The 45,472-nt window shown below is 72.1% G+C and carries 44 protein-coding genes and 1 tRNA gene; 18 read left to right on the top strand and 27 right to left on the bottom strand.

Going from position 1 to position 45,472, the window contains the following annotated elements:
* From QM611_RS05205 to QM611_RS05195, 3 genes are all read left to right on the top strand, one after another.
* Window positions 1–685: M20/M25/M40 family metallo-hydrolase (locus QM611_RS05205; protein WP_415078839.1), on the top strand; the 685-nt coding region annotated here is incomplete at its 5' end.
* Window positions 682–2,112, top strand: a complete 1,431-nt coding sequence (locus tag QM611_RS05200) for an MFS transporter (RefSeq protein WP_415078838.1) — start codon at window positions 682–684, stop codon at window positions 2,110–2,112. The genes QM611_RS05205 and QM611_RS05200, both read left to right, overlap by 4 nt.
* A gap of 60 nt (window positions 2,113–2,172) precedes the next feature.
* Window positions 2,173–3,660: a DUF222 domain-containing protein gene (locus QM611_RS05195; RefSeq protein WP_415078837.1), complete on the top strand. Its 1,488-nt coding sequence runs from the start codon at window positions 2,173–2,175 to the stop codon at window positions 3,658–3,660.
* A 19-nt stretch (window positions 3,661–3,679) separates the two neighbouring features.
* On the opposite strand, the gene smpB is transcribed toward QM611_RS05195, so the two are convergent.
* From smpB to ftsE, 3 genes are all read right to left on the bottom strand, one after another.
* Window positions 3,680–4,156 carry an SsrA-binding protein SmpB gene (gene smpB / locus QM611_RS05190; protein WP_415078836.1) on the bottom strand — a complete coding sequence of 159 codons (477 nt, stop codon included), beginning with the start codon at window positions 4,154–4,156 and terminating at the stop codon, window positions 3,680–3,682.
* Window positions 4,157–4,376: 220 nt separating this feature from the next.
* Window positions 4,377–5,291, bottom strand: coding sequence for a permease-like cell division protein FtsX (ftsX, locus tag QM611_RS05185; RefSeq protein ID WP_415078835.1), 915 nt, complete (start codon window positions 5,289–5,291; stop codon window positions 4,377–4,379).
* The gene (gene ftsE, locus QM611_RS05180; RefSeq protein ID WP_415078834.1) at window positions 5,288–6,346 is read right to left on the bottom strand and encodes a cell division ATP-binding protein FtsE; all 1,059 of its coding nucleotides are present in this window, start codon (window positions 6,344–6,346) and stop codon (window positions 5,288–5,290) included. The genes ftsX and ftsE overlap by 4 nt, the downstream gene beginning before the upstream one ends.
* 322 nt (window positions 6,347–6,668) lie before the next feature.
* Between ftsE and QM611_RS05175 the strand changes: the two genes are divergently transcribed.
* Window positions 6,669–7,418 carry a DUF5067 domain-containing protein gene (locus QM611_RS05175; RefSeq protein ID WP_415078833.1) on the top strand — a complete coding sequence of 250 codons (750 nt, stop codon included), beginning with the start codon at window positions 6,669–6,671 and terminating at the stop codon, window positions 7,416–7,418.
* Window positions 7,419–7,529: 111 nt separating this feature from the next.
* Here the strand turns inward: QM611_RS05175 and prfB are convergent, their stop codons facing one another.
* Window positions 7,530–8,639, bottom strand: coding sequence for a peptide chain release factor 2 (gene prfB / locus QM611_RS05170; RefSeq protein ID WP_415078832.1), 1,110 nt, complete (start codon window positions 8,637–8,639; stop codon window positions 7,530–7,532).
* Window positions 8,640–8,837: 198 nt separating this feature from the next.
* Between prfB and QM611_RS05165 the strand changes: the two genes are divergently transcribed.
* Window positions 8,838–10,112: an MFS transporter gene (locus tag QM611_RS05165; protein ID WP_415078841.1), complete on the top strand. Its 1,275-nt coding sequence runs from the start codon at window positions 8,838–8,840 to the stop codon at window positions 10,110–10,112.
* Between the two features lie 7 nt (window positions 10,113–10,119).
* On the opposite strand, the gene QM611_RS05160 is transcribed toward QM611_RS05165, so the two are convergent.
* Genes QM611_RS05160 through QM611_RS05120 form a run of 9 tightly spaced genes read right to left on the bottom strand, consistent with a single transcriptional unit; the run spans window position 10,120 to window position 15,069 of the window.
* Entirely contained in the window at window positions 10,120–10,251 is a 132-nt protein-coding gene (locus QM611_RS05160; protein WP_415078831.1) for a hypothetical protein, read from the bottom strand.
* A gap of 16 nt (window positions 10,252–10,267) precedes the next feature.
* The gene (locus QM611_RS05155) at window positions 10,268–10,498 is read right to left on the bottom strand and encodes a hypothetical protein (RefSeq protein ID WP_415078830.1); all 231 of its coding nucleotides are present in this window, start codon (window positions 10,496–10,498) and stop codon (window positions 10,268–10,270) included.
* A gap of 59 nt (window positions 10,499–10,557) precedes the next feature.
* Window positions 10,558–10,998 (bottom strand): pilus assembly protein TadG-related protein, encoded by a 441-nt coding sequence (locus tag QM611_RS05150; protein ID WP_415078829.1) that lies wholly within the window; start codon window positions 10,996–10,998, stop codon window positions 10,558–10,560.
* A complete protein-coding gene (locus QM611_RS05145) occupies window positions 10,995–11,480 on the bottom strand; it encodes a TadE family protein (RefSeq protein ID WP_415078828.1) in 486 nt (161 codons plus the stop codon). The genes QM611_RS05150 and QM611_RS05145 overlap by 4 nt, the downstream gene beginning before the upstream one ends.
* Entirely contained in the window at window positions 11,455–11,886 is a 432-nt protein-coding gene (locus QM611_RS05140; protein WP_415078827.1) for a TadE/TadG family type IV pilus assembly protein, read from the bottom strand. The genes QM611_RS05145 and QM611_RS05140 overlap by 26 nt, the downstream gene beginning before the upstream one ends.
* A 4-nt stretch (window positions 11,887–11,890) precedes the next feature.
* Window positions 11,891–12,079, bottom strand: coding sequence for a hypothetical protein (locus tag QM611_RS05135; RefSeq protein ID WP_415078826.1), 189 nt, complete (start codon window positions 12,077–12,079; stop codon window positions 11,891–11,893).
* 28 nt (window positions 12,080–12,107) lie between these two features.
* Entirely contained in the window at window positions 12,108–13,046 is a 939-nt protein-coding gene (locus QM611_RS05130) for a type II secretion system F family protein (protein ID WP_415078825.1), read from the bottom strand.
* Window positions 13,043–13,900: a type II secretion system F family protein gene (locus QM611_RS05125; RefSeq protein WP_415078824.1), complete on the bottom strand. Its 858-nt coding sequence runs from the start codon at window positions 13,898–13,900 to the stop codon at window positions 13,043–13,045. The genes QM611_RS05130 and QM611_RS05125 overlap by 4 nt, the downstream gene beginning before the upstream one ends.
* A complete protein-coding gene (locus tag QM611_RS05120; protein WP_415078823.1) occupies window positions 13,897–15,069 on the bottom strand; it encodes a CpaF family protein in 1,173 nt (390 codons plus the stop codon). Before QM611_RS05120 ends, QM611_RS05125 begins: the two co-directional genes overlap by 4 nt.
* 85 nt (window positions 15,070–15,154) lie before the next feature.
* Here QM611_RS05120 and QM611_RS05115 point away from each other — a divergent pair.
* Together QM611_RS05115 and QM611_RS05110 are read left to right on the top strand one after the other, a co-directional pair.
* A tRNA-Leu gene (locus QM611_RS05115) sits at window positions 15,155–15,236 on the top strand.
* A 93-nt stretch (window positions 15,237–15,329) separates the two neighbouring features.
* Complete coding sequence (locus tag QM611_RS05110) at window positions 15,330–16,043, top strand: DedA family protein (RefSeq protein WP_415078822.1); 714 nt, start codon at window positions 15,330–15,332, stop codon at window positions 16,041–16,043.
* Between the two features lie 81 nt (window positions 16,044–16,124).
* Here the strand turns inward: QM611_RS05110 and QM611_RS05105 are convergent, their stop codons facing one another.
* Window positions 16,125–16,982 (bottom strand): Ku protein, encoded by an 858-nt coding sequence (locus tag QM611_RS05105; protein WP_415078821.1) that lies wholly within the window; start codon window positions 16,980–16,982, stop codon window positions 16,125–16,127.
* A 60-nt stretch (window positions 16,983–17,042) separates the two neighbouring features.
* Between QM611_RS05105 and QM611_RS05100 the strand changes: the two genes are divergently transcribed.
* Window positions 17,043–19,607, top strand: coding sequence for an ATP-dependent DNA ligase (locus QM611_RS05100; RefSeq protein WP_415078820.1), 2,565 nt, complete (start codon window positions 17,043–17,045; stop codon window positions 19,605–19,607).
* A gap of 209 nt (window positions 19,608–19,816) precedes the next feature.
* Here the strand turns inward: QM611_RS05100 and QM611_RS05095 are convergent, their stop codons facing one another.
* The 4 genes from QM611_RS05095 to murI all read right to left on the bottom strand — a co-directional run bounded on the left by QM611_RS05095 (window position 19,817) and on the right by murI (window position 23,002).
* Window positions 19,817–20,734 (bottom strand): cation diffusion facilitator family transporter, encoded by a 918-nt coding sequence (locus QM611_RS05095; RefSeq protein ID WP_415078819.1) that lies wholly within the window; start codon window positions 20,732–20,734, stop codon window positions 19,817–19,819.
* A 72-nt stretch (window positions 20,735–20,806) separates the two neighbouring features.
* Window positions 20,807–21,433 carry an RdgB/HAM1 family non-canonical purine NTP pyrophosphatase gene (rdgB, locus tag QM611_RS05090; RefSeq protein ID WP_415078818.1) on the bottom strand — a complete coding sequence of 209 codons (627 nt, stop codon included), beginning with the start codon at window positions 21,431–21,433 and terminating at the stop codon, window positions 20,807–20,809.
* The gene (rph, locus tag QM611_RS05085; RefSeq protein ID WP_415078817.1) at window positions 21,426–22,178 is read right to left on the bottom strand and encodes a ribonuclease PH; all 753 of its coding nucleotides are present in this window, start codon (window positions 22,176–22,178) and stop codon (window positions 21,426–21,428) included. The genes rdgB and rph overlap by 8 nt, the downstream gene beginning before the upstream one ends.
* Window positions 22,175–23,002 (bottom strand): glutamate racemase, encoded by an 828-nt coding sequence (gene murI, locus QM611_RS05080; protein ID WP_415078816.1) that lies wholly within the window; start codon window positions 23,000–23,002, stop codon window positions 22,175–22,177. The genes rph and murI overlap by 4 nt, the downstream gene beginning before the upstream one ends.
* Before the next feature lie 43 nt (window positions 23,003–23,045).
* Between murI and QM611_RS05075 the strand changes: the two genes are divergently transcribed.
* Window positions 23,046–24,383: a nicotinate phosphoribosyltransferase gene (locus tag QM611_RS05075; protein ID WP_415078840.1), complete on the top strand. Its 1,338-nt coding sequence runs from the start codon at window positions 23,046–23,048 to the stop codon at window positions 24,381–24,383.
* A 36-nt stretch (window positions 24,384–24,419) separates the two neighbouring features.
* Here the strand turns inward: QM611_RS05075 and QM611_RS05070 are convergent, their stop codons facing one another.
* The 3 genes from QM611_RS05070 to QM611_RS05060 are packed head-to-tail and all read right to left on the bottom strand — an operon-like array spanning window position 24,420 to window position 28,052.
* Window positions 24,420–24,686: a DUF3039 domain-containing protein gene (locus tag QM611_RS05070; RefSeq protein WP_415078815.1), complete on the bottom strand. Its 267-nt coding sequence runs from the start codon at window positions 24,684–24,686 to the stop codon at window positions 24,420–24,422.
* Between the two features lie 31 nt (window positions 24,687–24,717).
* On the bottom strand, window positions 24,718–26,283 hold the full coding sequence (locus tag QM611_RS05065) for a hypothetical protein (RefSeq protein ID WP_415078814.1): 1,566 nt from the start codon (window positions 26,281–26,283) through the stop codon (window positions 24,718–24,720).
* Window positions 26,259–28,052, bottom strand: a complete 1,794-nt coding sequence (locus QM611_RS05060) for an ATP-binding cassette domain-containing protein (RefSeq protein WP_415078813.1) — start codon at window positions 28,050–28,052, stop codon at window positions 26,259–26,261. The genes QM611_RS05065 and QM611_RS05060 overlap by 25 nt, the downstream gene beginning before the upstream one ends.
* A 211-nt stretch (window positions 28,053–28,263) precedes the next feature.
* On the opposite strand from QM611_RS05060, the gene QM611_RS05055 reads away from it, so the two are divergent.
* A complete protein-coding gene (locus QM611_RS05055) occupies window positions 28,264–28,953 on the top strand; it encodes an NTP transferase domain-containing protein (RefSeq protein ID WP_415078812.1) in 690 nt (229 codons plus the stop codon).
* Window positions 28,954–28,962: 9 nt separating this feature from the next.
* Here QM611_RS05055 and QM611_RS05050 read toward each other — a convergent pair whose 3' ends face one another.
* Window positions 28,963–30,447 (bottom strand): gluconokinase, encoded by a 1,485-nt coding sequence (locus QM611_RS05050; RefSeq protein WP_415078811.1) that lies wholly within the window; start codon window positions 30,445–30,447, stop codon window positions 28,963–28,965.
* Between the two features lie 49 nt (window positions 30,448–30,496).
* Here QM611_RS05050 and QM611_RS05045 point away from each other — a divergent pair, with 49 nt between their 5' ends.
* The 4 genes from QM611_RS05045 (at window position 30,497) to QM611_RS05030 (ending at window position 34,978) form a co-directional block, all read left to right on the top strand.
* On the top strand, window positions 30,497–31,486 hold the full coding sequence (locus QM611_RS05045; RefSeq protein ID WP_415078810.1) for a hypothetical protein: 990 nt from the start codon (window positions 30,497–30,499) through the stop codon (window positions 31,484–31,486).
* Between the two features lie 179 nt (window positions 31,487–31,665).
* A complete protein-coding gene (locus tag QM611_RS05040; protein ID WP_415078809.1) occupies window positions 31,666–33,264 on the top strand; it encodes a S8 family peptidase in 1,599 nt (532 codons plus the stop codon).
* 15 nt (window positions 33,265–33,279) lie between these two features.
* The gene (locus QM611_RS05035) at window positions 33,280–34,566 is read left to right on the top strand and encodes a hypothetical protein (protein WP_415078808.1); all 1,287 of its coding nucleotides are present in this window, start codon (window positions 33,280–33,282) and stop codon (window positions 34,564–34,566) included.
* A gap of 100 nt (window positions 34,567–34,666) precedes the next feature.
* Window positions 34,667–34,978 (top strand): hypothetical protein, encoded by a 312-nt coding sequence (locus QM611_RS05030; protein ID WP_415078807.1) that lies wholly within the window; start codon window positions 34,667–34,669, stop codon window positions 34,976–34,978.
* A gap of 279 nt (window positions 34,979–35,257) precedes the next feature.
* Here QM611_RS05030 and QM611_RS05025 read toward each other — a convergent pair whose 3' ends face one another.
* Together QM611_RS05025 and QM611_RS05020 are read right to left on the bottom strand one after the other, a co-directional pair.
* Window positions 35,258–36,724, bottom strand: coding sequence for a hypothetical protein (locus tag QM611_RS05025; protein ID WP_415078806.1), 1,467 nt, complete (start codon window positions 36,722–36,724; stop codon window positions 35,258–35,260).
* A 213-nt stretch (window positions 36,725–36,937) separates the two neighbouring features.
* The gene (locus QM611_RS05020; protein ID WP_415078805.1) at window positions 36,938–37,252 is read right to left on the bottom strand and encodes a helix-turn-helix domain-containing protein; all 315 of its coding nucleotides are present in this window, start codon (window positions 37,250–37,252) and stop codon (window positions 36,938–36,940) included.
* Window positions 37,253–37,429: 177 nt separating this feature from the next.
* On the opposite strand from QM611_RS05020, the gene QM611_RS05015 reads away from it, so the two are divergent.
* The 4 genes from QM611_RS05015 to QM611_RS05000 all read left to right on the top strand — a co-directional run bounded on the left by QM611_RS05015 (window position 37,430) and on the right by QM611_RS05000 (window position 41,535).
* Window positions 37,430–38,647 carry a DUF4192 family protein gene (locus QM611_RS05015; protein WP_415078804.1) on the top strand — a complete coding sequence of 406 codons (1,218 nt, stop codon included), beginning with the start codon at window positions 37,430–37,432 and terminating at the stop codon, window positions 38,645–38,647.
* A 231-nt stretch (window positions 38,648–38,878) separates the two neighbouring features.
* Entirely contained in the window at window positions 38,879–39,082 is a 204-nt protein-coding gene (locus QM611_RS05010) for a hypothetical protein (protein WP_415078803.1), read from the top strand.
* A 17-nt stretch (window positions 39,083–39,099) separates the two neighbouring features.
* Window positions 39,100–40,419 carry a maltokinase N-terminal cap-like domain-containing protein gene (locus QM611_RS05005; RefSeq protein WP_415078802.1) on the top strand — a complete coding sequence of 440 codons (1,320 nt, stop codon included), beginning with the start codon at window positions 39,100–39,102 and terminating at the stop codon, window positions 40,417–40,419.
* Between the two features lie 30 nt (window positions 40,420–40,449).
* Window positions 40,450–41,535, top strand: a complete 1,086-nt coding sequence (locus QM611_RS05000; RefSeq protein ID WP_415078801.1) for a glycosyltransferase family 2 protein — start codon at window positions 40,450–40,452, stop codon at window positions 41,533–41,535.
* Window positions 41,536–41,538: 3 nt separating this feature from the next.
* On the opposite strand, the gene QM611_RS04995 is transcribed toward QM611_RS05000, so the two are convergent.
* The 3 genes from QM611_RS04995 to QM611_RS04985 all read right to left on the bottom strand — a co-directional run.
* The gene (locus QM611_RS04995; RefSeq protein ID WP_415078800.1) at window positions 41,539–42,957 is read right to left on the bottom strand and encodes a CDP-glycerol glycerophosphotransferase family protein; all 1,419 of its coding nucleotides are present in this window, start codon (window positions 42,955–42,957) and stop codon (window positions 41,539–41,541) included.
* Window positions 42,954–44,186: a CDP-glycerol glycerophosphotransferase family protein gene (locus QM611_RS04990; protein WP_415078799.1), complete on the bottom strand. Its 1,233-nt coding sequence runs from the start codon at window positions 44,184–44,186 to the stop codon at window positions 42,954–42,956. The genes QM611_RS04995 and QM611_RS04990 overlap by 4 nt, the downstream gene beginning before the upstream one ends.
* A 40-nt stretch (window positions 44,187–44,226) precedes the next feature.
* Window positions 44,227–45,472, bottom strand: a 1,246-nt coding sequence (locus tag QM611_RS04985) for a S1C family serine protease (RefSeq protein WP_415078798.1), incomplete at its 5' end; no start/stop codon positions are given.

Here is a 45,472-nt window from a genome sequence, read left to right as displayed (position 1 = left end):
CCCGCCGCGGGTGACGGCGGTGCGCCGCGTCGCGCGGGCCGTCGACCGGCTCGGCCCGTCGACGTTCCGGCCGCGCACGCCGAAGGCCGTGTCGGCGATGCTCGCGCGCTTCGCCGAACGCGCGCACGGCGGGCCACGGCTGCTGTATCGGCTCCTGGCATCCACTCCCCCGCTCGCCGCGCGCCTGTTCGCGGCGCTCGGCGGCGAGACCGCCGCGCTCGTGCGCACGACCGTCGCCGCGACGATGCAGTCGGGCGGGACCGCCTTCAACGTGCTGCCGTCGCAGGCGAGCGCGACGGTGAACCTGCGGATCGTTCCCGGCGAGACGATCGCCAGTGTCGTGCAACGGGTGCGGCGGCGCATCGCCGACCCGAAGGTCGAGGTGGCGGTCGTGGAGGGGCACGACCCGTCGCCGGAGTCGCCGGTCGATGCCGCGCAGTTCGCACTGGTCGCCGCTGCCGTGCAGGACGCCTATCCGGCCGCCGTGACCGTGCCGTACCTCATGATGCAGGCCAGCGACTCGCGGCACTTCCACCGGTTCTCGCCCGCCGTGTACCGGTTTGCGCCGCTGCGGATGTCGGCGGCGCAGCGGGCGTCGATCCACGGGGTCGACGAGCGCGTCGAGCTGGCGTCGCTCGAGGCGGGCGAGCGGTTCCACCGGGCGCTGATCGAGGGGCTGACGTGAGCAGGCGGGTGTCGATCGGGGCGCTCGCCGGAATCGTCGGCTTCCTCGCGTTCGTCGAGTTCACCAGCGGCGTGCTGCAGGGCTACTACACGCCGATGCTCACCGACATCGCGCGCCATCTGCGCATCCCCGACGCCGACGTCAACTGGCTCGAGGGCACACAGCTCATGCTGTCGGCCCTCGTCGTGCCCGCGTTCGCGAAGCTCGGCGACATGGCAGGACACAAGCGGATGCTGCTGGTCTCCACCGCCCTGACCGCCGCCGCCGCGCTCGCACTGCCGTTCACCGACTCGTTCCTGGTGTTCCTCGTCGCGTGGACGCTCATGGGCTTCTACGTCGTGTGGCTGCCGCTGGAGATCGCGCTCATCTGGTCGCGGTCGCAGCATATGGAAGGCAGCGCCACGATCACTGCCCGCGCCGCCGGCTTCCTCGTCGCCGCGCTCGAAGGCGGAGCAATCGCCGGAGCCCTCACCGGCGGCGCGCTCGTCGACATCCTTCCGCTCACGGTCGTGCTGCTCATCCCGGCGCTGCTGATCGTCGTGTGCTTCTTCGTCATCCTGTTCGGCGTGGAAGAGTCGCCCGACCACGCCGGCGGCCGGCTCGACACGAACGGGCTCGTGCTCATCTCGCTCGCGCTCGTCGCGTTCACGGGCGGGCTCAGCCTGCTGCGGCTGAACGGGCCGATGGATGCCGGGGCGTGGGCGGTCGTCGCTCTGGGCGTGCTGCTTGCCATCCCGTTCGTGCTGTGGGAGCTGCGGCACGACGACCCCGTCATCGACGTGCGGATGTTCCGCTCCCTCGCGCTCGGGCCGGTCTTCCTCACCACGGGGCTGTTCGGGGTGAGCGTGCTCGGGGCGCAAGCGCCGCTGTCGACGTTCGCCCGCACCGACCCCGAGGTGCACGGGTACGGGCTCGGCACGACGGGGTTCGCGACATCCCTCATCATCGGCATCTACCTCATCGCGATGATCGCCGGCGCGCTGGCGTACGCGCCCGTGTCGCGCCGGGCGACGCCGCGGGTGGCGTTGATCGGGGCGGCGACGCTCGTGGGCGTCGGATTCCTGCTGTTCCTGCCGCTGCACTCGGCGTACGCGCACGCGATCGTGAACATGGTCGTCGTCGGGGTCGGGTCGGGCGCGCTCGTCGCGGCTCTGCCGGCCGCGGCGGCGTCGGCCGCGCCGCCCACTCAGACCGGTGTGGCGACCGGGCTCACGAACTCGGTGAAGACCGTCGGGGGCGCGATCGCGTCGTGCGTGTTCGGCATCGCGCTGCTGCACGGCGCCACGGGCGGCACGGCGGGGTCGTTCTCGGGATACGTGACGGTGTGGGTGGTGTGCGGCGTGACGGCGCTCGTGGCGGCTGTGCTGCTGCTGTTCGTGCCGAAGCTCGCGTTCACGGATCGGTCGGGTTCCGCCGCCGGTCGGTGAGTTATCCACAGCTTGTGGTATTTTTGTTCGGATGTCGGTGACGGGTGTCACAATGGATATATGGCATTCTTTCGAACTCTCCGGGCGCACGTGGCGGCCGTCGAGGCGTTCGACGCGCTGGATGTCGAGCCGTCGGCGCTGCCGGCGGCGGTGAACGCGCTGCCCGACGACGCCGTGGTCGACGTGCTGCACGCCGCGTCCGAACTTGCCAACGAGGCCGAGCGGCTGCGTGCGCTCGCGGCCGGCGTCGCCTCGCGGCGTTCGCGGCGCGATCAGGGGCACGGCGGGCTGTCCGCGGTGCGGGGGCACCGGTCGCCCGTGTCGCTCGTGCAGTCGATCTCCGGCGGCACGAAAGGGGATGCCTCACGCGACGTGCGGCTCGGCGAGGCGCTGCTCGACGGGGCGCTCGGCTCTGCTCGCGGGCAACTGACCCCGGTGGAGGGCGACGCGGGCGCCGAGGTGCGGGCGTGGCACGAGCCGATCGGGCAGGCGCTGCTCGACGGCGGGTTGACGGCGGCGCAGCACGACGCGATCCGGCGCGGGCTCGGCGAGCCGCCCGAGCGCGACGGAGTGGATGCGGCGACCATCGCCGAGGTGTGGACGCTCGCCGCCGAGCAGCTCGTGGCAGACGCCGCGCGGGTGCCGGTGGAAGAGCTGGCGACGCGGGCGCGCCTGGCGCGCGACCTGCTCGACCCCGAGGGCGCGAACGAGCGGTACGCGCGGCGGTTCGACAATCGCGTGTTCCGCGTGTGGAAAGACGCCGACGGCGTCTCGCACGGGCGGATCGTGTTCGAAGACGGCGGGGCGGCGTGGACGAACTCGCTGCTCGCCTCCGCGCTGCGGCCGCGGCGGGGCGGTCCGCGGTTCGTCGACCCCGACGAGCGGCGGGCCGCCGACGAGCTGGTCGCCGACACGCGCACCAACGACCAGCTTGCGTACGACCTGCTCCTGGGCGTGTTGCGCGCCGGCTCGCTCGCCGAGGCAAAGGACGTATTCGGCGCCCGCCAACCGGGTGTGCGCGTTGTCGTGGTGAAGGATGCCGCCGGCGCCCGTGACGCGTTCGGGCGGCTGCTCGCGACCGGACACCTTGAAGACGGCGGCGAGCCCGTCGCCGGCGCGTTCGTCGAGCAGCAGCTGTGCGCGATCGGATCGCAAGAGGTCTCGGTCGACTCGTGCGGGAATCCGCTGGACGTGGGGCGCGAGGCGCGGCTGTTCACGCCGAAGCAGAAGGTCGCCCTGGCGGTGCGCGACGGCGGGTGCATGTGGCCGGGATGCGACGTGCCCGCGTCGTATTGCGAAGCCCATCACTGCGATCACTGGTGGGAGCATCTGGGGCGCACCGACATCGACCGGGGCATTCTGCTGTGTCGATATCACCACATGCTGCTGCACAACCGCGGCTGGCGCATCACGCGCGAGGGCAAGGGCGCGTTCATGCTGCATCCGCCGCCGGGCGAGGGGGATCCGATCGCGTTGCGGTCGAGGTCGGGCTCGCGGTGGGCGTGGGACCCGCCGCCCGACCAGCGCCGAGGGTGGCGGGCCGCCTGACGGGTCGCCCGGCCTCGCCTTACTCGCCGAGGCGGTTGCGCGTGCGCATCGCGCGCTCGGCCTCGCGCTTGTCCTCGCGCTCACGGATCGCCTGGCGCTTCTCGAAGTCGCGCTTGCCCTTGGCCACCGCGATCTCGACCTTGGCGCGCCCGTCGAGGAAGTAGAGCTTCAACGGCACGAGCGTGTATCCGCCGGCCGAGATGGCGTGCGAGAGCTTGATGATCTCGTCCTTGTGCAGCAACAGCTTGCGCACCCGTTTGGCGGAGTGGTTCGTCCAGTGCCCCTGCGAGTACTCCGGGATGTGCACGGCATCCAAGTACGCCTCGCCGCCGTCGATGTACGCGTAGCCGTCGTTGAGGTTCGCCCGGCCCATCCGCAACGACTTCACCTCGGTGCCGGTGAGCACCAGACCCGCCTCGTACGTCTTCTCGATGGCGTACTCGTGGCGCGCGCGACGATTGGTCGCGATGACCTTCTCCCCGCGCTCCCTCGGCATGCTCGACTCCTCGTTCGCCCTCAGCCTTCCGTCGAGGGAATGGATGCCGCGGCCCAGCCTGGCGACAGCAGCCTGTCAGTCTACCCTTCGCCAGACTCAGGGCGGCGCCCGCAGCGCGACCCTCCGATTCAGTTGCCGCGTTCTGCTGCAACGCGCGCGTTTCGCGGCAACTCAACCGAGCCTCCAACCGCGCCGGCGAGGTGCGTGGAGTGCAGACCGGTCAGGCGCGCAGCCAACGCCTGATCGCGAAGCCCGCGGACAGCGCCGCCAACACGCATCCGATCCCGAGCAGGATCGGCACGACGATCGCCGCATCCGCCAAACCCACCCAGGTCGTCACGAACGACACCCGCGAACGCAGATACCCCTCGACTCCGAACCGCACGCCTGCGAGCACGGCGGCACTGGCCAACACGGCCCCGATGAGCGCGGCGAACACGCCCTCCAGGATGAACGGCGTCTGGATGAACCGGTTCGACGCCCCAACGAGCCGCATGATGCTGATCTCGCGCCTTCGCGCGAACGCCGACAGCCGGATCGTCGTGGCGATCAACAGCACCGCCGCGATGAGCATCAGCGCCGCGATGCCCACCGCGATGTACGTGGCGACCGTCAACGCCGAGAACAGCGGGTCGAGCAACTGCAGCTGATCCTTGACCTCCTCGATGCCCTCCGACCCGGAGAACGCCTCCACGATGGCATCCGACTCACTCGGATCCACCAGCCGCACCCAGAACGTCGCGTTCACCTGCTCGGGAGTGAGGAAGCTGGCTTCGTCCTCGCCCAGGATGTCAACGAGTTCCTGGTACGCCTCCTCGGAGGTCTGGTACCGCACCTCTTTGATCAGCGGACGCAACGCAGGGCTGTCGAGCTTGTCGTGCACCTGCTGGATCTGCTCCTCGGTGGCGGCGCCGCTCGTGCAAGTCCGCTCCGTGGACTCGGTCGCGCACATGTAGATCTGCACCTGCGCGCGGTCCTGCCAGAACGCGCGCATCGTGCCGATCTGCATCTGCATGAGGATCGCCGCGCCCACGAACGTGAGCGAAACAAAAGTGACGAGCACCACGGAGATGACCATCGACGCGTTGCGCCGCAACCCGGAGAACGCCTCTGCCCAGACCAGGCCGAACCTCATGTCGTCGGCCCCACTTCGTCGTCGCGTTCGCCGCGGCCGAGCCCCAGACGATCGGCGACGCCGAGCTCCTCGAGGTCGATATCGGGAATCGGGAGAGCCACCGGCCGGGTCGCCGGCTGCGGGCTCTCCGCGGCATCCCTCTTCTCGTCCGCCCGCGGGTCCTGGGCCGAAACCGCAGAATTCGCGCCCTTTTCAGCGGACTCACGCTTTTCTTGCGGTGCGGACCGCTCGGCCACAGCGGGGCGCGCGGCGGGCGCGACGGGCTCAGCAGGTCCGGCGGGCACATCGATGCGGCCGGTCAGCGCGGCTGTCAGCGCCGCTTCGGCCTCGGCGCTACGGTCGCGCTCGGGCGCGAGACGCTGGACGCTCGAGGTGTCGCCGTACCCGCCGCGCCGCTCGTCGCGCACGAGCTCGCCCTCGCGCAGCTCGATCACGCGCCGCTGCATGCGATCGACGAACCCGGCCTCGTGGGTCGCCATGAGGATCGTGGTGCCGCCGGCGTTGATGCGGGCGAGCAGCTCCATGATGTCGGCGGATGTCGCGGGGTCGAGGTTTCCGGTCGGCTCGTCGGCGAGCAGCACTTGAGGGCGGTTCACCAGCGCGCGGGCAATCGCGACGCGCTGCTGCTCGCCGCCTGACAGCTCGTGGGGCAGCCGCTTCTCCTTGCCGTCGAGGCCGACGAGCGCGAGCGTCTCGGGCACGGCCTGCTGCACGAATCCGCGTGACGAGCCGATCACCTGCAACGTGAACGCGACGTTCTGGAACACCGTCTTGGTGGGCAGCAGTCGGAAGTCCTGGAACACCGCGCCGATGTGGCGGCGGAAGTACGGCACCTTGCGGTTCGACAGCGTGCGCAGGTCGCGCCCGAGCACGACGACGCGGCCCTGGCTCGGCACCTCTTCGCGCAGGATGAGCCGCAGGCACGACGACTTGCCCGACCCGGACGCGCCGACGAGGAACACGAACTCGCCGCGCTGCACCTCGAAGTCGACGCTGCTCAAAGCGGGCCGCGCGGTGCCGCGGTATCGCTTGGTGACGCTCTCGAACCGGATCATGGCTGTGCCAGCCTAGGCGCGGCGCGTGGGAACCATCCGAGCGACACTCTCGACCGAAACATCCGCCCGCCGTTCGCGTCCGCCGTTTGCGAGGACGGGATGCGAGGTGCACGACAAACGCTTATAAGCGCATTTCCTATATGCTTTCCCGCGGGGGAAGGCGGTCACCGCCATCCGGCGGGGGCCCAGCGGGCGTTCCACCGGGCTCTCCTGGCGTGGCCTCACACGTGCTGCCGGTGCCCCGGCGAGCCTGCGGCCCGTCCTCGCGCACGACCGCTCTGCGGACGTCGCTGTTGTGCAAACCGCCGAAAGGAATCCCCACATGTCCAGTCCCCCACCCGCGCCGCAGCCCGTGGCCCCCGCGCCGCCGGCGCCGCCGGCAGCGAAGGCGAAACCGCACGTGCTCGGCATCGTCGCACTCATCGTCGCCGCCATCGGCTTCATCTTCGCGTGCATTCCCGGCGCACTCATCGTCGGCTGGATCCTGCTGCCGATCGCATTCGTGCTCGCGATCGTCGCGTTCTTCCTCAAAGGGAGCAAGTGGCCCGCCATCACCGCGCTGATCGTCGCCGTCGTTGGCACCATTGTGGGCTTCGTGGTGTTCTTCGCCCTGGTCGCCAACGCCGCGAGCGAGGCGTTCAACGCGAACAGCAACACGAGCACGGAGTCGTCGCCCGCCGCCTCGGAGCCGGCCGAGTCAGCGGATCCCGTCGAGGAGCCCGCCGCGGACTACGTCGTCACGATCGACGGCGCGAAGCAGGTGAAGGACTACGAGGGGAAGAAGGCGCTCGTTGTGACCTTCACCTTCACGAACAACAGCGACGAGGCACGGAGCTTCGGCACATCGACGATGGCGAAGGCGTTCCAGGACGGGATCGAACTGGAGACCGCGATCCTTTTGGACGACACGAAGTACATGGGCAACTGGATGAAGGACATCAAGCCAGGAAAGACCATCAAGGTCCAGGAGGCGTTCGTCCTCGACGGCACGCAGGAAGTCACCGTCGAGGTGACGGAGCTCATCAGCTTCGACGACACGCCGCTCGACACGAAGACCTTCGCCGTCGAGTAGCGGAACCCGCGCTCGCGGCATCAGATGGCCCTTCGACAAGCTCAGGGACCGGAGACTAGTCGTACTGGCCCAGGGACCGGAGACTAGTCGTACTGGCCCAGGGACCGGAGACTAGTCGTCGTCCTTGCGCTTGCGCCAACGGATGCCGGCCGCGATCAGCCCGTCGAGGTCTCCGTCGAACACCACGGCCGGATTGCCCACCTCGTACCCCGTGCGCAGGTCCTTCACCAGCTGCTGGCCGTAGAGGAAGTACGACCGCATCTGGTCGCCCCAGCTCGCGGTGATGACACCGGCGAGCTCCTTCTTCTTGGCCGCCTCCTCCTCGCGCTTGAGCAGCAACAGCCGCGTCTGCAACACGCGCATCGCCGCCGCGCGGTTCTGGATCTGGCTCTTCTCGTTCTGCATCGACACGACGATGCCGGTCGGGATGTGCGTGATCCGCACGGCGGAGTCCGTCGTGTTCACCGACTGGCCGCCCGGCCCCGAGGAGCGGAAGACGTCGACCCGGATGTCGCCCTCCGGCACGTCGACCTCGACGGCCTCCTCCATGACGGGAATCACCTCGACCGCGGCGAACGACGTCTGCCGCTTGTCGGCCGAGCCGAACGGGCTGATGCGCGCGAGCCGATGCGTGCCCGCCTCGACCGACAGCGTGCCGTACGCGTAAGGCGCGTCGATCTCGAACGTCGCCGACTTGATGCCCGCGCCCTCCGCGTACGACGTGTCCATGACTTTCGTCGGGTAGCCGTGCCGCTCAGCCCACCGCAGATACATGCGCAGCAGCATCTCGGCGAAGTCGGTCGCGTCGTCGCCACCTGCGCCCGAGCGGATCGTCACGACCGCCGCCCGATCGTCGTACTCGCCGTCGAGGAGCGTCTGCACCTCCAGCTGGCCGATCACATGCTCGAGGTCTGCGAGCTCGGTGCGCGCCTCGGCGGCGGAGTCCTCGTCATCCATCTCGTTGGCCAGCTCGACCAGCACCTCGAGGTCGTCGAGCCGCTGCTCGATTGCGTTCAGACGCGTGAGCTCGGCCTGCCGATGGCTCAGCGCGCTCGTCACCTTCTGCGCGCTCTCGGGGTCGTCCCACAAGTCGGGCGCGCCGGCCGCCTCGCTGAGGCGGGCGATCTCGGCCTTCAGCGCAGGCACGTCGACCACCGCCTGGATGTCGGCGAACGTGGAACGCAGGGCGCCGATATCGGCGGACAGATCGAGCTCGAGCATGGCACCCCAGCGTATCGCGGCCCGGCGCGGCCCCGCCCCGCGTCACAACTCAGCCTGCGCGCCCAGGTTCACCGGGCGAGGTCCCGTGATTCCGCGGTTTGCGCGCGGCCGCGCGTGCAGCCGGACTGAATTGCGACGCCTGCCCACCCGAACACCTAGCCTGGAATGGTGGCCCCACCCGACCCCGGCATGCGCGCCATGCTCCTGCGCTTCGCGCCGATGGTCTACGGCCCGACGCTGCTGTTCGCGCTCGGCGAGGGCGCCGTCATCCCGCTGATCCCGGTGATCGCGGCCCGCCTCGGAGCCGACGTGCCGATGGCCGCGCTCGTGGCGTCGGCGCTCGTGGTCGGCCAGCTGTGCGGCAACCTGCCCGCCGGCTGGGCGGTGGCGCGCATCGGCGAGCGCCTCACCATGACGATCGCGGGCTGCGTCGCCCTGCTCGGGGTCGCCGGCCTCGTCTTCGCGCCTGCGCTCGGCGTGTTCGCGGCATCCATCCTGCTGATCGGCTTCTGCGCGGCCGCGTTCGGCCTCGCGCGGCACTCGTTCATGACAACCCGCGTGCCGCTGGAGTTCCGCGCGCGGGCGCTGTCGCTGCTGGGCGGCACGTTTCGCCTCGGCATGTTCCTCGGCCCGTTCATCGCCGCGGGGCTGCTCTCGCTGTTGGGCGAAGAGTCTGCGGCGATGTGGTTCTTCGGCGCGTGCCTGGCCGCCACCGTGCTGCTCGTGCTGCTCGGGCCCGACCCCGAGAGGCAGATTCCGATCACACGGCCGCCGACGGATGCCGCGGCGCGCGCCGACACCTCCGTGGAAGACACCGGCGAGCCGGTCACCGGCGCCATCCCGACCGCCGCGCGAGCAGCCGACACACCGCGCGCCGGCGTCTTCCGCACGATGTGGCGGTTCCGCGGGGTGCTGTCCAGGCTCGGGCTCGCCGCGGCATCCCTGTCTGCCGTGCGGTCGGCCCGGCAGGTCGTGCTGCCGCTGTGGGGCGTGTCGATCGGACTCGACGCCCAGACGATCGCGCTCGTCGTCGGCGTCTCGGGCGCGATCGACTTCGCGCTGTTCTACGCCAGCGGCCAGGTGATGGACCGGTTCGGCCGCCTGTGGGCGGCGCTCCCGGCGATGCTGCTGATGGGAGCGGGCTTCATCGCGCTCGCCCTCACCCACGACGCTGTCGAGGCGGCGATGTGGTTCGGCATGTTCGGCGCGGTGCTCGGCGTCGGCAACGGGCTGTCGTCAGGCATCCTGCTCACGCTGGGCGCCGACGTGGCCCCCAAGGCGGACCCCGCGCCGTTCCTCGGCTCGTGGCGGACGTTGACGGATGCCGGCGGAGCCCTCGCGCCGCTGCTGGTCTCGGGCGTCGCGGCGCTCTCGTCGCTCGCGATCGCCACCGGCGCGATGGGCGTCGTCGGCCTGCTGGGAGCTGCGGCATTCGTCCGCTGGGTACCGCGCTTCGTGCCGCGCCAGCGGTGAGGGCAGCTCACCGCACGACGACCGACACCACCACGTGCGCCGCGCGGGCGTCCCGCGTGACGAGCGGGCAGCCCAATGCTTCGGCGAGCGCCACGTTGGAGGCGTCGTACGCGGAGAGCCTGTCGCGCAGGTGGAGCACGCGTCGGCGAAGGCCGTCACGACTCCCAGCGCGTGACCGGCAGGTCGCCGAAGTCGACCAACGCGGCCTCGGCCCGTGACACCGAGAGTCGTCCGCCCAAGGTCAGACGGCGCACAGCGTTGACAACCTGATAGCCAAGCAGTGTGGGTGCGTGCAACACCTCGTCGACGAGCGTCTCGAACAGTGCGTCGGCACCCACCGGGTCTGTCAGCACGTCGACCACGGCGGAGGCATCGACGACGATCACCGGTCGGCCGTCAGCTCGCGGCGGCGTTGTGCGCCCCGGTCAACACACTCGGCATGCAACTACCGCAGGGCCGTGCGGCTGGTCGCCGTGGACTCCAGCGCCACCCCGTCGGGAACGAACAGCGACAGGACGGGCGGATGCCACGAGGCCCGCACCGTCACCCGCGCCGAGACGCCGTCGGGCGTCGACGCCGACACGAGCGCCGCGCCGTCGCCGGTGGCATCCACGATCGCCGCCGCCTGCTCGCGCACCGTGCGGTCCTTCAACTCGGCGAGCACGTCGTCGCCGTCCAGCTCGAGCGAGAACCCGTCCGCGCCGGCGAGCGCCGCGGCGTCGGCGAGCGCGTCGAGGCGCTTCTGCGCGAGGTACAGGTCTGTCGCGCTCGCGCACACGAGCACGGCGGCGATCGCGAGCAGCGCGTAGCCGAGCGTGAGCAGCAGCACGCTGCCCTCGTCGCCCGCGCCGGCCCGCGCCAGCCGCTCCCGCATCCGCCGCGTCATCCGCTCCCCCAGAACCGCGAGACCTTCTGCGCCGCCGATGCCTCGACCGGCACCCGCGCGACCCGGTCGAGCCCGAGCACGGGCGGCACCAGCGGCAGCGCCACCTCGGTCGACACCGTCACCACGAGCGTCGCGCCGGCGGCAGGGCACTCTCCTCCGGCCGGGCGGCACGTGAACGACACGCGCACCCGCTTCGGGTCGATGCCGTACTCGGCGACGACGGAGCGCAGCACGGCGTCGGCCCGCTCGGTCGCGGCATCCTCGTCCGCCGCCGTCGCGACCGCCCGCGCGACGTGTCTCGCCCCGGCCTCGGCGCCGAGGGACTGCCCCTGGATCGCCCCCAGCGCGATCACGAGGTAGACGAGCGGCACGAGCATGAGCACGCCCACCGCGATGAACTCCAGCGCTGCCGAGCCCGTGTCGTCCGACGCGGCGGCGCGCGCCCGCCGCCACGGCTCAGCCCAGCGACTCGACCGGCGCATGCGCGGTCACCTCCAGGGCGTCGGGGGCGCCGAGCAGCCCGACCAGCGGCAGCGTCGTGGTGACGGTGACCTCGACCGCGGCGTGGCCGAGGCGCGTGGTCTCGCGCGCGGTCACGTCGCCCGCGTACTCCTCCCCTACGGCGCGGGCGATCACGCGCGCGGCGCGCTCGGCGCCCTCGGCCAGCGACGTGTCGGCGAGCGCCGCGTGGTACGCGCCCTCGACCGCCGCGTCGTGCACGACGTTGCGCACGTACACCGCCAGCCCGAGCTGCAGCACCCCGAGGGTCAGCACCGTCAACAGCGCGCCCACGAGCACGAACTCGACCGGACTGCTGCCGCGCTCGTCGGCTGCGAGACCATCGAGTCGACGACGGATGCCTCCGGCCACCCGCCGCACGACGCCCACGGCCTCACAGCCCGGAGACGCGGGAGATCGCCTGCTGGAATAGGTCGGACAGCGCCGGGCCGGCCAGAGCCCAGATCACGACGACCAAGCCGGCGGTCATCAAGGTGACCAAGACCCAGCCGGGCACATCGCCCACCTCGTTCTCTTCCAGCTCCCTCAGTTCCGCGCGGAGCGCGTGCAGCATCCGTTCCATTGGATTTCCCTTCGTCACATCGTTCCCGTCAGCCGATGCCCAGCCGCAGCATGAAGATCCCCGGGAATACCGCGAACACGACCGACAGCGGCAGAAGCAAGAAAACGAGGGGCAGCAGCATCAAGATCTCTTTGCGCCCGGCCTGCTCGATGAGCCCGCGCTTGGCGTCCTCGCGCGCGTCCGACGCCTGTGCCTGCAGCACGTGCGCGAGCGGGGCGCCGCGGTCGATCGCCGCCACGAGATGGTCGACCGCGCGCGAGAGGGCGGTCACCCGCAGCCGCTGCGACATCGACGTCAGCGCCTCCGACAGCGACGATCCCGTCCCGACGGCGACCACCGCGCCGCGCACCTCGCTCGTGAGATCGCCCACGCCCACCGCGCCCACGCGGCGCAGGCTGTCGAGCAGCCCCTCCCCTGCCGCCAGGCACAGCGCGAGGAACTCGAGCACCGTCGGAAGCTCCTCCTCGATGCGCCGCGCCCGGGCGCGCGCGGCCCAGGTCAGCCGCACGACGCACAACGCGAGCCCGACCGCCGCGAGCACGGGCGGCACAAGCGCGGCGGCCGGCGAGAACCGCCCGGCGAGCGTGAGCGCGACGACGAGCACTCCGCCGGCGGCGAGCCCGCCGATCGCCCACGCCAGCTGCCGGCCGCGGAACGCGCCGACATCCATCGCCCACCCCGCCTGCCGGAGCCGCCGATCCACGCCGTCCGCGCCCCCGAGCAGACGGCCGAACCGGGCCCGGGCACCCGCCCACACGCCGCCGAACCCGACCGCAGGACTCCACGGCGTCGCCCCGCGCGGGTCGCCGATGTCGCGCACGTACGGCGCGATGCGTCGGGAGAGGGATGCCGCGCCCCACCGCGGCGTGGCCGCCAGCAGGCAGCACGCCCCGAGCCCGAACGCGGCGCCGAGCACGATCGCGACCGCGACGTCGGCCAGCGCGCCGGGGGCCAGCACGCCCGTCATCCGAACCACCGCCGCGGCTCGGGGAGCCGGCCGATCCGCAGCATGATGCGGAAGGCGATGAACGACACCACCGCGCCCGCCAGCACGAGCACGACGCCCTCGGGGCTCGTGTAGGCGCGCGCTCCCTCGGGCCGCATCGCGAGCAGCGCCAGGATCACCCACGGCGCGACGGCGCCGAGCACGGCGGCGCCGCGGATCCACGACTGGCGAGCCTCGACCTCGGCCCGCAGGGCCGCGTCGGCGCGAACCGACGCGGCGAGGGCGCGCAGCACGGGCGTCAACTCCGTGCCCCCGACCTGGCGAGCCATCCGCAACGTCTCCACGATGCGGTCGGCGACGGGGTCGGCGAGCGCCGCCTTCAGACGCTCGGCGCTCGAGTCGAAGTGCCCGGACGCCGCGAGGTCGCGCGCGAACGCCGCGAACGCGGGGCGCAGCGGCGGGGGTGCGGAGGCGGCCAGGCCCGCCACGGCGTCGGGCAGCGACATCCCGGCGCGCACCGACGCGATGAGCAGGTCGCACACGTCCGGCCACAGAGCGCGCCGCGAGCGCCGCAGGCTCAGCCTCCGCGCACGCAGCCACGCGACAGGAGCGGCCAAGCCCGCCACAGCGGCCACCGCGGCGAGCGCGACGATGCCCGTGGCGAGGAAGGCCACGGCGGCGGCGACCGCTCCCAGCACGACGGCGACGGCCGGCACGGTCCGCGCGCGCACGTGCGCGAGGCCGGCGTCCTCCATGAGCTGCGACAGCGGCCCGAACGAGGCGGGGGCGGCGGGCACAGGCCGGGCCGGCCACAGCCACGGCGACAGCACGAGCAGGATTCCCGCCGCCAGCACCGCGCCCCACACGATCGTCATGGCGCCTCGTCCCCGTCGAGCGCCCGGTGCAGCGTGCGGGCCTCGATCGCGCCGTCGACGACCCGGCCGGTGGGCGCGACGATCTCGACCACCCGCCGCCGGCCGGTGCGGTCCATCGCGCAGTGCGCGACGAGGTGGACGGATGCCGCCACCGCCGGCAGCACGAAGCCCGCGTCGATGTTGCGCCCGGCCAGCAGCGGCAGCGACGCGAGTTTGACAAGCGCCTCGCGCGCGGAATTCGCGTGGATCGTGGCCGCCCCCGGCACGCCGGTGTTCAGCGCCAGGAGCAGGTCGAGCGCCTCGGCGTCGCGCACTTCGCCGACCACGAGCCGGTCGGGGCGCATGCGCAGCGCCTCTTTCACGAGGCGGCGGAGCGTGACCTCGCCGGTCCCCTCCAGCGACGGCTGGCGGCCCTGCAGCGCGACGAGGTCGGGAGCGTCGACGGCCAGCTCGAAGGTCTCCTCCACTGTGACGATGCGGTGGGTCGGCGGGCACGCCGCGATGAGGGCGCCGAGAAGCGTCGTCTTCCCGGCATGGGTCGCGCCCGACACCAGCACGCTGCGCCCCGCCGCCATGGCGTCGCGCAGGATCGCCTCGGCGGCCGGCGCGAGCGACCCCGCCGCCGCCAACGCGGCCAGGTCGCGGTACTGCGGCAAGTGCTTGCGGATGTTCACCGACCAGTGCCGTCGGGCGATCTCGGGGATGATCACGTGCAGCCGGGACCCATCGGGAAGCGACGCGTCGACGAACGGCTGGCTCAGATCAACCCGGCGACCCGTCGAGTGCAGCATGCGCTCCACGAGGTCGCGCACGGCCGCGGCGGTCAGCTGCAGCGGAACGTGCTCGGCGACGCCGTCGCGCGCGATGAAGACCTTGTCGGGCGCGTTGATCCACAGCTCCTCGACCGTGGGGTCGTCGAGGTACGCCTGCAGCGGTCCGTAGCCGGCGACATCGGCCAGCACCTCGCGCACGCACGCGGCCTCGTCGTCGACGGCGGCGAGGCCGCGGGCGAGCGCGTAGTCGTTGTGGCGGCGCACTTCGGCGCGAGCGATCCGAGCCGCGAGGTCGGGTTCGCGGCTCGGATCGGCCTGCTCGGCTCGCAGGCGCTCGCGCACGCGCTCGGCGACGATCGCCGAGGGAGAGGCGTGCAATGCGGTGACCGGGGACACCGCAGCATCCTGACAAGCATCCGCCCTCCGCGTCGAAAGTTGTCCACAGGCCGCGCCCAGCCCGATCGGTAGACTGGTGCGACGCGCGGGAGTGGTGAAACTGGCAGACACGCAGGATTTAGGTTCCTGTGCCTTCGGGCGTGTGGGTTCAAGTCCCACCTTCCGCACAGGCCGACGCCACAGCATCCGCCTCCGCCGACCGCACCAACCGACCGGACATTCCCTTGCTCGCCGACATCCTCGCTCTCGGGCCCGCCCCAATGGCGCTCATCCCCTGGCTCGACCCCGAGACGATCATCGCCGCGGCCGGCCCGTGGGCACTGCTCGTGGTCTGCTTCATCATCTTCGCCGAGACCGGGCTGCTCGTCGGCTTCCTGCTGCCGGGCGACACGCTCTTGATCATCTCCGGCCTGCTGACCCACACCAGCAACGTCTTCGGCCTCAACATCTGGATCGTGTCCGTGCTCATCGGGCTGTCCGCGTTCCTCGGCGGCGAGGTCGGCTACCTCATCGGGCACAAGGGCGGCCCGGCCGTGTTCGAGCGCAAGGAGTCCGGCCTGTTCAGCCGAAAGAACGTCGAGCGCACGAACGCGTTCTTCGAGCGGTTCGGCGGGCTCACCATCATCCTCGCCCGCTTCGTCCCCATCGTGCGCACGTTCGCACCGGTCGCCGCCGGCGTCGGGCACATGCCGTGGCGCCGCTACACGCTCTACAACTTCATCGGCGCGGTGATCTGGGGCATCGGGCTCACCTTCATCGGCTACGTGATCGCGTACATCCCGTGGGTGCGCGATTTCGTCACCGAGTACATCGACCTCATCCTGCTGGCCGCGGTCGGCGGCACCGCGGTGGTCACGCTGTGGCACTACCTCCGCGAGCGCGCGAAGGCGAGGAAGGCCCCGGGAACGGATGCCGCCGAGGCGCTCGCCCTCGACCCCGAGGTGCTCCCGCGCGGACCCGAGCAGACACACTAGGGCGGGGCTGAGTCGGGGCCCTTCGACAGGCTCAGGGGCCGAGGGGCGGCACACAGGCCGAGGGGCGGCACAGGGGCCGGGTCAAGAGGCGTGGGCCTTCTTGCCCTTCCCGTCGGCGACCTTCTTCCCGTCTTCGCCGGAGCTCCTCCGCGCCGCGCGCGAGCGCTCGATGCTCGCGGTGAGCGCCTCCATGAGATCGATGACCTCGCCGCCGGCGGCCTGCTCGGCGACACCGCCGAACGTCTGGGCGGTGTCGATCGCGTCGCCCTTGTCGAGCTTCGCCTCGATGAGGGTGCGCAGCTCGTCCTGGTACTCGTCGGAGAACTCCTCCGGCTCGAAGTCCTTCGAGAAGCCGTCGACGAGGGACGCCGACAACTCCAACTCCTTCGCGGAGATCTTCACCGGCTCGTCGAGCGATGAGAACGCGGCATCCCTGACCTCGTCGGCCCACAGCAGCGTCTGCAGCACGAGCACGTCGCCACGCACGCGCAACGCCGCCAGCCGCGTCTTCTGGCGCAGCGAGAACCGCACGATCGCGGTGCGGTCGGTCTGTTCGAGCGTCTTGCGCAGCAGCACGTACGCCTTGGGCGAGGCCGAGTCCGGCTCGAGGTAGTAGGCGCGGTCGAGCGTGAGCGGATCGATCTGGTCGCTCGGCACGAACTCGACGACCTCGATCTCGCGGCTGCGCTCGGCGGGCAGCGACGCGAGGTCCTCCTTCGTGAGGATGACGGTGCGCTCCCCGTCGTCGTACGCCCTGTCGATGTCGGCGTACGCCACCACGTCGCCGTCGACCTCGCACACGCGCTGGTACCGGATGCGTCCGCCGTCGGCCGCGTGCACCTGGTGCAGCGGCACGTCGTGGTCCTCGGTCGCCGAGTACACCTTGACCGGGACGTTCACGAGCCCGAAGGTCAAGGCGCCCTTCCAGATCGCCCTCATCCCTCCAGTGAACACCAGCCGGGGATGACCGGCCAGCCCGGACGCGGCAGGATGGAGCCCATGGCGGGCGACGAGCACGTGGTGCGCATCGGCGGCCGCCGGCTGCGCCTGACCAACCTCGACAAGGTGATGTACCCCGAGACGGGCACGACCAAAGGCGAGGTGATCGACTACTACACGCGCATCGCTCCCCTGCTCATCCCGCACGTCGTGGGCCGGCCGGTCACCCGCAAGCGCTGGCCCGAGGGCGTCGGCACGGACGACGAGCCGGGAACGGTGTTCTTCGCGAAGGACCTCGAGCGCGGCGCGCCGTCGTGGGTGCGGCGGATGCCGATCCAGCACTCGACGGGATCCAAGGACTACCCGCTCGTCGGCGACGTGCCGACACTCGTCTACCTCGCCCAAGTGGCGAGCCTCGAGCTGCACGTGCCGCAGTGGCGTTTCGCCCCCGACGGCGGCGTCGGCACGGCCGACCGCATCGTGCTCGACCTCGACCCGGGCGACGGTGCGGGGCTTGCCGAGTGCGCCGTGGTCGCGCGGTGGGCGCGCGACATCCTGCGAGGAATGGGCTTGGACCCGATGGCGGTGACCAGCGGCAGCAAAGGCATCCACCTCTACGCCGCCCTGCCCGCCGGCCAGACGAGCGAGACGGCATCCGCCCTCGCCCACGAGCTCGCGCGCTCGATCGAGGCCGATCATCCCGACCTCGTGGTCAGCAGCATGAAGAAGGCGGAGCGGCCCGGCAAGGTCTTGATCGACTGGAGCCAGAACAGTGCCTCGAAGACGACCATCGCGCCGTACTCGCTGCGCGGTCGGGCGCAGCCCACCGTCGCGGCGCCGCGCACGTGGGAGGAGCTTGACGACCCCGGCCTGCGGCAGCTGCTGTTCGACGAGGTGCTTGCCCTTCGACAGGCTCAGGAGACAGAAGCGGCGGACGACGGCCCCCTCGCCGCGTACATCTCCAAGCGCACGGCGGGCCGCACCCCCGAACCCGTGCCGGCCAACCCCCTGGCCGCCGTCTCCGACGCCGGCGACCGCCCGAGGTTCGTGATCCAGGAGCACCACGCCACCGCCCTGCACTGGGACCTCCGCCTCGAGCACGACGGAGTGTTCGTCAGCTGGGCCGTGCCCCGCGGCATCCCCTCGACAGCCCAGAAGAACAGCCTTGCGATCATGACCGAGGACCACCCGCTCGAGTACGGGTCGTTCGAGGGCGCCATCCCGCGCGGCCAGTACGGAGCCGGAACCGTCACGATCTGGGACGACGGCCACTACGACCTGGAGAAGTGGCGCGACGACGAGGTCGTCTTCACCGCGGAAGGGCGGCCCGGCGGCCCGCTCGGGCGGGTGCGGCTCGCGCTCATCCGCACCGACGGGGAGGGCGAGAAGTCGACGTGGCTGCTGCATCGCATGAAAATGGATGCCTCCGGCCACCCGCAGCACGACGGCGAGCCGGTCGTCGCCTCGGATCAGGCCGACCCTCGGCGCTCCGCCCCGGCCCCTGAGCCACCCGCTCCGGTCCCTGAGCTCGTCGAAGGGCCAATGACTGCACGATCGTCGCCCGCCCTTCGACAGGCTCAGGGGCCGAGTGGAAAGGCTCAGGGGCCGAGTGGAAAGGCTCAGGGGCCGAGTGGGGACGCTCAGGGGCCGGGTGGGCGACCGCCGAAGCCCATGCTCTGCACCACCGCGACACCGGGCATCGCCCGCGAGGCGGCGAAGCGGTGGGCGCGCGGCGGCGGCGAGCCGTGCGCGGAGATCAAGTGGGACGGCGTGCGCGCCCTCGGGGTCTGGGACGGCTCGAGCCTGAGACTGTACGCCCGCAGCGGCGCCGACATCACGGCGCGCTACCCGGAGGTCGTCGACGACGCTTGGTTCGGCGACACCCCGGCGATCCTCGACGGCGAGATCGTCGCCCTCGACGCCCGCGGGGCGCCGAGCTTCTCGAGGCTGCAGAACCGCATGCATCTGACCAAGCCCCGAGAGATCGAGCGCGAGCGGCAGCGCACGCCGGTCCGGTATGTCCTGTTCGACGCGCTCGTCGACGGCGTCGCGGAAACACCTCTGCGCCGACGGCGCGACAACCTCGAACGCCTCGCCGCAAAGGCCGGTGCCGCCGTGCTGGCGCCGCCCGTGTTCGATGACGTGGACGACGCGCTCGCGGCGAGCCGCCGCTTCGGCCTGGAGGGGATCGTCGTGAAAGACCCGTCGTCGCCGTACCGCCCCGGCATCCGCTCGGAGTCGTGGCTCAAGGTGAAGATCACGCACGCGCAGGAGGTGGTCATCGGCGGCATCCGCCCCGGCAAGGGCGTCCGCGCTGGCACGATCGGCTCGCTGCTGATGGGAGTGCAGACCCCCGCGGGGCTGCACTACTGCGGACGGGTGGGATCCGGCTTCAGCGACGCGACGCTCGCCCGGCTGGCGGCGGCGCTCGAACCATTGCGCTCGGACGAGACGCCGTTCATCGACGTTCCCGCGGCGGACGCCTCCGATGCCCTCTGGGTGCGCCCGGAACTCGTCGGCGAAGTCGAGTTCTCGAACTGGACGCCGGGCGGCACCATCCGCCACGCCCGCTGGCGCGGGCTGCGCTCGGACAAGTCCGCCGCCGACGTCGTGCGCGAGGACTAGTTCGTTTCGCGTCGCGTCGCATCGCCCCGCCCGATGCTCTTCCGGCACCTCCTCACGCTCTGATCTCCCCCGTGATCACAGCGTGAGTCTTCAACACCCCGATGACTCACGCTCTGATCTCCCCGGTGATCAGAACGTGAGCGTCACCACGAGGCAACCACGCGTGACAAGCGACGCTCGACTGGCGACGCGCGACTGGCGACGCGTGACTACGCGTGCGACTCGTGCTCGGTGTGGCCCGCGGGCTCAAGCTGGAAAGTCGAATGCTCGACGTCGAAGTGGTCGGCGAGGCATCCCTGCAGCTCGGCGAGCAGCGGCCCCGCGCGGCCGTCCTGCAGCACCGCCTGCGCGACGACGACGTGCGCGGTGAACACCGGTGCGCCACGGGTGAGCTGCCACACGTGCACGTCATGGACGTCGACGACGCCCGGCGCGTCGAGAAGGTGGTCGCGGATCTCGCGCACCTGCACGCCGCGCGGTGCCGACTCGGCGAGCACCGAGGTGACCTCCCGCAGCAGGCCGATCGCTCGAGGCACGATCATCGCGGCGATGAGGAGGGACGCCACGGCGTCGGCGGCGAGCCATCCCGTCGTCACGATCACGACCGCCGCGACGATCACGGCCGCCGAGCCGATGAGGTCGCCGAGCACCTCGAGGTATGCGCCGCGGACGTTGATGCTGTGCCGCTGCGCGGCGCTGAGCAGCCACAACGCAACGGCGTTGGCCACGAGACCGACCACCGCGACCACGAGCATCAACGTGCCGGCGACCTCGACCTCGGCGGGGTGCAGCAGGCGCCGTACGCCCTCCCCCGCGATGCCGATCGAGAGCACGATGAGGATGACGCCGTTGACCAGCGCGCCGAAGACTTCGGCCCGCTGGTATCCGAAGGTCCTGCGGTCGTTCGCCGGGCGCGCGGCGACGACGCTCGCCACGAGCGCGATGACGAGCGCGGCCGCGTCGGTGAACATGTGCACGGCGTCGGCGAGCAGCGCGAGCGAGCCGGTGAGCGCCGCGCCGACGAGCTGCACGACCATGACCAGCGTCGTGATGCCCAGCGACGCCGCCAGCAGCCGCCGATTGCTCGCGCCGCGGGCGCCGATGCGGCCGGGCGCGTGGTCGTGCATGACGCCCAGGGTATGCGCCCGAGCGCCTGCGCCGCCGCGTTCGCGGCTAGTCAAGAATGATCGTGATTCTCACTACAGCGCCTCAAGGAGCGGAACGAGCGCGCGAAACGCACGGGCGCGGTGCGAGTGCGCGTTCTTCTCCTCGGGCGCCCACTCGGCGACGGTGCGATCCTGCCCGTCGGGAATGAAGACCGGGTCGTAGCCGAACCCGCCTGCGCCCGACGGCGCGTGCGCGAGCCGCCCCGGCCAGCGCCCCTCCACGACGTGCTCGGCGCCGCCGGGCGCCACCAGCGCGATCGTGGAGACGAACTGCGCCACGCGGTGCGGATCGTGGATGTCGGAGAGCTGGTCGAGCAGCAGCGCCACGTTCGCGGCCGCGTCTTTGGCGTGGCCGGCCCAGTAGGCCGAGAACACGCCCGGCGATCCGCCCAGCACGTCGACGGCGATGCCCGAGTCGTCGGCGAGCGCCGGCAGCCTCGTGTGCGCCGCTGCCGCGCGCGCCTTGATGAGCGCGTTCTCGGCGAACGTCACGCCATCCTCCACGGGCTCCGGTCCGTCGTAGCCGACGACCTCCAGGTCGGGCCGGGCGGCGGCGACGATGCCGCGAAACTCCTCCACCTTGTGCGGATTGTGCGTCGCCAGCACGACCTGCCGCCGCCCCGGCCCCTGAGCCTGCCGAAGGGCCCCCGCCTCACTCATCGCGAAGCGCCGCCGCCTGCAGGTCGCGCAGCTGCGCGCATCCGTCCACCCCCAGCTCGAGCAGTGCGTCGAGCTCGCGCTTGTCGAACGGCGCGCCCTCGGCCGTGCCCTGCACCTCCACGAACAGCCCGCGCCCGGTGACGACGACATTCATGTCGGTCTCGGCCCGCACGTCCTCGACATACGCCAGATCGAGCATGGGCTCGCCGTCGATGATGCCGACCGACACCGCCGCGACGGAGTCGAACAGCACGTTCGACTTCTGCCCGATGAACTTCTTCCGCCTGCCCCACTCGATCGCGTCGGCGAGCGCGACGTACGCGCCGGTGATCGCGGCGGTGCGCGTGCCGCCGTCGGCCTGCAGCACGTCGCAGTCGATGACGATGGTGTTCTCGCCCAGCGCCTTGGTGTCGACCACGGCGCGCAGCGCGCGGCCGATGAGGCGGGAGATCTCGTGGGTGCGGCCGCCGATCTTGCCTCGCACCGACTCGCGGTCGTTGCGGGAGTTGGTCGCGCGCGGAAGCATCGCGTACTCCGCGGTGACCCAGCCTTTGCCCTTGCCGGCCAGCCAGCGCGGCACGCCGCCTGTGAACGACGCCGTGCACAGCACCTTCGTGCCGCCGAACGAGATGAGCGCAGACCCTTCGGCCTGGCTCGACCAGCCGCGCTCGATCACGACGGGCCGGAGCTGGTCGACGGCTCGCCCGTCGGCGCGGGCGCCGCCCGCGGGCTGTGGGTCTGTCATGCGTTTCCCTTCGGCAGGTCGATGGCGCCCGTCTGCACGAGCTTGACGTCACGCACCTCGCGGCCCATGAGCCGGTGCGCCAGCAGCAGGAAGTCGTCGGCGGAGTCGCCGGTGGCCTCGTAGACACGGGTGGGCGCGGCATCCGGTCCCGCCAGCAGCCCGCGCGAGACCAGCTGGCGGTACACGTCGTTGGCGGTCTCGGTGTCGCTGGAGACGAGCGAGACGTCCGGCCCCATCACGTAGCTGATCGCGCCCTTGAGGAACGGGTAATGCGTGCACCCGAGCACGAGCGTGTCGACGCCCGCGTGCCGCAGCGGGGCGAGGTACTCCTCGGCGGCGGCGAGCAGCTCGGGCGAGTCGGTGACCCCCGACTCGACGAAGTCCACGAAGCGCGGGCAGGCCGCCGCCAGCACCGTGAGCTGCTCGTTGACTCCGAGCATGTCCTGGTAGACGCCCGACCCGATCGTCCCGGCCGTGCCGATCACGCCGATGCGGCCGTTGCGGGTCGTCGACATCGCGGTGCGCACGGCGGGCCCGATCACCTCGACGACGGGCACGTCGTAGCGCTCGCGCGCGTCGCGCAGCATCGCGGCCGACGCCGTGTTGCACGCGATCACGAGCATCTTCACGCCCTCTGCCACCAGAGTGTCGAGCACGTCGAGCGAGTACCGTCGCACGTCGGCGATCGGCTTGGGCCCGTACGGCGAGTGGGCGGTGTCGCCGACGTAGAGGATCGACTCGCGCGGCAGCTGGTCGGTGATCGCGCGCGCCACGGTGAGTCCGCCGACGCCCGAATCGAAGATGCCGATCGGAGCGCCGTTCACGATCCCCCAGCCTACGCGAGAGCGCCATAGGCTTTCCCGCATGGTGAATCGCAGCACGGCTCTGCTCACAGACCGCTACGAGTTGACGATGCTCGACGCCGCGTTGCGCGACGGCACGGCGGCACGCCACTGCGTGTTCGAGCTGTTCGCGCGGCGCCTCCCCGGCGGCCGCCGCTTCGGGGTGGTCGCCGGCACCGGGCGGCTGTTGAGCCTGGTCCGCGACTTCCGGTTCGAAGAGGACGAGCTGCGGTACTTGCGTGACGAGCGAGTGGTGGATGCCGCCACCGTCGCCTTCCTCGAGGACTACCGGTTCACGGGCTCGATCACCGGGTACCGCGAGGGCGAGCTGTACTTCCCGGGATCGCCGATCCTCACCGTGGAGGGGACCTTCGCCGAAGCCGTCATCCTCGAGACCCTCGCCCTCAGCGTGCTCAACCACGACTCCGCGGTCGCGACGGCGGCCGCGCGGATGAGCATCGCCGCCGGCGATCGCCCGCTCGCCGAGATGGGGTCGCGCCGCGCGGGCGAGGCATCCGCGGTCGCCGCGGCGCGCGCCGCGTTCATCACGGGCTTCGACGCGACGAGCAATCTCGAGGCCGGTCGCACGTGGGGCGTTCCGACGATGGGCACCGCCGCGCACGCCTGGACGCTGCTGCACGACAGCGAGGAGGGCGCGTTCCGCGCGCAGATCGACGCGCTCGGGGTCGACACCACGCTGCTCGTGGACACGTACGACATCCGCCACGGGGTGGAGACCGCCGTCCGCGTCGCCGGAACGGGGCTCGGCGGCGTCCGCATCGACTCGGGAGACCTCCCCGTCGTCGTCGCCGAGGTGCGCGCGCAGCTCGACGCCCTCGGCGCGACCAGCACCCGCATCACGGTCACCAGCGACCTCGACGAGTTCGCCATCGCCGCGCTCGCCGCCTCGCCCGTCGACGCGTACGGCGTCGGCACGTCGGTGGTCACCGGCTCCGGCTCCCCCACTGCGGGCATGGTGTACAAGCTGGTCGCCCGCAAAGACCATGACGGCTCGTGGGTCGGCGTGGAGAAGGCATCCGCAGACAAGGTCTCCAAGGGCGGGCGCAAAGCAGCGTTCCGCACGCTCGAGCACGGCACCGCCACCCGCGAGCTGATCGCGGTGTCTGACGGCTTCGAGGCCGTGCACACGGCCGCCGACCACCCCGGCTCTCGCCCGTTGCAGGCGCCGCTGGTCGTGGCGGGAGACATCGACACGGCATTCGAGGGGCCGGCGGGCGTCGTCGCGGCGCGCGAGCACCACGCGCGCGTGCGCGAGGAGCTGCCGGCGCCCGCGCTCGCCCTCAGCCGCTCGGACCCGGCGATCCCCACGGTCTACGTCGACGCCCCGGCGACTGGTCGTTGAGCGAGCCGCAGGCGAGACGAAACGCACCGACAGTGGTCAGCCCAGCAGAGACTCGTAGATCTCTTTGCAGGTCGGGCACACCGGGAACTTCTGGGGGTCCCTGCCCGGCGTCCACTTCTTGCCGCACAGAGCGCGCACGGGCTTTCCCGTGAGCGCCGATTCGAGGATCTTCTCCTTGCGCACGTAGTGCGAGAACCGCTCGTGGTCGCCCGGCTCGAGCCCCTCTTCCCTGATGAGCTCTTCGAGCTCGCGGTCGAGGAGGTCGAGCCCGCCGCCGTCGGGGGCGTCTGCCGGGGTGCTCATACCCACAGAGTGTAGCCGCGCCCGAGCCCGCTCAGGCGGCTTCGGCGAACTCCATGAGGTGCGACTCGCGGCGGCGGAAAAGCATCGAGCCGACCGCGACTCCCGCCACCAGCACCACGACGCCGACGCCGACGCCGCTCCACAGCGCCGAGACGCCGTGGCGCACATCGTCGGTCAGCGCGAGCCAGGCCCACCACGCGGACGGAGCGCTGAGCGCGATCGCGCCCAGCAGCACGAGCGCCTGCGCCGCGACCCCGCTGGACGGGTGCTGCGGCTGCTGGAACGGGCTGTCGCCCGGGCGCGACACCGCGTACGGCGCGAGCACGGACGACACGCTGGACAGCCCGAGCCCGCAGAGGAAGAGGGATGCCGCCACGCCCGTCACAGCGGGAAGGATCGCCCAGCGGCCGTGCAGCGCGACGGTGACGGGGATCGCGACCGCCAGCAGGGGCAGCGCGATCAGCACCACCGGCACGAGGCGCCCCACCCGGTCGGCGACACCGCTCGTGCCGCTCGCGATGTGCATCCAGATCGCGGTGGAGTCGTAGGCGACATCGTTGTGCGGGAGCCATCCGAAAAAGAGCGCGATGATCGGCACGGGCAGCAACGCGACGACCGCCGGGCTCACTCCAGCGACCAGCGGGGGCACGGTCGCGATTGCGGCGGCGATCGGGATGACGACCGCGTTCATCAGGTAGCGCCGGTCGCGAAGCCAGTACACGAGGCTGCGGGCAGCGATCGCGCCGCCCGGGGTGCCCGGGGCGACGGCGAACCACCCGAGCCCGGACCGCTCGCGGACCGACGCGGGGCGCTCGGTCGTGGTCAACAGCTGCCGCACGAGCACGTGCCACGCGTAGGCCAGCGCGGCGACGGTGGCCACCGCGACTGCCGCCGTGGCCCACGCCAGCGGCGCGCCCGCGCCGATGGCGGCGGGAAGCGCCCACGCCGCGCCGAGCGGCGTGAAGCCGAGCACGCCGACCGCCTCGGAGAGCTGGGGGGGCACCGCTCCGCGCCACTCCAGCGATGCGAGGAACACCGCGACCGGCACCACCACGACGGCGACCGCCAGCACGAACAGTCCAGACAGCTCGCGCGAGCGGCGCTCACGCAGGAAGAGCGCGGTCAGCGCCATGCACACCCGGGCCAGCAGCTCGCACGTGAGCACGACGAGCACCGCGCCGACCGCGCCGAACACCGGGTGCACCCCGTGCGCCGCCCACAGCATCGTCGTGCACACCCCGATCGCGATCAACGCGAGCATCGGCGTGCTGACCAGACCCGCGATCACGAGCGTCCACGTCAGCGAGCGTTCGGAGAGGCCGAAAACGGCGAAGCGCCGCGGGTCGAGCTGGTCGTCCACGCCGGCGATGAGCGGCCCGAGCGCGAACCCGAGCGCGACAGCGGCGCCGCCGAGCACGACGACCGCGTGCGCGACATCCCAGCGGGTTGCGCTGAGCGAGAGCACTGCCAAGCACGCCGCGGCGGTCGCCACGAACAGCAGCGCGACGCCGACGGCCATGCGCGTCACGGCCCGCCGATCACCGCGCAGGGCGCCGATCAGCAGTGCCGCTCTCAGCCGGAGAACGTGTGCAACCACTCCAGGCCCTCCACGTCGCTGAGCCCGCCGGCGAGCTCGATGAAGCGCTGTTCCAGCGTGAGCTCGCCACGCACTTCGTCGACGGTCCCCTCGGCGAGCACCTGGCCGGCAACGATCACCGCGACGCGGCTGCACACGCGCTCGACGAGCTCCATGCCGTGACTGGAGAGCACGACCGTGCCGCCGCCCGCGACGTACGCCCCGAGGATCTCGAGGATGACGGCGCTGGACACCGGGTCGACGGCCTCGAACGGCTCGTCGAGCACGAGCATGCGCGGCGAGTGGATGAGGGCGCCGGCGAGCATGACCTTCTTGGTCATGCCTGCGGAGTAGTCGGAGACGACGCGGCCCAGCGCATCGGTCAAATCGAACGCGCGCGCAAGGTCGACGGTGCGCTTCTCGACGACGGCGGGGGCGAGCCCGCGCAGGATCCCGTAGTAGTAGAGCAGTTGGCGGCCGGTGAGCCGGTCGAACGTGCGCAGACGGTCGGGCAGGACGCCCATCGCCCGCTTCGCCGCGAGCGGGTCGGCCGCGGCGTCCACTCCGTTCACGGCGATCGTGCCGCGCGTCGGGCGAAGGAGCCCCGCGATCATCGACAGCGTCGTGGTCTTTCCGGCGCCGTTCGGCCCGACGATCCCGTAGAAGGCGCCGGCGGGCACGGTGAGGTCGATGCCGTCGACCGCGCGCGTGTCTCCGAAGATCTTGGTCACGCCCCGCAGCGACAGCGCGGGGACCGATCCGTCGGCGTCGAGCAGTCCGTCAAGGGCGAGCGAATCGAGCGCGGATGGCTCAGTGCCCGCCTCGTCGTCAGCGTCCGGCACGGCGTCGGCGACGGATTCCTCGGGTGCCGCGTCCGCCGCGGTCTCGACACGCTCGGTGGTCTCGACGCTCGCGGCAGGGGCGGCGCCTTCCTCAGGCGCCTCCGCGACCGGGTCGGCAGCCGGCGCGTCGGCGGCGTCTGTCTCGCCCTCTGCCGGCTCGGGCTCGTCGGCCTGCTCGGGCTCGGGCTCGGGCTCGACAGCCTGCTCGGGCTCGGGCTCGACAGCCGGCTCAGGCGCGACGACCGGCTCGGGCTCGACAGCCGGCTCAGGCTCGACGGCCTCCTCGAGCTCGACGGCCTCCTCAGGCTCGGCGGAGACGGGAGGCAGCGGCGGCTTGGCCGGAACGACGATCAGCTCGCCGTCCACCCCCAGCAGCTCGGCCGGAAGCGGCGGCGGGGGTCCCGGATCGGCCGCGTCCACCGTGGTCGCGGCCGGTTCGGCGAGGCTGGCAGCGGACGCCGCCGTCTTTTCGGGGGGAGCTGCTTTCGCCTTCGCGGCGGGCGCCTTCGCGGGCGCCTTTCGAGGCGTTGCCGGCTTGCGGGCAGCCGTCGACGTCCGCGCGGCGGCGGGCTTCTGCTTCGTCGTGGAGTCGGACTTCTGCGCCGTCGTGGGGGCGGACTTCTGCGCTGCTGTCTTGCGGGGGGCGCGGGTCGTTCCCGTCTTGGCCGCGGTCGAACCCGCCTTGGCGGTCGATCCCGCCTTGGCCGCGGTGGATTTGCTCGTTGTAGAAGCGGGCTTGCGCGGGGTCGCGGGCTTTCGAGGGGTCGCGGGCTTGCGCGCCGGCGTCTTGCGCGCCGGACTCGACGCCGCCGGCCTCGGGGGCTCGACGTCGTCGTGCGGAATCGACGGGAGCGGGGTCACCGACCCCGTCCGTCCGCGTGCAGACTCGAGATCGACGACGTCGTCCGCGTCTTCCGGCTCGTGGGGAACGGGCATGGAGACGGTCACTGATACACGGTACAACGTCTCGACTCGCGGTTTCTGGGGAGGCGCCGCTCAACGACTCAGGCTCAGCCAACTCTCAGGGTCACAAAACGGCAACGGCTCCCGCACTCCCTGCGGACGCCCAGGCGGCTTCGCTAGCATGGCCCGGGCACGACGGAGTGTCCATCCGGCGAACTCGGCCGCGAACCCCTCCCCAACACTCCAGGAGCTCGAAGTGACTCTTCAGACCGTCATCCTTGCCGCGGGCATGGGCTCGCGCCTCGGTCGCAGTCTCCCCAAGCCCCTCACCGAGCTCAGCGACGGCCGCAGCATCATGCAGCAGCAGCACGACAACATCCGCGTCGCGTTCGGCTCCGCCGCCCGCATCACGACGGTCGTCGGCTACCGCGCCGAGACGATCGTGGAGGCCTTCCCCGACGTCCACTACGTCTACAACCACCGCTACGACCAGACCAACACGTCCAAGAGCCTGCTGCGCGCCCTCGCCACGACAGGCCGCAGCGGTGTGCTGTGGATGAACGGCGATGTCGTCTTCGACCCGCGCGTGCTGGGCCGGGCCATGCCGCTGATCGAGCGCGAGCAGTCGTTCGTCACCGTGAACACCTCGAAGGTCAGCGACGAGGAGGTCAAGTACACCGTCACCGCGGAAGGCTGGATCGACCAGCTGTCCAAGACCGTCAAGGGCGGCATCGGCGAGGCCGTGGGCATCAACTACATCTCCAGCGCCGACAAGCGCGCGTTCATGCGCGGACTGCAGCGCGTTGACGACCAGGATTACTTCGAGCGCGGCCTCGAGCTCGCGATCGCCGACGGCGTGCGGCTGCAGCCGTTGGACATCTCAGACCTGTACGCCGTCGAGGTCGACTTCGCCGAAGACCTCGAGCGGGCCAACCTCTTCGTCTGAGCCCCGCGCCTACGAGAACAGCGCGTCGTAGACCCGCTCGAAGCGGGCTGACCGCTCCCGGTAGTACTCCGCGCGCTCGGCGCGCGGCTCCCGGGCGGGAGCGTGCTGCGGGCCGATCCTGTCGACATCCGGCGCGATCGTCTCCAGCGCCAGCAGGGCGGTGCCCCGCAACGTGGAGCGCTTGATCACGACCGGCGTGATCGGGATGCCGAGCGCGTCTGCCACGACCTGCACGGCGCCGGGATGCTCCGCCGTCACCGACCCGCCCAGGTGCAGCGCCGCCGCGTCCGGCGCAAGCCCGCGCAGTTGGACCAGGATGCGCCCGTACGAGATCGCGATGCCCTCGACGACGGCTCGGTAGAGCGTCGCCGGGTCGGATGCCGCGTCGACCCCGGCGAACACCGCGCGGGCGTTCGCCGCCCACCCGGTCGAGCGCTCCCCCGTGAAAAACGGCAGCACGAGCGGGGTGGCCGGGTCGGGGTTGCGCGCGAGCGCCGCGTCGCCGTCCTCGACGGCGAGGGAGGCGCTCGCCCAGCCGATCGCCCGGCCGACGTCGTTGAGCGCGCCGCCGACGAGCGCGCGGTCGTGCGAGACGCGGTAGCACCACAGCCCGCCGGGCAACTCGTCGGGCAGGTCGCGCACGAGCACGCGAAGCGCCCCGGAGGTCGCGGCGGTGCCGCCGATCGTGCGGGAGTCGCCGGCCCCGAGCCCCACGTTGGCCGACAGACCGTCGGCGACTGCGGCGAACCAGCGGGCGCCCGCGAGCTGCGGCCACCGCTTCGCGACCGCCGCGGCGCCGGCAGAGTCCAGGCGCAGCGGCTGGTCGAGGTGGTGGATCGGGGCGACCTGCGCGCGGTCGATCCCCGCGATGGCCAGCATCTCGTCCGACCAGTCGGCTGTGCGCACATCGGCCATTCCCGTCCACGCGGCACTCGCCGTGCCGGTGCCGAGGGCGCCGGTGAGGGCACGCAGCGCGTAGTCGCCAAGGGAGAGGACGTGGGCGGCCCGCTCGAGCACGTCGGCGTGCTCGGCGCGCAGCCACCGCAGGCGCGCGGGCCAGTAGCTGGCGTGCGCGCGCGTCCCGGTGCGCTGGTGCAGCTCGCGCTCGGCGATCTCCGCACGCAGCTGGTCGACGTGCGCATGCGGGCGGGAGTCGGCGTACGTCATGCACGGCGTGAGCGGCGCGCCATCCCTGCCAACGACGACCATCGACGAGGCGAAGGTGTCCAGCGCGACGCCGGCGATCGGAACGCCGTGAGCCCTCGTGACGAGCCGATCGATGATCGCGGCCAGCTCCGCGACCACCCGGTCGGCGTCGATCTCGGACGTGCCGTCGGCGCGCGAGGTGAACGAGTGCGGCAGCTTGGCCCGCTTCCCGACGGGCCGCCCGTGCGCGTCATACAGCCCGCCGCGGCTCGCGGTCGATCCGACATCCAGGGCAAGCACCAGCGGGGCGACCGCTTCGGCGATTCCCACGCCCCACTGTGACTTCACCCGTCTACTCTCCCACGGGCGCCCAGCCATCGGCCGTAGTGTTGTTCCGATGGCAGCGAAGGCCCACAAGATCCACTCGCTCCCCGCGGACGCGCCGTGGGAGGGCGGCCTGCCGCCGGCTGGATCGCCCGAGCATCCCGCCACGATCCGCGCGCTTGACCGGGTCATGGCGATCCAGCGCCCCGTCGTCGTCGCGCACTTGCGCAGCATCCGCCTCCGCCATCCCGACGCGACTCCCACCGAGATCGTGCGGATGCTCGAGCGCCGCTACCTCGCCGCCGTCACCACGGGCGGCGCCGCGGTGGGCGCGACCGCGGTCGTCCCCGGCGTCACGACCGGCATCACGCTGGCCCTGTCGGGCGCCGAGACGGTCGGCTTCCTCGAGTCGACCGCCCTGTTCGCGCAGTCGATCGCCGAGGTCCACGGCATCCCGGTGGACAACCCCGACCGCGCTCGCGCGCTCGTGCTGACCCTCATGCTCGGCAAGGAGGGCACCGACCTGCTCGCCCAGCTCGCAGGGCAAGCCGCCGGGCGCTCGGCCGGCCGGCCCGCGTACTGGGGCGAACTCATCACGAAGACGCTGCCCCGCGCCGCGGTCGGGCCGCTCGTGGACCGTTTGAAGTCGGCGTTCATCAGGCAGTTCGCCGCGAAGGCCGGCGCCTCGTGGGTCGGCAAGGCGTTGCCGTTCGGCATCGGCGCGGTGATCGGCGGCACGGGCAACCACATCCTCGCGCGGCGCGTGGTCACCACGGCCCGCCACGCGTTCGGCATCGCGCCGACGCGCCTGCCGGAAGAACTCGAGCCGAAGCCGGGCGCACGGCCGATGGAAGAGCTCGCGGCGAGCAAGCTGCGCCGGGCGGGAGGCGCCATCGCGGAAACGGCCGGGCGGGCGGGATCGGCGGTCACGGGCGCGGGCAAGCGCGCAGCGGATGCCGGCAAGCGCGCCCTCACCCGCGGGCGCACGCCCGACAAGGCCCCCTCGTCGGAGGATGTCAGGGAAATCGCGGGCTCCGACTGCGAGCAGCCGCAGGTTCCCTGACACGGCTGCGGCGCGTGTCAGGGATGCTGCGCCCTCGCCGGCCCCCAACCCGCGCTTTCGATGACACGGCCGGTCGGCGCCGGCGTATCAAGGCGCGCACACGCGGCTCTTGCTCGGTGAGACCCCGGAGACCGTGCTGCCAGCGCGCCACGGTCGCCGATGAGCGGAAGGTGGAGAGCATGGCCACGCCGGACAGCGGACGCCCCGAGTTGCCGTGCGAGTTCCGCGCCTCGCAGGCAAACGCGGCGCCGCTCGCGCCCGCCTCCGACGCCGACGGGAGGGCGGGAGCGTTCCCGCTGCCGGGAGTGCCGCTGACTGTGTCGCTGGTCACCGACTCGGTGATCACGCGGCCTCTGGCGGAGCGCTTGGCCGTCGCCGCGCCGGACCAGCAGGTCGGGATCGTCATCGACGTCCGCGCCGACAACGGCACCGCGATCGGCTCCGCGATCGCCGACCTGATCTCGCTCGTCCACGAGGTCAGCCCGGCGGCCACGACATGGCCGGTCGGGTCGTACGTGACGGCCTCGCTCACCTCCGCCGAGATCCTGGCACTCGTGCAGCTCGACGCCAAGGGCGGGCGCGTGCGTGTGGGCCGCCAGGAGGCCGAGGCCGCGCCGCGCCGACTCGTCTACCGGATCTGGCCCAACTTCGAGGTGGCGGCGACGATCCACCGCAGCGTCACCACTGTCAAGGCGGACGCGGCGGTGCGCTCGTTCGACGCCTCCGGCGACGGCATCGTGTGGGCGGTGCTCGACACGGGCGTTGAGGCATCCCACCCCCACTTCGCGACATACGACACGCTCAAGCTGGCGGACAACCTGTCGCCGCGGAGCTTCGTCGCCGGGTCGACCGACGCGGACGCGCTGCGCGATCCGAACGGGCACGGCACGCACGTCGCGGGCATCATCGCCGGCGGACAGGTCGCCACCGCCCGCAAGAAGATCTGGGCGGCCACGTGGTACCGCACCGCCGACGGCGACACGGGCGTGCAGCGCGTCGAGCTGCCGCAGATCTCGGGGATGGCGCCGCGCACCAAGATCCTGCCGATCAAAGTGCTCCGCGACGACCGCACCGGCGACCTGGCCGCGCTGCTGGCGGCGCTCGAGTACATCCAGGAGCTCAACCGGGACGGGCGCGAGATCAACGTGCACGGCGTGAACCTGTCTCTTGGCTACCCGTTCGATCCGTCGTGGTTCGCCACCGGCAGCTCGCCGGTGTGCCGCGAGGTCGACCGCCTCGTCTCCGACGGCGTGTGCGTCGTCGCCTCCGCGGGCAACACCGGCTACGGAGCCGCGCTCGACTCCGCGCGACGCGAGATGCGGCTCGGGTTCGGCATGACCATCAACGACCCGGGGAACGCGGCGCGCGCCATCACGGTCGGCTCGACGTCGGTCAAGCCGTACACGACCGGTGTCTCGTACTTTTCGTCCAAGGGGCCCACCGGCGACGGGCGGATGAAGCCCGACCTCGTCGCGCCGGGCGAGCGCGTCGTCAGCGCCGGCGCCGGCGAGCTGCTGGCCAAGGCGAAGGCAGCGCTGCCGAGCGGCGGCGGGCACAAGACGCCGGATGTCGGGTACGTGGAGGACTCGGGCACCTCGATGTCGGCCCCGCACGTGTCGGGAGTGGCGGCTGCCTTCCTGTCCGTGCACCGGGAGTTCATCGGCCGGCCCGACGACGTGAAGCGAATCCTCAAAGAGTCGGCGAGCGACCTCGGCCGCGAGCGCGTGTTCCAAGGGGCGGGCCTCGTGGACGCGATGCGCGCCATCCAATCGGTGTGAGCAAAGGAGCCTGACATGCAGTTCCCGTACGCGGAGGTCGAGTTCGACAAGAAGGGCGCGATCGTGCGCGCAGCGCAAGCGGCGGATGCCGGAAAGCTCGCCGCCTCCGAGCAGGCGACCGACGTGCTGGTGCTGGCCCACGGGTGGAACAACACGTTCGACAGCGCGCGAGACCTGTACGAGCGGATGGCGGCATCGCTCGTCGCGGTGCGCGGGGCGGTGAAGCGGGCCTCCGGGCGGCGGTTCGTGGTCGTCGGCGTGCTGTGGCCGTCGATCCTGTGGGCCCCGCCGGAGGGCGACGGCGGTGGCGCGGGGGTCGGCAGCGAGGCCGACGCCCTGCGGGCCCAGCTCGACGAGCAGATCGAAGACCCGGCGCGCCGTGCCAAGCTCGCGGCACTCGTCCCGCGCCTCGAGGAGTCAGCGCAGGCGCGCGCCAGGTTCGTGGAGCTGCTGCGGGAGGGGCTTCCGGCCGGCGCCGTCGACGACGACGACCCGGACTCGGCGCCCGAGGCGCTGAGAACCGCCGACGCGGAGACGGTCTTCCAGGCAGCAGGCGGCGGCGAGGGGCTGACCAGGACGGAAGCCGAGGAGGGCGGCGCGGCCGCCGTCGGCGACCTCGGCGGCGCGGCGGGCGACGGCGACGGCGGCGGGGCGGGATTCCTGATCGACGGGGTGCTGGACGCGGCGCGCAAGGTCGCGAACCTCACGACCTACTACACGATGAAGGAGCGCGCGGGAACGGTTGGCGCGAAGGGCCTCGCGAAGACGCTGGAGGCGGTCCACAAGGCGGCCCCGGACGCGCGGCTGCACCTCGTGGGGCACTCGTTCGGCGGTCGGGCGGTCACCGCGGCGGCGCTCGCGACATCCGCCCCGATCGCCTCGGTGAGCCTGTTGCAGGCGGCGTACAGCCACTACGGGATGGCGCAGGGCTGGGACGGCGCGGGCGCGAACGGCGCCTTCTGGAAGGTGCCGGGAAAGGTCGCAGGGCCGATCATCGTCACCTTCACGAAGAACGACAAGGCGGTCGGCATCGCGTACCCGATCGCGTCGCGCCTCGCGCGGCAGATCGGGGTGGGGCTCGGCGACGCGAACGACAAGTACGGCGGCATCGGCCGCAACGGCGCGCTGAAAACGCCCGCGGCGCTGCCGGCGGTGGCGATGCGGGATGTCGGCGGCGCCTACGCGTTCGAAAGCGGAAGGGTGTCGTCGCTCGACGGCGACAAGTTCGTCTCCGACCACGGCGATGTCGCGGGGCGGCAGGTCGCGTACGCCGTGCTCACTGCGGTGACGACCGCGGGCTGATCCTGCACAGCGCCGCTTCGGCGGGCGTTGTCCACAGCAGCGCCGTCGAGGGCGCGCTCGCCAGCGTCGCGGGTCGGAGGCCGGACCTACCGTCGTCGGCATGTTGACACCACTGAACCCGCCCGAGCACCCGATCCGCCGGATGACCGCGTACCGCGTGCCGTGGGTCGTCGAGCGGGTGCTCGACACGCATCCCGTCGTCGTCAACGCAGGCGATCGCACGCTCGACTTCGTCCGCGTGTTCGTGCACACGCGCGCGTCGCCGCCGGTCACCGAGTCGCGGGGGCAGATGCTGTCGGGTGAGACGGCCGAGCTGTGCCTGTGCTCCGCCGACCCCGACGACGTGGTCGTCACGATCGCGTGGTTCCGCCCCGACGACGGCAAAGAGTACGTGTGGCGGTTCGTCCTCTAGTGCCGACGGTGGGATCGAGTTCGCGGGGTCAGGACGCGTCGGGGCGCTGGCGCTGGCGCAGCTCGCGGCGGAAGTCGGCCTCGGAGTACGGCTTGACGCTCTCCGGCAGGTCGGCGGCCGTGAGCCCCTTCACGAACACCTCTGTCGCGCCCGGCGCCCCCGCCGCGGTCGCCGACGAGCAGCGCCTCCCGCAGGCCGGTCACGGGCCGGTCGGATGAATCGTCTGCCCGTGGCCCACCGGTGAGCCGACAAGGTCATGAAGGCGGCTTCTCACCGGCATCACGGAAGGGACGACAATAGCCAGTCGCCGTCCGCCACCGTCGCAAGCGCCACCCGCTTTGGGGTGGTCACGACAGCAAGCCCAGCCGCCCCAACCTTCCACGCCCGGGCGCCGTTCGAGTCGATCCCGGCGATAGCACTCGGGACCCCGAAGCGCGCCGAGAACCCGGCCGCCAGCTCTCGGCCGTACGCCGCCGCGCCCGTCGGGTCGTTGATCTCGCGCCCCTGGGGCATCAGGTCCACCACCGCCTTGTAGCCGCCGCTTGTCGGCACGCAGTGCACCAGGCCCAGCTGCAGCGCACCGCGACCACGATCGTCCAACTGGACGCCCCAGGCGGCGAGCACCGCCGGGCTGTCGTGGTTGTTCACCACCAGTTGCGCGCCAAGTTCCACCGCGTGCGCCGCTGGCAGGGTGGCGACGTACGCGACCGGGGACTCCTTGGGGCGGCGACGCCAGAACGGCTTGCGGGCCGACTCGGTCGGCGGGGCCGGAGCGGAGGACGGAGTTGCGACGGGCGGGGTTGCGACGGGCTCGGCAGCCGGCGGAGCAAAAGCCGGCGCCGATGCGGGAACGACCGGTTCGGGAGCAGCCGATTCGGGAGCACTCGGTGCCGGGACAGCCGGTTCCGAGGCAGCGGGTTCCGACGGCTCGCCACCGGTCCGGGCCAGCAGCGCCCGGACCTCATCGAAGGTCTGGGTCGCAGGGGGCTTCTCGCCCGGGCCGAGATCCGCGGGGCCGTACTCGGAGGAGCCGGCTACGACTCCGCACGGGTAGACGCCTTCGACGGCGATCTCGTTCTCGAAGAACTCCAGCTCACGGTATTCGCCGGTAGCCGTCAGCGCGGCCAGGATCGCCGGTATGTCCACGTCGTCGCGGCCCAGGCGATCGGCCGGCACGTGCACGTCGAGCTCCGTTCCGTCCGGACGGTGGGCGTACAGGTCCACTCCCTCAGCCGAGAGGGAGATCTGCACGCTGACGAATTCCCGCCCCTCGATGTTCCACCGCGAAGAAACCACGGGTCCGCGCGGCAGCCATGCCTGCGGGATGAACTGCAGTTCGCGCGGCAGCTTGTTCATGCAGGCGTCGAAGCAGGCGAAGAAGTCCGACCAGTTGGCCGCCACCGGATTGCCTGGACCCCATGCCGAGCCACCGGCGACCGGCACACTCCACAGGTAGGGCAGTTCGTCGATCGACATCGCGTACTGGAAAGCGCGATATCGCTCGTCGTCGGTCTCCTGCCAGTCGAACTCGTCGAGCCACAGTCTCAGTTTGTTGCGGAAGTTCGAGACCCTGATGGTGAGGCCGCGCTCACCCAGCTGCCAGGTCAGATCCGGTCCGGGACCGGTGACGGCTCGCGGTGGCGCCCCGACGGTGTCGGCGATGCTGAGCAGCAGGTCGCGCACCCCCGCGCTGCCCAGGTCGGTACCGGCTTCGGCAATCAGGGCCCTGACGTGCTCCACGCTCATCCCGACAATCTAGTGCCCCCGGTTGCCGGTCGTGCCAGGCCGCTTCGGCGCGAAGCGGCTCGCGAAAGCGCTGGCGGCAATCCACAAGGCCGCCCCGATCGCCTCTGCGAGCCTGTTGTAGGCCGCGTACAGCCGCTACGGGATGACGCAGGGCTGGCACGGGGCGAGCGCGAATGGCGCCTAAGTGCCGACTGTCGGGTCGAGTTCGCGGGGTCAGGACGCGTCGGGGCGCTGGCGCTGGCACAGCTCGCGGCGGAAGTCGGCCTCGGAGTACGGCTTGACGCTCTCCGGCAGGTCGGCGGCCGTGAGCCCCTTCACGAACACCTCGGGCCGCACCTCGAGCGCCGTCGCGAGCTGGATGAGCGTGTGCACCGTCGGGTTGCCCTGGCCCGACTCGATGCGGGCGAGGTGGCTGACATCCATGTCGGCGCGCTCGGCCAACGACTTGCGCGACGTGACCGTCTGAGCGCGCAGCTCGCGGACGAGAGCACCGATTCGTGCGGACGCTGCCGACCGCGGTTCCTTCATACATCTAGCGTCCTGGCAACCCTCATCCAACCAGTGAGTGTATGTGAGTGGGTTTATATGCCGCTTCGCGAGATTCCGCGGCGTCTGTTCCTGCACAAGCGGGAATCGGCCGTCCGGTTCTCCACAGACTCGACCCCACTCCGCCACGCGGGCCGCGCTCCGCTCACGATGGAGCGCATGACCGACACTCCCACGATCCTGAAGTCGTCGAACGCGGCCGACTTCCTCGCCTCGCTGCCCACCCTCGCCGGGTACACGGCGCACGACTCGCTGCTCGTGGTCCCCTTCGAGGGGAATCGCACGCGAGGCGCCATGCGCCTCGACCTGCCCGCACACGACGACACGGCGAGCCACGAGCGGCTCGCCGCTGTCGTGGTGGGCACGCTCAGCAGGATGCCGCGGTGCGACGGCGTCATCTTGGTCGTCTACGTCGACCAGCCCTTCGCTGTCGCGGGCATCGCGTGGGAGTCGCTGTGGCGGCAGCTGGACGCCGCGGTGGAGAGCGCCGGCTTCCACTCGCTGGACGCGCTGTGCGTCGCGGCCGACGGCTGGGGCAGCTGGCACGACCCGGACGTCCCGCCGACGGGCAATCCGCTGTCCCAGATCGACGAGAGCCCGCTCGCGGCGAAAGCGCGGGAGGTCCGAGAGGGCGCAGAGGTGGAGGACTTCGAAGCGCCCGCCACGCTTCCCTCGGCGCTGCCCGCGCTGGCGGCCCGGCTCACCCAGGCCGTCGTCGACCTCGGCGACTTCGGCCAGGAGCGCACGGGCCTCGGCCTGTACGTCGACGCGCCGCTTCCCGACGGGATCGACCTCGTCGAGCAGGTGATCGCCACGCCTCCGGACGACGTGCCGGTGGCTGCGCTGGCTCGGCTGGTCGTGTTGTCGGCCGTCCCCGCGATTCGCGACCAGATGATGGTCCAGTTCGCCTTCGGGAGGAAGGCCGGGCTCACCGCACAGAAGATGAACGCCCGCTTCCGTCGGCGTCAGCTCACGTCGGGCCTCACGGTGGACGAGCTCGTCGCGCGCGACGTGCGCAAGGGCAAGCCGGTCGACCGCACCAGCGCCCTCGTGATGGGCGAGAGCGCGACCCGGCCCGACGTCGAGCGCGTGCAGGCGGGAATCGCCGTGCTGCGGCACGCGATTGCCCATGTCGACCCGCTGGACCGCCCCGGACCGCTGTGCATACTCGCGTGGCTGCACTGGGCGCTCGGCCAGGGCAGCGTCGCCAACCGGCACATCTCGATGGCGCGCGCCATCGAGCCCGAGCACGGGATGGCCCAGGCACTCCACGCCCTGTTCGCCAGCGGGAAGCTCCCCGAGTGGGTGTTCTCGAGCTGGCAGCTCGACGACGCGGAGTCGCCGGCAAGCGGCATCCCGGCGCTCAGCGCCGGATGACTCAGAACGCGTCGGGCCGAGCCTCGGCCAGCGCCGCGCGCTCGGCGGCCCTCGCCCGGATGTGCGGCAGCGACTCGCGCCCCCGGCGCCTGCGCGCCATTGCGGATGACCGCCTCGTTGCTCGACCCGAACACCTCGTAGGTCCGAGCACATCGGCGATGAGGATGCCGTCGAACCGCACGACACACGGCGCAGCACTCGACCGGGCCGGAACCGCGCGAGAATGGACGCATGGGACTGTTCACCGAGCGTCCGGAGGAGCCGACCGAGTGGGCGGGGCTCCCGTCGGAGCCCGCCCGTCCTCAGACCCAGGCCGAGAGGCTCGAGGATGCCGCGCCCGCCGTCGACGCTCTGGGCATCGCCACCGGCGCGCGGATCGCCTCGATCGCGATTCCGGTGGAGATCGACGTCGCCGGCGCGGCGGACGGCGACTGACAGGCGCGGCTCGAACGGTGGACCGCACGCTCGACCTCCTGACGGACTGGATGCCGCGCCAGCGCTGGTACGCGGGAAAAGGCCGGGCGCCCAAGCTCCGGCTCGTCGCGGAGTGGGCGCTGCCGTGCCCCGACCCGGCGGCGCGCGTGCGCGTGCTCGTGCTCGCCGACGACGCGACCGAGCCGCCCACGCTCTACCAGGCGCCGGTCGTGTCGTGCCACAGCTCGGCATCCGGTCCGCACGAGATCGGCCCCGCCGAGAACGGCACGGTCCTCGTGGACGGACCGCACCACGCCGCGTACGCGGCCGCGCTGCTCGGCCTGGCAACCGAAGGGGGCGCGCACGCCGCCGGCGCGCTGCGCGGCATCCCGTCCTCCTCGACGCAGGGCGCACCCCGCAACGCGCGCGCACGCGTGCTCTCCGGCGAGCAGTCGAACACGTCGATCATCTACCACGCGGAGTCTGGCGCGCCGGTCATCTGCAAGCTGTACCGGCAACTGCACCCCGGCCTGAATCCCGACATCGAACTGCAGACCGCTTTGGCCGAGGGCCGCTCGACCCGCGTGCCCCGCGCGGTCGGACACGTGACGGGAACGTGGCCCGGCACGAACGGCCATCCCCAGACCGGGTCGCTCGCTTTCGCGCAGGAGTTCCTCGACGGGGTCGAGGACGCGTGGCGGGTCGCGCTGCGCGCCGCCGAGCACGACGAGGACTTCAGCGCGCTCGCCCGCGAACTGGGCCGGGCGACCGCCGACGTGCACACGACGCTGGCGACCCTGTTCGACACTCGTCCCGCGTCGGAGGCCGACCGTGCCGGCGTCGTCGACAGTTGGCGCCGCCGGCTCGCGCTCGCGGTCTCGGCCGCGCCGCGCCTCGACCAGTGGCGCGGCGCGATCGAATCCGCCTACGCGCGCGCGGCAGGCGAGGACTGGCCGCCTCTGCAACGCGTCCACGGCGACTACCACCTCGGCCAGGTCGTGCACGCGCCGGGCCGCGGCTGGGTGCTGCTGGATTTCGAAGGCGAGCCGCTGCGTCCGATGGCAGAGCGTGTGCGCCCCGACCTCGCGCTGCGGGATGTCGCGGGGATGCTCCGCTCGTTCGACTACGCCGCCGGCGCGGTCGGGCACGAGGCGGCGACGCGATGGGCGCTCGCCGCCCGACACGCCTTCCTCGACGGCTACGCCGCCGCATCCGGGCTCGACCTCGCCGCCCACCACACGCTGCTGGTCGCGCTCGAGCTCGACAAAGCCGTGTACGAAACCGTGTACGAGCTGCGCAATCGACCGGACTGGGCCGCGATCCCGCTCGCCGCGGTCCACCGCCTTGCCGCGCGCTGAGCGGCGAGCGCCGCGTGGGATGATCGACTGATGCACGTCCCCGAAGCCGGCCGCACCGACGCGCCGGCCGTCCCCGACGGCTCGGGCGTGTCGTTCGTGATGCCGGTGCTGAACGAAGCGGCGTACCTGCGGCGCGCGGTGGAGACCGTGCTCGCGCAAGATCTGGACGAGCCGGCGGAGCTCGTGCTGGCGCTCGGCCCGTCCACGGACGGCACGACAGAGCTCGCGCGAGAGCTCGCCGCGGCCGACCCGCGCATCGTGCTGGTCGACAACCCGGCCGCCGACATCCCGATCGGCCTGAACCTCGCGATCCGCGCGTCCACCCTGCCCACGATCGTGCGGGTCGACGCGCACTCCGAGCTGTCTGCCGACTACACCCGCCGCGCGCTGGCCACCCTCGCGCGCACGCGCGCCGCGAACGTCGGCGGCGTCATGCGCGCCGAGGGCCGCACGCCCTTCCAGCGCGCGGTGGCCCGCGCCTACAACTCCCCCGTCGGCCTCGGCGGCGCGTCGTACCACGGCGGCGCGCACGAGGGCGAGGCCGAGTCGGCCTACCTCGGCGTGATCCGGCGCGCCGTGTTCGACGAGGTCGGCGGCTTCGACGAGACGATCCGGCGCGGCGAGGACTGGGAGCTGAACCTGCGGATCCGGCAGGCCGGCTACCGGGTCTGGTTCGACCCGAGCCTGGCCGTCACCTACTGGCCGCGCGAGAGCTGGTCGCGGCTGGCCCGGCAGTTCTTCGCCACCGGGCGCTGGCGCGGCGAGCTGGTGCGCCGCTACGGGCGCCGCAACGCCGCGCGGTTTTTCGCTCCGCCCGCGCTCGTGGTGGTCACCGCGGCGGGCGCGGTGGTCGGCGTGCTGCAGCTGACCGGGGCGGTGAGCGGATGGCTCGCGGCCGCCGCGTCCGTCGTGTACGTCCCGCTCGCCGCCTACGCGGTGGTCGTGCTCGTCGAGGCGGCACGCGGGCACTCGTGGCGCGACCGCCTGTGGAGCGCCGCCATCCTTCCCACGATGCACGTGTCGTGGGGGGTGGGCTTCATCGGCGGGCTTGTCGGCGGAGCGCACGACACCGTCGACACGTCGCGCCTCGGCGACCGCAACACGCCGCTGCCGTGACAGTCAGAACAGCTGGTCGAGCACGCGCGCCACGACCCGCGCGGCCGCGCGGCCATCGTCGCGGGCGTTGAACCGGGCGCGCCACGCGGCGTACTTCTCGGCGAACTGCGCCGGGTCTGCGGCGAGGGCGTGCTCCAACTCCTCCTGCGTGCGCACGACGGATCCCGGCGCGACGGCGGGCAGGTCGAAGTAGAACCCGCGCAGCTCTCCGCGAAAGTGCTCCAGATCAGGCACCAGGAAGTGCATCGGCTTGCCCGTGACGCTGAAGTCGAACATGACCGACGAGTAGTCGGTGATCAGCTCGTCGGCGGCGAGGAGGAGTTGTGACACATCGGGGTAGGCCGTGACGTCGATGACGCGCGGCCCGCGGGCGTCCTTGCCCGGCAGGATCGTGCGCGAGTGGCCGCGCACCAGCACGACGGCGTCCGCTGCGACGGCGAGGGCGGCGAGGTCGAGGAAGTCGACCATCTCGTCGCGGTCGTCGCGCCACGTCGGCGCGTACAGCAGCACGCGCTCGCCCGGAGCGATGCCGAGCGCCGCGCGGGTCGCCGAGCCGTCGCCCGTCACGAGCACGTCGTTGCGCGGGTACCCTTCGACCCACACCGGGCGGGAGAGGAAGGCGTACGCCTTGCGCAGGATGCGGGCGCCGTACGGGTTCTGGGCCAGCAGCGCGTTCCACCGCCGCGACTCTTTGGCCACCGCGAGCGCGCGGCGCGGGGCGAAACCCGGGCGGTGCAGAGCGAGCCGCTTCAGCGGCGTGCCGTGCCACGTCTGCAGCACGTGCTGGCCGGGCCGGCGCGCGAAGCGCCGGCGCAGCCAGTCGTTCACGACGATGAGGCGCGCCGAGCCACGCGCCCGCCACCACTCCGGGCTGCCGTCCACGACGGGCACCGCGCCATCGGGCACCCGCACCGACAGGTCCACGACGCTCCAGTACCTCGTCACATCGGGGCGAAGCCGTGCCAGCTCGCGGTCGATCGCAAGCGGGTTGCAGCTGGCGTTGCGGCCGTAGAAGCTCTCGAAGAACACCGCGTCCTCGAGCCCGCCGGGCCGGGTCGCGTAGCGCCGCTCGAGGGCGTCTTGCGCCTCGCCGGAGTCGTACGCGGGGTCGATCGGCGGCCCGACGCGCACTGTCGCGCCGTCGAGCGACGCGCGCAGCGTCGACAGCTGCGTCAGCGCGATGCCGTGCGCCGGCGGCTCGACCCCCTCCAGCGTGTACTCGCCGGTCGGCAGCGGCAGCTCGGGCCCTCCCCACCGCGCCGCGAAGAGCGGGAGCACGGCGCGCCACGTGACGCCCCGCCCGGTGATCGAGGACGCCTCGACCGTTGCCCGGGCGCCCACGAGCGCGACGCGCTCGGGCCGTGGACCTTCGCCGCGCAGCTCGAGCGCGGGCGCCGGCTCGGTGAGGAATCGCGCCGTCATGAGACTCCTACCAGAATCGCGCGGAGGACCCGCTCGGTGTTGCCGCCGTCGCGGAACGCGTGCACGCGCTCGCTCAGCGCTCGGGAGCGCTCCAGCCGCGCCGAACGGTCGGCCGGGTCGGCGAGCACAGACGCCACCTGGGCGGTCGCGCCATCCCAGTCCGACGCCCAGTCCGCCCCCGCGACATCCGCGTACCGGCCGTAGAAGCCGCGCGTGCGCGCGTACTCGTCGGCGTCGGGAGCCAGGTAGACCACCGGGAGCGGCACGAGCGCCGCGTCGAACGCGATCGACGAGTAGTCGGTGACGAGCACGTCCACGGCCGGCAGCGCGGGGGTGATGTCGACGAGGAGGTCGCTGCCCAGCATCCGCACCCTGTCAGTCTGCTGCGGCGAGCGGTACTCCCCCGCCCCGAGCGGATGCGAGCGCACCAGCAGCACCGCGTCCTCGCGCTCCATCGTCGCCACGATGCCCTGCCACTGCGCCGCGGTGGGAACGGCGGGGTCGGGCGCGCCGTCGCGCCACGTCGGCGCGTAGAGCACCAGTCGCGTCGGCTCGTCGAGCCGCCCGACGCACGCCTCGACGAGGGCGCGGGCGTCGGCCCGGCGCTGGGCCGCGCCACCGCGGGAGAGCACGTCGACACGTGGCTCCCCGGTGACCGGAACCCGCGCGTCCGGCAGCGCGAACGCGGACTCCAGCCGCCCGCGCACGAGATGCGACGCGGCGGGGAGCACGCGGATGCCGCGCGCGGCGCCGCGGAACAGGGCGGCGATCAGCTGCCGCATGCCGGGAACCCGCCTCAGCGCCGCGGGCGGGCGCACGGTCTCGGGTGAGTCGAGCCCGATGCGCTTGAGCGGGATGCCGTGCCACAGCTGCACGACGAACGCGCCGCTGACCGCGTACCGGTTCACATCGCCGAAGCCGTGCGTGACGACGACGACCTGCGCCCGGGCGGTCCGCCAGAAGCCGCGGAGCGACTGCTTGGGGACGGTCCGGATGCCGCGGGCCGCGGCATCCGACTCCTCCCGGTCTGAGCCGGTCAGCCAGACGGCGTCGGCGTTGGCAGCCGCCTGCCACAGCACGAGCGCCCCGTCGCCGATGCCCGCGCCGCAGCCGAACACCCACGAGCCCCGCCGGCGCGGGACGACAAGCGTCACGAGGCGGCCGACGGCGTAGAGCGGGATGCGGGCGAGCTTGTGCGCGTTGCCCGCGCCGAACGAGAAGGACGCCACCCCGCGAGCCTACCGCGGGGCGGCGTCCGCTCCCTGGCGCCTACTCCAGCTCGCCGAGGGTGACCTTGGCCGTGTGCGCCTCGCCGTCGCGCGTGTACGAGAGGGTCGCCGTGCTCCCGGCCGCCGCCGCGCGGACCTGCGCGGTGAGGTCGACCGAGTCGGTGATCGGCACCCCGTTGAACTCGGTGACGACATCGCCCTCGCGCAGGCCGGCCGCCTCGGCGGCGCCTCCGGACACGACCTCGGCGATGTACGCGCCGGTGGTGGTGGCGCCCTCGACGGACGCGGCGGACTGCACACTGGCGCCGAGCAGGCCGTGCGTGGCCGAGCCGTTGGCGATGATGTCGTCGGCGATGCGCTGGGCGATGTTCGACGGGATGGCAAAGCCCACCCCGATGTTGCCGGCCTGGCTGGAGGTCTCCCCGGCGGAGGCGATGGCCACGTTGACGCCGATGAGCTTGCCGTCGCCGTCCACGAGCGCACCGCCCGAGTTGCCGGGGTTGATCGCCGCGTCGGTCTGGATGACGGCGATCTTGATCGACTCGCCGGAGGTCTGCTGCTGCTGCTCGCCCTGGCCGAAGTCGAAGAAGAACGGGCCCTCGCCGTTCTGGCTGTCCTCGCCGTTGCCCGAGTCGTCCGAGTCGTCCGAGTCGCTGGAATCGGGCGCGGCCGACGACGCGATCTCGATGGAGCGGTTGAGCGCGCTGACGATGCCGGTGGTGACGCTGTTGGACAGCCCCAGCGGGGCGCCGACGGCGACGGTCTGGTCGCCGACGTTGAGCTCGGCGGAGTCGGCGAACTCCATGGGGGTGAGATCCGTGGCCCCCTCGAGCTTGATCACCGCGAGGTCGTAGACCGGGTCGGTGCCGACGACTTCGGCGTCGTACACGTGGCCGTCGGAGGTGGTCACCCGCAGCGTGGCGTCGCCGGTGGCTCCGTCGAGCGTGACGACGTGCGTGTTGGTGAGCACGTAGCCGTCCGCGCTGAGCACGACGCCCGACCCGGTGCCGCCGGTGTTGCCCGCGGATGCCTCGATCGTCACCACGCTCGGCACGACCTTGGCGGCGATCGCCGTCGTCGCGTTGACGCTGTCGGGGTTGTTGACCGTCACGACAGACGGCGTCCCGGCGGCGGTGGAGGTCGGCGCGGGCCATAGCTGGCTGCCCGCGTATGATCCGCCGAGCCCCGCGGCGCCGCCGACGAGCGCGGCGGCCAGGACGAGCCCCACGACTCGACCCGCGCCGCCGCGCTCTTTGACGGCCGCCGCGGGCGCTCCGCCCGCGGGG

The sequence above is a fragment of the Microbacterium sp. genome, assembly GCF_047606685.1.
Lineage (GTDB): Bacteria > Actinomycetota > Actinomycetes > Actinomycetales > Microbacteriaceae > Microbacterium.
This window is presented reverse-complemented; position numbering and strand designations above follow the sequence as displayed.

What these genes read in the sequence shown, in the direction of transcription:
- QM611_RS05195 (WP_415078837.1), top strand. Translation starts at nt 2,173, where the DNA reads ATGGCATTCTTTCGAACTCTCCGGGCGCACGTGGCGGCCGTCGAGGCG.
- QM611_RS05025 (WP_415078806.1), bottom strand. Translation starts at nt 36,724, where the DNA reads ATGAGCGTGGAGCACGTCAGGGCCCTGATTGCCGAAGCCGGTACCGAC.
- QM611_RS05040 (WP_415078809.1), top strand. Translation starts at nt 31,666, where the DNA reads ATGGCCACGCCGGACAGCGGACGCCCCGAGTTGCCGTGCGAGTTCCGC.
- QM611_RS05100 (WP_415078820.1), top strand. Translation starts at nt 17,043, where the DNA reads ATGGCGGGCGACGAGCACGTGGTGCGCATCGGCGGCCGCCGGCTGCGC.
- QM611_RS05045 (WP_415078810.1), top strand. Translation starts at nt 30,497, where the DNA reads ATGGCAGCGAAGGCCCACAAGATCCACTCGCTCCCCGCGGACGCGCCG.
- ftsE (WP_415078834.1), bottom strand. Translation starts at nt 6,346, where the DNA reads ATGATCCGGTTCGAGAGCGTCACCAAGCGATACCGCGGCACCGCGCGG.
- rdgB (WP_415078818.1), bottom strand. Translation starts at nt 21,433, where the DNA reads ATGAGTGAGGCGGGGGCCCTTCGGCAGGCTCAGGGGCCGGGGCGGCGG.
- ftsX (WP_415078835.1), bottom strand. Translation starts at nt 5,291, where the DNA reads ATGAGGTTCGGCCTGGTCTGGGCAGAGGCGTTCTCCGGGTTGCGGCGC.
- QM611_RS05010 (WP_415078803.1), top strand. Translation starts at nt 38,879, where the DNA reads ATGGGACTGTTCACCGAGCGTCCGGAGGAGCCGACCGAGTGGGCGGGG.
- QM611_RS05095 (WP_415078819.1), bottom strand. Translation starts at nt 20,734, where the DNA reads ATGCACGACCACGCGCCCGGCCGCATCGGCGCCCGCGGCGCGAGCAAT.
- QM611_RS05150 (WP_415078829.1), bottom strand. Translation starts at nt 10,998, where the DNA reads ATGACGCGGCGGATGCGGGAGCGGCTGGCGCGGGCCGGCGCGGGCGAC.
- QM611_RS05135 (WP_415078826.1), bottom strand. Translation starts at nt 12,079, where the DNA reads ATGGAACGGATGCTGCACGCGCTCCGCGCGGAACTGAGGGAGCTGGAA.
- prfB (WP_415078832.1), bottom strand. Translation starts at nt 8,639, where the DNA reads ATGCTCGAGCTCGATCTGTCCGCCGATATCGGCGCCCTGCGTTCCACG.
- QM611_RS05015 (WP_415078804.1), top strand. Translation starts at nt 37,430, where the DNA reads ATGACCGACACTCCCACGATCCTGAAGTCGTCGAACGCGGCCGACTTC.
- QM611_RS04995 (WP_415078800.1), bottom strand. Translation starts at nt 42,957, where the DNA reads ATGACGGCGCGATTCCTCACCGAGCCGGCGCCCGCGCTCGAGCTGCGC.
- QM611_RS05130 (WP_415078825.1), bottom strand. Translation starts at nt 13,046, where the DNA reads ATGACGGGCGTGCTGGCCCCCGGCGCGCTGGCCGACGTCGCGGTCGCG.
- QM611_RS05110 (WP_415078822.1), top strand. Translation starts at nt 15,330, where the DNA reads ATGGCGCTCATCCCCTGGCTCGACCCCGAGACGATCATCGCCGCGGCC.
- QM611_RS05175 (WP_415078833.1), top strand. Translation starts at nt 6,669, where the DNA reads ATGTCCAGTCCCCCACCCGCGCCGCAGCCCGTGGCCCCCGCGCCGCCG.
- rph (WP_415078817.1), bottom strand. Translation starts at nt 22,178, where the DNA reads ATGACAGACCCACAGCCCGCGGGCGGCGCCCGCGCCGACGGGCGAGCC.
- QM611_RS05035 (WP_415078808.1), top strand. Translation starts at nt 33,280, where the DNA reads ATGCAGTTCCCGTACGCGGAGGTCGAGTTCGACAAGAAGGGCGCGATC.
- QM611_RS05000 (WP_415078801.1), top strand. Translation starts at nt 40,450, where the DNA reads ATGCACGTCCCCGAAGCCGGCCGCACCGACGCGCCGGCCGTCCCCGAC.
- QM611_RS05020 (WP_415078805.1), bottom strand. Translation starts at nt 37,252, where the DNA reads ATGAAGGAACCGCGGTCGGCAGCGTCCGCACGAATCGGTGCTCTCGTC.
- QM611_RS05125 (WP_415078824.1), bottom strand. Translation starts at nt 13,900, where the DNA reads ATGACGATCGTGTGGGGCGCGGTGCTGGCGGCGGGAATCCTGCTCGTG.
- QM611_RS05030 (WP_415078807.1), top strand. Translation starts at nt 34,667, where the DNA reads ATGTTGACACCACTGAACCCGCCCGAGCACCCGATCCGCCGGATGACC.
- smpB (WP_415078836.1), bottom strand. Translation starts at nt 4,156, where the DNA reads ATGCCGAGGGAGCGCGGGGAGAAGGTCATCGCGACCAATCGTCGCGCG.
- QM611_RS05145 (WP_415078828.1), bottom strand. Translation starts at nt 11,480, where the DNA reads ATGCGCCGGTCGAGTCGCTGGGCTGAGCCGTGGCGGCGGGCGCGCGCC.
- QM611_RS05105 (WP_415078821.1), bottom strand. Translation starts at nt 16,982, where the DNA reads ATGAGGGCGATCTGGAAGGGCGCCTTGACCTTCGGGCTCGTGAACGTC.
- QM611_RS05165 (WP_415078841.1), top strand. Translation starts at nt 8,838, where the DNA reads ATGCTCCTGCGCTTCGCGCCGATGGTCTACGGCCCGACGCTGCTGTTC.
- QM611_RS05070 (WP_415078815.1), bottom strand. Translation starts at nt 24,686, where the DNA reads ATGAGCACCCCGGCAGACGCCCCCGACGGCGGCGGGCTCGACCTCCTC.